Genomic DNA, 57,671 nt, shown 5'->3' on the forward strand with positions numbered 1-57,671 from the left:
GCCGCACGATCCGCCACGCTGAACGGAATGAATCGCGGGTCGTCGCGCGGCACGCGGCCGAAGACGGCGTCGATGTGCGGGCCGTAGGTTTCGATATCGGGCACCATCACGATCACGTCGCGAGGCAGGATGGGATGGCCGTCGCGGGCTGACGCCTCGAACCGGGCAAGCAGCTGGTCGTGCAGGATCTCCACCTCGCGCTGCGGCCCGTGCGCGAGATGGAAGACGATGGAGGTGTCGTCCGCCGCCACCGGCCGCGGTTCTTTCGGCAGGGGCTCCAGGTCGAGGATGGCCGCCTGCACCTGCCCGAGCAGCGTGTTGCCGGTCGGCTCGGCGAACAGGTCGATGCGCTGGTCCCACGCGGTGAAACGCTCGCGATAGGTATCCGGATGGTCGAACTCGTCGAGCAGGCGGATGTAGTCGCGACCCTGCTTGCCCCAGGCGGCCAGCAGGGGGTTGGCGTAGAGGTGCATGTCCTCGTCGGACGGCAGCAGGGGCATGCCGGGTTTGCTTTCCTGACGCCTCCGCTCGGCCCGCAGCAACTCGCGGTCGTCGACAATGTCCGCCCAGTAGTGGCGACACGGATTCATCACCACCAGCACCACCTGCGACCAGCGCGCCAGCGCGGACAGGGCCTCCAGCGTTTGCCGCGGAAGCGACGACATGCCGAACACCACGATGCGGCGCGACAGGGTTGCCGGACGCTCCGACGTGGAGGCCACGGCCCTCAGGAAGCGCTCGTGGACCGCGGCACGGTGGCCGTCGGCCTCGTCCGGGCCGACATCGTCTAGCAGGCGACGCCACAGGCGCGCCTGCCAGCGATCGTCTTCCGCCATGTCGGGCGCCGCACCGCGGGCATCCCGCAGCACGTCGCGTCCTGCCGCCCAATCGTCGAGCCAGTCGGCACGGTATACCTGGTACTGGTCGTAGAGGTCGGCAAGCCGCTCGGCCAGCTGGTGGCACTTGCGCGCGTCGTCGTCCTTGCCGAGGAACGCGCTCAGCGATGCGAAGCCCTCCTCGGCGGCCACGGAAGGCAACAGGCGCATCAGGCGCCAGACCAGACGGGACTTGTCGAAAGGCGACTCCGGCGGCACGGCATCCTTGCCGAGCACGGCGCGGTACGCGACCCAGAGAAAACGCCCCGGCAACTGGACATCGACGGCCGCGGCGATACCCATGCCACCATCGGCCTCCGAGCGTGCCAGAGCCAGGCGGAACCATTGCGCGATGCCGTTGGACTGGACCAGGATCGATTCGTTTTCCAGGGGCTGCAGGGGTGCACGCCGAAGCCACGCCACCAGGACGTCACGCAGTTCTTCCAGGCGGTTGCCATGCAGGACCATGAGGCCTGGCGCGATGTCGTTCGCTACAGTCACCACGGGGCTCCAGCGGACTCGGGAATCATGCGGGTGATGATGCCTGCCTCATGTCGCACGGGACGAGACGTCAGAACGGCTTCCCGACAACGAGATAGACGATGGCCAACAGGACCAGCACCGGCAACTCGTTGCAAAGCCGCAGGGCCTTGGACGACGGCAGCGAACCGCCAGCCTCGCTGCGTTTCAGCAGGCGTCCCGTCCAGAGGTAGTAGGCGAGCATCGCGGCGACCAGTGCCAGCTTCACGTGCAGCCAACCGCCGGCGATGTGGAAATAAAACCAGAGCACCAGACCGAAAACGAGCGCCACCCCGAACATGATGTGCCCGAACCGGTAGAGCCGACGGCCCATCAGGATGAGCCGTGCGCGGACCGCGGTCTCGCCGCCCGCCTCCACGATGTTGATCAGTATCCGCGGCAGGTAAAAGACCGCTGCCATCCAGGCGATGACGAAGACGATGTGCAGGGATTTGATCAGAAGGTAGCCCACGGGATGTCGCTCCACCGGGAAAGCAACGAGTGTAGCGACTCTGCGGCGTGCTGGCGGGCCCTGAGCCGCCACGTGGCCTCATTCCGGTTACCGCGACATGCCGAGCAGACGAAACACGGTATCGGCCACGATACTTGCAACACCACCGGCCACGCCCGCGGCCAACACCGCACCCACGACGCGGTGTTTCCAGGCGATCAGCTGCTCCAGCCTGGTTTCCACACCATCCAGTCGCAAGCCGAGGCGCGCTGTTTCGGCCCTGGCGTGCTCGTCGCTCGCATCCAGACGCTTTATGAGTCGGGCTTCGGTTGCCGCAAGGCGCTGACCGGATCGCGCTTCCGATGCGAGTACGCGCTGCTCCGACCTGGCTTCAGCGTCGGCAAAACGCTGCTCCACCTCCGAAAAACGCTGCTCCGTACGGACCTCTGCCACCGCCAAACGGGCATCGGTTGCGTCCTGACGCTGCATCATCCGGTCAAGGAGCACATTCATGCTGGCCGTACGCTCGTCGAGCCGGCCCAATTGCTCCTGCATACCGCCGAGGATGCCCGCAAGGTCGGCACCTGAGGGATGCATGCAGCCGGCGTAGCCCGCGGGCCGGCCTGGGCCCGGGTATCGCGTCTTCTTCATGACGTACTCCATCGCGCTGATCCTCCTCAGTGTGCAGGGACGCGAGGCGATGGGTCGTGAGAATCCGGACCGATTCGCGTCAGGGCCTCCAGTCTGGCTAGCGCACGCCATGCCTGCACCGGGTTGCCGGTCATCACTAAGCGTGAGTGGGGGCCGTTCTGCATGTCGTCCAAATGCCGGGCACAAAAAAAGGAGCCGCAGGCTCCTTTTTTCAGCTTCTTCGTGCCACCGCCCCGGTGAGGGAAAGTGGTGGGCGGTACAAGGATCGAACTTGTGACCCCTACCATGTCAAGGTAGTGCTCTACCGCTGAGCTAACCGCCCGAAGAGCTGCGCAGTTTACCGGCGCCCGACCCCGGCTGCAAGAGCCCGGCTGGATTTTTTTCCCGGGCCGGCCCGTGTCAGCGCAGGGCCCGGTCCCGCAGCCGGTGGATCTCGTCGCGGAGCTTGCCCGCCTCCTCGAACTCGAGGTTCTGGGCGTGCTTGTACATGCGTGTCTCCAGCTTCTTGATCGTGGAGCCGACCTGCTCCGGGGTCAGGGAGCCGTAATCGGCCTGCTCCTCCTGGGCCTTCTTCGCCTCCTTGCCCTTGCGGCCCTTGCCGCGGGAGCCCACGTCGGCGCGGGCGCCTTCCATGATGTCCGCAATGCGACGCACCACCGTGGTGGGCGTGATGCCATGGAGCGTGTTGTATTCAACCTGCTTCTCGCGGCGTCGCGCCGTCTCGTCCATGGCGTCCTTCATGGAGCCGGTAATGGTGTCGCCGTACAGGATCGCCTTGCCGCGGACGTTTCGGGCCGCGCGGCCGATGGTCTGGATCAGGGAGCGCGTGGAGCGCAGGAACCCCTCCTTGTCCGCATCCAGGATGGCCACCAGCGACACTTCGGGCATGTCCAGGCCCTCGCGTAGCAGGTTGATACCCACCAGCACGTCGAACTCGCCCAGGCGCAGGTCGCGGATGATCTCCGTACGCTCCACCGTGTCGATGTCCGCGTGCAGGTAACGCACCCGCACGTCATGCTCGGACAGGTAATCCGTCAGGTTCTCCGCCATGCGCTTGGTCAGCGTGGTGACCAGCACGCGGTCGCCTATCGCCACGCGCTTGTGGATCTCGCCCAGCAGATCGTCGACCTGGGTGCGCACCGGCCGCACCTCCACCTCGGGATCGATCAGGCCCGTGGGACGCACGACCAGCTCGACCACGTTGTCCGTAGAGCGCTCGAGTTCGTACTTCGCCGGCGTGGCCGAGACATAGATCGCGCGCGGCGCGCGGCGCTCCCATTCCTCGAAGCGAAGGGGACGGTTGTCCATGGCCGACGGCAGGCGGAAACCGAATTCCACCAGCGTCTCCTTGCGCGAACGGTCGCCCTTGTACATGGCGCCCAGCTGGGGAACGGTCACGTGCGACTCGTCCACCACCATCAACGCGTCCGGCGGCAGGTAGTCGAAAAGCGTCGGCGGCGGCTCGCCCGGGCCGCGGCGGGTCATGTGCCGCGAATAATTCTCGATGCCCTGGCAGAACCCCACCTCGGCCATCATTTCCAGATCGAAACGGGTGCGCTGCTCCAGGCGCTGCGCCTCGACGAGCTTGTTTTCCCGGTAAAGCTGCTCCAGCCGTTCCGACAGCTCGACCTTGATCGTCTCCATCGCGTTGAGAACGCTCTGGCGCGTGCTGGCATAGTGGGTTTTCGGGTACACCGTGTAGCGGGGCACCTTGCGCAGCACTTCGCCGGTGAGCGGGTCGAACAGCGAGAGGTTCTCGACCTCGCCGTCGAACAGCTCGATGCGCAGCGCCTCGGACTCCGACTCCGCCGGGAACACGTCGACCACTTCGCCACGTACACGGTACGTACCGCGCCGCAGGTCCATCTCGTTGCGCACGTACTGCAGTTCGGTCAGCTGACGGATCAGCGCACGCTGCTGGATATGCTCCCCGCGCGACAGGATGAGGCGGAGGCTCATGTAGTCCTCCGGATCGCCCAGGCCATAGATCGCGGACACGGTGGCCACGATCAGCGAGTCGCGCCGCGACAACAGCGCCTTGGTGGCCGCGAGACGCATCTGCTCGATGTGGTCGTTGATGCTGGAATCCTTCTCGATGAAGGTATCCGAGGCCACCACGTAGGCTTCCGGCTGGTAGTAGTCGTAGTAGCTGACGAAGTACTCCACCGCGTTATGCGGAAAGAACTCCTTGAATTCGCCGTAGAGCTGGGCGGCCAGCGTCTTGTTCGGCGCGAGCACGATGGTCGGCTTCTGGATCTGCTCCACCACGTTGGCGATGGTGAAGGTCTTTCCGGACCCGGTCACGCCGAGCAGGGTCTGGGCGGCCAGGCCGGATTCGAAGCCCTCGCTCAGGCGGCGGATGGCCTCCGACTGGTCACCGGCGGGCTTGTAGGGCGAGACGAGCTGGAAGCGATCGGTCATGGGCGACGATATGCTGGCTGAAGGCATGATTTTAAACGGCCGCCGCCTACGGGGCGTGAGGTCCCCACCCGACAGTGGATGGCGCTCGCCCGAGTCAGGATGGTCGAGGACTTTCCTGCCGCGGTCGCTCCCCCATGCCCACACGCAAACGGCTCCCAGGCGGCTTCACCCTGCCCGACCTGACCACCACCCTGGTGATCACCGGCATGCTGGTGATGATGGCCCTGCCGGCCCTTGCCGGGACGCTGGCCCGATATCAGTTGAAAGCCACTGGGGAAGCACTCTTCACATCGCTGAACAAGGCCCGCGCCACGGCGATCCGCCGAGGCCACCCTACCTATGTGTGCCCCAGCGAAGACGGACGGCTGTGCTCCGCAACCGCCGACTGGAGCCTGGGCTGGATCGCCCGCGACCAACAGGCCAAAGCCTTGTTCGATGTGTCGGATACCGTGCCCCGCGCCATCAACATCGTTCACTCGGCCGGGCGATCCGAGGTGAACTTCCGGCCCGATGGCACCGCTAACCACGATAACCAGCGGATCAGCCTGTGCCTTCGGGGCAAAGCCCATACGGCGGTCAGCATCGTGTTGGCGCGGTCGGGCCGTATCCGTCGCGAAACAGCCCCTGCCGACATCGCGGCGGCGTGTGCCCGGCACCGCGCAAAAAATGCCTAGAGCCGCTTGACAGCCCCCATCTACATCAACACAATACGTGGCTCCCCGCCCGAATAGCTCAGCCGGTTAGAGCACTTGACTGTTAATCAGGGGGTCGTTGGTTCGAGTCCAACTTCGGGCGCCAGGTTTTGAAAGGGTCTGCAGCGATGCAGGCCCTTTTCTTTTGGGTGGTAACCCGCCCATCCATACACTCAGTGAGCGCCGGTATCCAGTGACGCACCCTCGCGGTGGTGCGTACCCAGGCGCTGCACCAGTTCATGGCTGGCGGCGTTCAGGCCCACGACGTCTACCGTGACGCCTGCCTGGCGGAACTTGAGCACCACGCGATCCAGCGCACCGATAGCGGTCAGGTCCCACAGGTGGGCCGCGGTGACATCGATCACCACGCCACTCAGGTCCTCTTCCTTCACGTCGAAGAAGTCACCGAACGTATCCGCCGATGCAAAGAACACCTGGCCGGAGACGACATAGGTGCGCACGCCTTCCTCGGAGAGGGAACTGTCCACGTCGAGCATGCGACCGACCTTGCGCGCGAAGAACACCGCGGAGAGGATCACGCCGGTCAACACGCCACGTGCAAGATCATGCGTCCAGACCGTGACCACCACCGTGCCCAGCATGACGATGCTGGACGACGTGGGATGCGTGCGTAGCGCCGCGAGGGATCGCCAGTTGAACGTGCTGAGCGAGACCATGATCATCACCGCCACCAGCGCCGCCATGGGGATCTGGCTGACCCATGGTGCGCCGAACACCACCAGCATCAGCAGCACCACGCCGGCCACCAGCGTTGATAGCCGGCCGCGACCGCCGGAGCGTACGTTGATGACCGACTGGCCGATCATGGCGCAGCCCGCCATGCCACCGATGAAGCCGGTCGCGATATTGGCGAAACCCTGCCCCATGCATTCGCGATTCTTGTCCGACCGCGTGTCGGTCATGTCGTTGACGATCTGCAAGGTCATCATCGATTCGAGCAGTCCGACCACCGCCAGCGTCGCTGCCGTGGGCAACACGATCTTCGCGGTTTCCCAGTTCAGCGGCACGTCCGGCAGCAGGAAGTGCGGCAGCGAATCAGGCAATGCGCCCATGTCGCCCACACGGTGAATATCGATGCGGAAGACGATGGCGATGACCGTCATCACCACGATGGCCACCAATGGCGATGGCACGGCGCGCGTGACGTAGGGAAACAGGTAGATGATAGCCAGTGCGCCGGCGGTCATCGGATAGACCATCCACGACACGCCGATAAGCTCGGGCAACTGCGCCATGAAGATAAGGATGGCCAGTGCGTTGACGAACCCGGTGACCACGGACCGCGAAACGAAACGCATGAGGCCGCCGAGCCGGAGCGCGCCTGCCAGCACCTGGAACAGACCCGTCGCGATGGTCGTCAGCAACAGGTACTGCAAGCCATGGGTCTTGACCATGCTCACCATCAGCAGGGCCATCGCCCCGGTGGCGGCGGAAATCATGGCGGGCCGGCCGCCCGTGAAAGCGATCACCACCGCCATCGAGAACGATGCGTAGAGACCCACCTTGGGGTCCACGCCGGCGATGACGGAAAACGCGATGGCTTCGGGAATGAGCGCGAGCGCGACGACAAGGCCCGAGAGCACGTCGCCACGCACGTTGAAGAACCACTGCTGGCTCCAACGAGTAGAGGTATTCATGAATTGTCCTGGTAAACGGATAGGCGGTCGGTAGGGAACCGACACGCGATCGTCCTGCGGTAGATACCGCAGCCTGTGAACACAAGGGTGACGATCAGGGTGGCGTAAGCACCGGGCGAATCCAGGACATGGGGTTGAGACGTCGATGATACTCCATCGACGTTCGCGAGTCAGTTTTGCAGTTGCGTGATCGAGCGGATGCGCCCGTCGACGATCTCGATCTGCACGGATTTACCGTGATCGACATACTCCAGCCGATACCCCTCGAGGCCGCCACGCGGTGTTTCGATCGGCGTTTCACGATCGGGCTTGCCGGCGATCTGGCGGAGACGGCCTTCGCTGTCGCCCGTGGTCACGACCTGGGAGCCGAAGCGATAGGTATCTGCGGAGGCGACGCCAATGGAAAGGGCGGTAAGAACAAACGCGGTGACGATGCGCTTCATGCGAGCCTCCATGTCGGGTATGCGCCAGAGGTTATGCCACATGGAACGGTAAAGCCAACCCGCCCTCCCCCGCGACGCACAGGGGCCTCAGGCGCGTGAGACGTGGGGATTGCCTGCCACGAACCATCGCCACAGGAGGTCGGTGCCTTCCCGGATGCCGATACGCGCGGAACCGACCACCTCATCGGGTGGCGGCATGCCATCGTCCAGAATCGTGTAACCATCCCGCGCCCGCACCAGGTCGATACCGTTCTGCGCGCCGGTGATACCCATGGCCTGGGTCAACCGGGCCGGGCCGCTGCACAGCTCGCGGTCCTTACGGATACGCGGCCGCGATGCGCGCATCGTTGCGATACCCGCTACCGGTTCCAGCGCGCGCATGAGGACCCCGGAGCCTTCGCCTTCGTCACCGCACACCGTGTTCGCACACCAGTGCATGCCGTAGGTAAAGTAGACGTACATGTGGCCGGGCGGTCCGAACATCACCGCGTTGCGCTTGGTCATGCCACGGAACGTATGCGCGGCAGGATCGATGGCGCCGACATAGGCCTCGACTTCCACGATGCGCCCTAGCCTTCCGTCGGCGCAGGCCAGCAGCTTGTTCAGCAGCTGCGGGGCCACGTCGCGCGCGTCGCGATGGAAGAAGCTGCGAGGAACGATGTCGCCCGGCCACGCCACGCGCGACAACTCAGGTCTCCACGGGATCGCCGTCGGTATCCGGATCGGGACCGGGACGATTCACGGGCGACTCGTCGAGAGGCACGGGCTCGGTACCTGTCGGCACCTTGTCGGTCGCGGGAACGGGACGATGCGGTCGGGTCATGGTGTGCTCCATTCCCGGTGCGCCTGAGCGTCACCGGGAACGTGGATAAATCAGAATACGCCGAGCAGCCAACAGATCAGCACGATGGCGAGGACCACGCCGATACCGCCGCTGGGACCGTAACCCCACGAGCTGGAATAGCCCCAGGTGGGCAGGCCGCCGATGAGCGCGAGAACGAGGATGACGAGCAGGATGGTGACGAGCATGGAATCTCTCCGGACGGGATGCGTGGGCGCCATCCTCGCTTGTGGAGCCGTCTAGACGGTGTGACGCATCGTGCCCGTTTGCGCGTGGCGTTCAGCTAATGGCGAGCCGGACCGGCCTGCCCGATCCGACCCGCTATTACTTAAGTACGCTTCTCAGGTGCGCACCACGTAGCACGGCTCATAGGCCGTGCCGCCGGGCAGCTTCATGCGGTGTTGCGCGACGAAGGCTTTCAGCATTTCGTCGAGGGCACGCATGATCTCCGGTTCACCGTCGATCACGAACGGGCCGGACTGTTCGATGGCGCGCACACCCTCCTCCTTGACGTTGCCCGCAACGATGCCCGAGAACGCACGGCGAAGATCGGCCGCCAGTTCGTGCTTCGGGCGATCGCGATGCAGCGCCAGGCCGGCCATGGCTTCGTGCGTGGGACGGAACGGCTGCTGGAACGGCAGCGGGATGTCCAGGGCCCAGTTGAAGAAGAAGGCATCCTTGTTGTCGAGCCGGTGATTGCGCACCTTCTCGATGCCCGCGACCATGGCGTGCGCGACCGCCGCCGGATCGTCGACGATGATCTTGTAGTGTTTGGCCACATCGTCGCCGAGCGTCAGGCGGAGGAAACGGTCGATCTGCTCGAAGTACGCGGCCGACTGCTGCGGCCCGGTGAAGATCAACGGGAACGGAATGCCCTTGTTCTTCGGCAACAGCAGGATGCCGAGCATGTAGAGGATTTCTTCCGCCGTGCCGACGCCGCCCGGGAAGACGATGATGCCGTGGCCCAGCCGCACGAACGCCTCGAGACGCTTCTCGATGTCCGGCATGATGACCAGGTTGTTGACGATCGGGTTGGGCGACTCCGCGGCGATGATGCCCGGCTCGGTCACACCGATATAGCGATTGCCCTTGCGACGCTGCTTGGCGTGGGCGATGGTCGCGCCCTTCATGGGGCCCTTCATCGCACCCGGGCCACACCCCGTGCAGATATCCAGGCCACGCAGGCCGAGCTGGTAACCGACCCGCTTGGTGTACTCGTATTCGTCGCGAGAGATGGAATGACCACCCCAGCAGACCACCAGGTTGGGGTCCACCTGCGGACGCAGGATGCGGGAATTGCGCAGGATCTCGAACACGGCGTGCGTGATGCCCACGGTGTCGTCGAGATCGAAGGCGCCGGCTTCCAGTTGGGTGGATACGTAGACGATGTCACGCACCACTGCGACCAGCAGTTCATTGATGCCGCGGATGATGCGGCCGTCGACGAAGGCCTGCTCCGGTGCATTCTTCAGTTCGATCTTGATGCCGCGATCTTCCTGCAGCACCTGGATGTCGAAATCGGGGTATTGCTCGAACAGGGTGCCCGGGTCGTCCGAGAGGTTGCCCGAGGTCAGCACCGCCAGCGCGCAACGGCGCAGCAACTGGTGCAGGCCCGACCCGCTGGCGTCGCGCAGGCGCGCCACTTCGTTACGGGAGAGGATGTCGAGGCCGCCGGCCGGCGATACGCGGGCACTCACGGTCTTGCCGTTGACCGGGTCCCCGAAATGGATGGCATTCATGGAGTTACTCGTCCTTTACGACCGCGGATTAGCGGCGAACCCCGCTCCGGATCGGGAGCGGACCGCCTAGGATCACGCGGACGGCGCCGGGGGGTCAAGACCGGCGCCGTCCGTGGCAAAAAGAAGGCCGGCACCCTAACGGATGCCGGCCTCCGGATAAAACAGCGAATCCTTCGCTTAGAACGTGTAGCGAACCGTCAGCATGGCGGACCAACGCGAGACCGGGTTGATCTTGGTCGCGCTGTTGTCGGTCGGGGCGTCGTAGATGCCCTTCAGGCCCGGCTGGTAGTTGCCGTTGGTATCGGTCGGAAGGTTGTAGACGTACTCGCCCTGCGCGTTGACGCCACCGAAGTTGGCCAGGGTGCGGGTGTACGGGAAGCCGACATACGACTGCTGGCCCCACTTCTTGTTCACGAGGTTCAGGAAGTTGTACACGTCCAGGCGGATCTCGCCCTTGTTGCCCTTGAAGATGCCGGGAATTTCCTGGCTCATGCTCAGGTCGATCTGGTTGACCCAGGCGGACGTGGCACCGTTACGCTTGGCAATCTTGCCCTGCTGCTTGCGCAGGTAGCTGTCACCGTTGATGTAGTCGTAGAACTGGTTGACCAGCTGCTGCGAGGCCGCTGCCGTACCGGTCGCATTGCGGAACACCGTGCCGTCGTTACGGGTCGGGATATACGCCAGGTCCTTCGAGTAGCTGTCGCCGTTCGAATCGTTGCCGAAGATCCAGCTGTACGGCACGCCGGAGTGACCGTCGTAGAACGCGCTGATCGTGGTGGCGTAGTCACCGAAGAAGTTGTGCTGCCACGTGAGCGAGGCGTTCAGGCGCTTCGCGATGTTCGTGTTGGCCGTGGATGCGACATCTTCGTTCGGGTTGGTCCAGGCACTGTTCGAATAGTTCGACGTGGCCTGGCTCGACGTACCGGGGTTCACTTCGGTCGAATGACCGCCAGTGGCCGCGACGCTCCACGACCAACCATCCGCCATCGGCTTCGAGAACGACAGCGTGACGGTGTCAGCACCACCCTTCGAGGTGTTGGTCAGGTAGGTGACGCCCTGGGCGAAACGGTTGTCGCGGCGAGCGCGAGCAAGCGTGCCGGCCGTATTCGAGCCGATGCGGTCCGCTGCGTTGCCCGTGCAGTTCACGCCCGTCGGGCCACCCACCGGGGTCGAGCCGCCGATGCAGCCGTTATACGTGTAGCGACCGTCCGGCATGAGGCCAGTCGGGCCACCGAGGTTCAGGTTCTGGTAGAGGATCCCGTCCTGAACGTCGAGGTGCTGGTACTCGATGCTGGCGATGATGCCCTGCCACGGCAGTTCACGATCGAACGCGATCGACGATTTCCACACGCTGGGCAGCTTGAAGTTCTTGTCGACCGTATCCACCGCCTGCTGGGGAATGGTGCCCGCTCCGCTGGTCGGCTGGTTGAGCGGGTCGGCACTGAACAGCGGGCACGGCAGCGTCTGGGTGCCGAGCTTGCAGTTCACGCCATCGGCCAGGCGATCATACGAGTACGTGGCGACGTTGATACCGTTGTTCTGGTACGGATTGGTCATCCACACCGTCGGCGGATCGGACTGGAACAGGCCAACGCCACCGCGCAGCTGGGTCTTGTACTCGCTGTCGAAGGTGTAGTTGAACGACAGGCGCGGTTCGACCAACTGGCTGCCGTTGATCGTGTTGGCATTGCTGAAGCCGTACTTCGACTGGAACGTCGCGTTGTACAGCGGCTTGTCGTCGGTCAGGTACTTGTTGACGCGGAAGCCGAACTGGACGGACAGGTTGTCCGACGCCTGCCAGGTGTCCTGCAGGAAGAACGTATGACGACGCAGCTCCCACTGGGCGGCGATATCGTCCAGCGAGTAACCCTGGGCCGGCTGATACAGCGAATAGTTGCTGTAAAGGCCCCGGCCAATGTTGTTAACGCCGTCGTTGCCGAACGTGTACGCACCGAATTCAGTGCGACCGAACAGGTTATAGATGCGGTTGCGCTCCCACTCGAAACCACCCTTGATGGTGTGGTCGCCGAGGTAGAGGGTGCCGGCCCACATGGCGTTGAGCGTCTTCACCGAAGCCACGTTGTAATGGCTGAACTGGTCTTCGCCGAGGTTGACGGTCGGGCCGGTGGCGCTGGTGCCGAAGGTCGTGTTGTTCGCGCGAACGGTAAGCATCGGCTGCTGCGTATCGACCGAACGGTTCAGCGAATAATCGCTGTAACCGATCTTGGTTTCCGACGAGAAGATGTCGTTCCAGTCGTCGAACGACTGCAGCGTGTAGTTCTTGATGTCGGAATTGACGGTGTACCAGTAGCTCGACAGGCCGACGGACGACGTGCCGTTACCCTGCGGATTGGGCTTCACTTCCTTGGTACGCGAGTACGCAAGGTTCATGCGGTGGCCGTCCGTGATGTTCCAGTCCAGCTTGGCGATGTAGCGCTTGTCGGTCAGCGTGCCGGCGTTGGCACCGGTGCTGCCGGGCACGATGCCGAGACCGTTCGCGCCATTGACGATGCGCTGAAGATCGGCAGGCGAGATCTTGTTGAGCGTCGAGGTGGTCAGCGAAGGATCGAGGCCGTTCACGGCGCCCGAGCTCAGGCCGGTCACTTCTTCCTTCTCGTAACCAGCGAAGAAGAACAGCTTGTCCTTGATGATCGGACCGCCGACAGTCGCGCCAGCCACCCAGTTACGATCAAACTCGGTGTAGTCCCGACCCTGGTCGAGCCAGCCGGCCTTGCCGACCATGCTGCTAGCGTTCTTGAAGCCGTAGTAGGCCGAACCATGGAACTCGTTCGTACCCGACTTCGTCACGGCATTGATGTCGGCGCCGATCGTGTCCGAACCCACGTCATAGTTGGCCGTCGAGATATTGAACGAATCGATCGTATCCATCGAGACCGGCGAGCCGACGGTCGGCATGCCCGTGCCGTTCAGGCCGAACGGGTCGCCCACGCCCAGGCCGTCGACCTTGATGCTGTTCATACGGGCATTCTGGCCGTTGGCCGAGATCGCGCCGGTGCCGTGGTCGACGTTGACGCGCGGGTCGAGACGGGCAATGTCCGCGATGTTGCGGCTCGGGGCCGGCGTGGCCTTCAGCTGCGCCTGCGAAATGGTAGTGCCCAGGCCCTTGTTCTCCGACGAGAACTGGCCGGAGACGGCCGACACGGTGACCGCATTCAGCGCGGTGGCATCGGCGGCATTGGCGGCGGCGCCGGAGCTCAGGTTGACCGCGGTGTCCGCGCCCAGCTGCAGGTAGACGTTGTCCTGGCGAGCCGACGGGGCGCCATCCTTGGTCGCGGTCACGTCGAACGGACCGCCGACGCGCAGGCCCTGGGCCGAGTAACGGCCGCTGGCATCGGTGGTGGTGGTCTTCGTCGTGCCCGACGGCTCATGCACGATCACGACGGTGGCATTGGCCACCGGCTGGCCGGCGGCGTCGAGGACGCGGCCGCTGATCGTGGACGAGGTTTCCTGCGCGAACGCAGGTGCCGTCAGCAGCGAGGCGATCGCCAGCGGCAGGAGTTTGGCGCGGATGCGGCTATTCATCTAGTGGTCGACCCTGTGGCTTGCATACGAAAATTTTTTCCAGACGAAGGGCTACCTGGCGCGGAGCCGGGTGGAGCATCGCATCTGGACTTTCCCCAAATCGTTGGCTGTGTCGTCTCGTGTGACCCGGCTCACATCCTTGCGACCGGTGGCGACAGTTGTTAAGCCAACTTTAACGGCATTGTATGACAGATTTGTAACGTTTTCACGCCAGTTTGATAAATACCACTTCCATGGCGACCGGCGTTTCTTTCGATTACTGCATTGATTCTATTATATATATTTTGCCAACAAGGCTCGTATCAACGGATCTTGTAAGAACCACCCCCGGCCCGCGATGTCGACCAGCGGCGCAGCGGGGCGCAAGCCCGTGTTGCCTATACCGCGCATACCTGCGCGGTCGACACAAAAAAAGGCCCCTCGCGAGGAGGGGCCTGAAGATCATGCGTATGGGCAGGGCCGATAGGGAGGGCCGGGCCTCCCCTACCGGCATCGTACGAGACTCAGAAGAACGAGGCCCCGAAGGTCACCATGAACGTCCGCTCCTCCAGCACCGAGTAGTAAGGCGCCGATGTGAACAGGGTCACCCCGTTGGCGTCCTTGATCTTGCCCGGGTTGCTCGCCAGGAAGGCCGAGGTGTTGTTCGCATTGGTCAGCGCCTTGCGATCGGTGAGGTTGAACACGTTGAACTTGATGTACGGCTTGCGGAAGGTCGACGAGAAGTCCGGGAAATCCCAGCCCGCATTGAGGTTAAGCGTGGTGTAGCCGCCGACGCGCTCCGTGTTCGACCAGTCGCCCCAGATGGAGCCCTGGTACTTGGCGTTCAGTCCGGCCCAGAACGGCCCGTTCTTGTAGCTGAGTTCCACATACCCCGAGTTGCGCGGTGCGTTGAGCAGGGTCTTGCCGCGGGTGTTGTAGATGCCGTCGCCGAGGGAATCGAGGTTGTCCTCCATACGCGACTGCAGGTAGGTGTAGTTGCCGTACACCGACCACTGCGGGTCGAAGCTGAAGCTACCCTCGGCACTCATGCCGCGGTTATGCACCTTGCCCAGCTGCGTATACACGCTCAGGCCGGTGGCCTCGTCGTAGCCGGAAACCTGCTTGTTGTTGAAATTGGCCGCGAAGGCATCGACGCTGAGCGACGCGCGCTCGCCGTAGTAGCGCCAGCCCAGGTCGGCACTGGTCGAGGTTTCGGGCTTGTTCGGCAGCGCGCCGGCCTGGGCCGTGCCGTAGCCGTAGAGGGCGTTGCTCAGCACCGCGCCGTTGATCGGGGCACGGAACGTCTTGCCGATCCCGAAGTAGATCTGGTTCTCGGCATCCAGCTGGTACTTCGCACCCGCCGTGGGCGTCCACTTGTGGTACGTGTCCACGGGTGAGGCACCGTAGCCGACGTTGGTCGGCGTCACCGTCACTTTGCCGGCCGCATTGATCGCGCCGGCGGAGTCCGGATATTCGGCGACATCGCCATCGCGCTTGGACCAGACATAGGCGACGCTGTCCGTAAGGGTGAGCTTGTCGGTCGGGTTCCAGTTGTCGGTGACGAATGCCTTGGCGTTGGTCGTCGTGGTGTACTGGCTGAAGGCCTTCTGCGACGTGCCGTCCGGATAGGTGATGCGCGAGCCCTTGGCGGCCCACGTATCGATGGGCACGCCGGTGGCGTAATCCACGGGCACGAACGCCTGACCCTGCTGCTGGCGCGGGCGCTCGGCCCACACCCCGTATTCCAGGCTGTTGCTGTCGCTCAGGTCCTGGTTGAACTTGGCGATGATGCCGGGCCGGTAGGTCGTCGAGTAGCTGTACGAGTTGACCAGTTGGGTGCCGCCGATCTTGCCGTCGCCGTTGAGGTCGTACGCCACGGTTCTGTAGTAGTTGCCGTTGGCCTTCGCATTCTCGGTGAAGGTGCTGCCCGAGCCGCCACCGCCGTAGCCGTACTGGAAATACGGCACCACCGACAGGCGCAGGTTGTCGGACAGCGTGAACTCGCCGTCCATGCTGGCCAGGTAGTTGCGGAACGGGTTCTGGTGCAGCGCGTAGTAGTTGCTGCTGGTGCTGCCGGGCGTGTATGTGCCCAGGTAGCTCTGGTCGTATTGCTGGGCCGCCTGGGCCTTGGTCAGCGACTCGTAGTTCGTCTTGATCAGGCGGTTGTACTGCACCGAGAACGCGACCGAATTCTTGTCGTCGATCTGCCAGACGGTTTTCTCGTCGACCTTGGTGACCTTGGCCTTGCCGCGGCCGCGCCACAGGTTGGTTTCGTTGTTGGAATAGGAAATCCACGAGCGCACCGGGCCGGTGTCACCGGTGTTCAAGCGAAAGAACGTGCGGTGATAACTGTTGCCGCCGCCGGACTGGCTGACGTCCAGACCGGCGGTGTGCGACGGATCGACCGTGACCCACGCGATGGAACCGCCCGCGGCGCCGGAGATCGGCGTGCCGTTTTCGGGGAACCCGGGCTGCACGGTCACGTCACCCATGTTCTCGCTGTCACCGTATTCGGTCGCGTAGATCTTGTAGTTGCCGCTGTCGTTGATCGGGGCGCCATTCACCGTCACGCCGATCTCGTCGAGGCTGAAGCCGCGGATCGAGGCGTTGCCGTCGTTGAGGCCCGTGTAGTCGTCGGTCGACGCCGTGACGCCGGGGATCGAGTCGATCGCCTGGGTGAAATTGATGCCGGGCGCGGCGCGGATGATGGCCTCGCGCGACACGGTGGACACGGCCTTGGGCGCGTCCTGGACGGACATCAGGCCCGCGCCGAGCGACAGCGAATCCGCCTTCACCTGCACCGATTCCATCTGCTGGGTAGCGCGGCGGGTGGCGTTGTCGTTCGTGGTATTCGAGGTGCTGGCGGCGGCACTGCGGACGCGCTGCGCCTCGGCGGCCTGCGTGCCCTGGCTATCCTGCGCCGACGCGACACTGGCAGCCGCGAAAAGGGTCAGGGCGATGGCGCCCGAAAGGGAATTGCGGATCATGGAGGGTTTCCTGAAACACTGGGTTGAGGTCATGCCAAAGCCGTCCATGGCCGGCCTCTTTCGAGGCAGCTATTTATTCTTTTGAATCGGCTTTTAATACCCTTTCCGTAATTGATATCGATTATCTACAAACCGATATTTATTACGCTCTACGCAAGAAAAAACGTTATCTCCGGACACGGCGAATGACCCGCGAATGCAGGTGGGTCAACACGTTGGGAAACAGATGACCTGTTTTCTCAGCTACAGCGGAACACGGCTGGCGGACCAGCAGACAAGGGTCAACCTTATCTCCGCTTTATGACAGTTTAACGATGAGCACTGGGGTTTGAAAGGCTGGAAATCCATTCCCGAAATCGCCACCGGCTCGATACAGGCCCCACGCCATGCCGAGAAGCACGGGCACGCGAGCGATACCTGCTGGCGTGTCCATTTACTGGGGTGACATCGGGAATCCGCACAAGGGCAGATTCCCGTGGCGTCGTCAGCCCTTGCCCAGGTAACGCGAACGCTTGGACGGCTTCAGCGCGGCCAGGTCGAGTAGCACCAGGCCATCCACGCAGCCGGAGAAATCCGGGTCTTCGCCGAAGGCCAGGAACTGCACGCCGGTCGGCTCCACCAGGTCCACGTACTGCCGGTAGAGCACCGGCAGCGTCACGCCGAGCGCGTCGAGGCGATGCTTCAGCCGGCCGAGGCCACTGGCGGCATCCAGCCCTTCCAGTTCGGCACGTACCGATGCGATGGTGGCATCCGGGATGACGAACGGCTGACGTGCCGCCGCAAGCCCCTGCACACCGAAGAAATGCTGGTGCGCCGCCGCGATCCATTCGCGCGCTTCGCGCGGCATGCTGACGGACATGCTGACCGGGCCGAACAGGTAACGCACATCCGCGTTGCGCTGCAGGTAGAGGCCGATGCCCTGCCAGAGCTGGTCGAGTGCGCGGGAACGCCAGTAGGCGGGGGTAATGAAGCTGCGACCGAGTTCCAACCCCTGGGCCAGTCGCGACTCGAGCGCCGGCGAATAGTCGAACAGGCTGGACGTGTAAAGGGACGCCATGCCGCGTGCGGCGATCAGCCGGCCGCCATGACCGAAACGATAGGCGCCCACGATGCGCAGGGCCTTGGCGTCCCACAGCACGAGGTGCTCGTAATGAGGATCGTAGGCATCGAGGTCTCGGCGCTTGCCGGTGCCCTCGCCCACGCGACGGAAAGTCAGTTCGCGCAGCCGGCCGATCTCGCGCATCGCATAGCTGTCCTGCGAGCCTTGCAGCAGCACGATGCGCTTGCCGTCCGGCAGCGAGGCCAGCAACTCGGCCTGGTCAAGCTCCGCGGAAACACGCTCCACGGGTTCGGGGTGCGCAAGCGGCGTCTGGCCACCGAACACCAGGTCGCGACCGCGGCCCACACGGTAGACATGGCGGCGCATCAGGCGCGCGGCCTGCTCCGCGGAACCACCGCTGACCTGTTTCAGCTCGTCGGCGTCCACCAGCTTGCCGATGCGGAAACCGACGCGCTGGCGGCCGGAGGTGGCCTCGCGCGGTAGCATGGCGGTGCTGAGCGGCTTGGCCAGCATCGACAGGCCGTAGAAGGCGACCGAGTTGCGCGCGGCGATGTGCACGGGCAGCACCGGCACGCCGGCTTTCATGGCGATGCGGGCGAAACCGTCGGACCACTTGCCGTCGCGCACGCCCGACGGCCCCACGCGGGACACTTCACCTGCGGGGAACATGACCAGCACTTCGCCGGCCTGGATGGCGCGGAAGATGTTGCGCATGCGCGAGGCAGCACCCTTGCCGAACACGTCCACAGGCAGCAGCAACGGCCCCAGCTGGGGCACGGCGGCCAGCACGTCGTTGCCCAGGATGCGGACATCCCGGCGCACCGTGCCGATCATCTGCAGCAGGGCGATCGCGTCCACCATGCCCAAGGGGTGATTGGCCACGACGATGAGCGGCCCTTCGACCGGAATGTTCTCGCGCTCGCGCTCGGTGATCCGGCAGCTGACGCCCAGGTAATCCAGGGTGCGCTCGCAGAAATCGAAGCCCAGCGCCGTTCCGGCGTGATCCAGCGTCTGGTTGAAGCGGGTCTCGTGGGCCAGCTTTTCCAGCATGCCGACCAGCGGCTTGCGGATCAGCGGGTGCTGCGCCAGCCAGGGCAGGCGCTCCATCAGTGTCTGATCGATGCTGAGCATGGTTCAGGCTCCCCTTGACGTCGAACGGTTCAAACCGAACGGGGCCGGTACGGAGTCGTGGTTTCTCATAAGCCTTCGAACATCCTCAAGTGCCCCTCGCCGGGCATCGGACACATGCACCGGACGGACGGTGTCCGCCCGGTGCATGCTCGCCGTCAATTATGACAGCAACCCTACCGTTGCGTACGTTCCTGCGGGCGGAGACCCGAAAGACTGGGTCAGACCGCGATATGGAGGTAGGCCGAGAGCCCGGTGAGGAACATCTGCACCGACAGGGCGATCAGCAGCATGCCCATCAGGCGCTCCAGTGCGGTCAGGACGCTCTCACCCAGCCATTTGAACAGGAAGGTGGAGCTGAGCAGGATCACCGAGGTGGCCAGCCAGGCCAGGAACAGGGCAATCCCCCATTCGGCGGTACGGCCCGGCTGGGAGTTGGTCAGCAGGAGCAGCGCGGCCATGGCCGACGGGCCCGCCACGCCGGGAATGGCCATGGGCACGATGAAGGGTTCGCCCTCCCCCGGCTTGCCGAATACGCCGCCCTCGACGGGCGGAAACACCATGCGAATGCCGATCAGGAACAGCACGATGCCGCCGGCGATGCTCACCGACTCCTGGCGCAGCTGCAGCACCTTGAGGATGTACTGGCCGCCCAGCAGGAACCCGACCAGCACGCCCAGGGCGATCAGCAGCTCGCGAATCATGACCTTGCGCCGCCGCTGCGGCGGCACGTCCTTGAGCAAGGCCAGGAACAGCGGGATGTTGCCCAGCGGGTCCATGATGAGGAACAGCAGGATGCCTGCCGACAACGTCGTCATCTGCGCTTCCATGGATAACTCCTATACGACGTTCAAGGGGCGGGACGGAGGTCGAGCACGCTGCCGCGCGCGGCAGACCCCGCGTCCGAAAGCAGGTAGATGATGGCCTCGGCCGTTGCCACGGGCAGCGGCCGTTCCAGCGTGTTCTCGCCGTAATACGCCGCGCGGCGCAGGGCCGTGCGCATCGGCGCCGGCAGCAGCGCGTGCACACGCAGGGGGCCGCGGCCGTTTTCGGCGTGCAGCACGGTGGCAAGGCGCTCCAGGGCCGCCTTGGATACCCCGTAACCGCCCCAGTGCGCACGCGACAGCAGGTCGGGATCGTCCAGGACGAACACTACCGCGCTGTCCGCGGCCTTGCCCATCAAGGGCATGCAGGCCTGGGTCAGCGCGAACGGTGCCGACACGTTGACCTGCATGGCGCGCAGCCAGTCATCCGGCTTGTGCATGGCCAGCGGCGTCAACTCGTTGAAGTGCGCCGCGGCGTGCACGATGCCGTCGAGGCGACCGAATTCCTTTTCGATGCCCTCGGCCAGCGCCGCGTAGTCGTTCGGAGTGGCGCTTTCCAGGTCCAGCGGATGGATCACCGGCTGGGCACCGCCCAGCGCCACCAGTTCGTCGTAGCATTTTTCCAGGGCGCGCACCTTGCGCCCGGTGATGACCACCGTGGCGCCGGCTCGCACCGCCGCCTTCGCCGTCTCGCCGCCCAGGCCGCCCGTGACCCCGGTGACCACCACTACCCGCCCGTCGAGCAGGCCGGGGGTGGGGGTCCAGGAGGCTGGCAGGCGCGCCGACGGCAGGGAGCTCACGAATTGGCCTCCGCCACATCGGCGGCCATGCGCTTCAGCTCACCGGCCGAGTGCAGGTCTTCGACGATGTCGCAGCCACCGATGAACTCACCCAGCAGGAACAGCTGGGGAAAGGTGGGCCAGTTGGAATAATGCGGCAGGCCCGCCCGGACGCGGGGATCGGCCAGGACGTTGACGGTGAAGAACGTGGCCCCCGCCGCTGCCAGCGCCCTGACCGCACGATCGGAGAATCCGCAGGTGGGGTATTCCGGCGTGCCTTTCATGAAAAGCACGATCGGATGGGCCGCCACGATGGCCTTGATCTCGTCTACGACGTCCATAGGTCGGGTTTCATCATTAGAATGCGATTAGTTGCGTAGTGTAACAGCGTGGGCCGCCGCGCCCCCTGTTGACGCCCTTCCCCCCAGCCACCGCTAAGGAGCTCCCTCATGGCGTTCGAACTTCCCCCGCTTCCCTACGAAAAGAATGCACTCGAGCCGCACATCTCCGCCGAAACGCTGGAGTTTCACTACGGCAAGCACCACCAGACCTACGTGACCAACCTGAATAACCTGGTCAAGGGCACGGAGTTCGAGGACAAGAGCCTGGAGGAGATCGTCAAGTCGTCCTCGGGCGGGATCTTCAACAACGCCGCCCAGATCTGGAACCACACCTTCTACTGGCACTCCATGCGTGCCCCGGGCGGCGCCGAGCCGCCGGCCAAGCTCGCCGACGCGCTGACCAAGGCCTTCGGTGGCGTGGACAAGTTCAAGGAAGAATTCGCCAAGCAGGCCGCCGCCAACTTCGGCTCCGGCTGGACCTGGCTGGTGCAGCGCCCGGATGGCTCGCTCGCCATCGTCAACACGTCCAACGCCGCCACGCCGATCACCGGCAGCGACAAGCCGCTGTTCACCGCGGACGTGTGGGAACACGCCTATTACATCGATTACCGCAACGCCCGCCCGAAGTACCTGGAAGCCTTCTGGAACTTGGTCAACTGGGATTTTGCGGCGAAGAACCTCGCCTGAGGTTTGTCGGTGCGTTGCAGCGCGTAACCGCGCGTTGTGACGCACCGAGATCGCGCACATCGTGCGCTCCTACAACCGCCTGTAGGAGCGCACGATGTGCGCGATATCGGGCCCGTGTAGGAACGCACGATGTGCGCCACATCGGGCTCGTGTAGGAGCGCACGATGTGCGCGACATGTGTTGAGGCCAAACGCCAGGCCTGGCGCGCCAGGTTGCAGATTGCCGCGAAAAGATGTCGCGCGCATCGCGCGCTCCTACGTGGGTAGCGGAGTGGCGTCAGCCCAGCAGCTCGACAGCCGGCGCCACCTGGTCATCGCGACCCAGTACCGCACCCACCTCGGCAAGCTTCGCTCGCAGGCTGCCGGCATCGGCGGCACAGATCGTCGCGTGGCCGACCTTGCGGCCATCGCGCGCGTCCTTTCCGTAATCGTGCCAGTGGCCGTCGGCCACCGATAACACCGGCGCCGGGTCCGGCAGGTCGCCGATCCAGTTGAGCATGGCGCTGGCGCCACGGACGCCCGTGTCGCCCAGGGCCAGGCCCAGCACGGCGCGGATGTGGTTCTCGAACTGGCTGGTGTGTGCGCCCTCGATGGTCCAGTGACCGGAGTTGTGCACGCGCGGGGCCATTTCGTTGCCGAGCAGGTCGCCGCCGCGGACGAACAGCTCCAGCGCGAACACACCCACGTAATCCAGTTTTTCCGCGATGGTGCGCGCATGGGCGATGGCGGCACGCTCCATGTCGTCGGACGTGCCCGGCGCGGGGGCGAGGCTGAGCGACAGCACGCCGTCGACATGCCAGTTGCGCGTCAGCGGCCACGCACGAAAGGCACCGTCGCGGCCTCGCACGGCCACCACCGACAACTCCCGGTCGAACGGCACGAAGGCTTCCAGGATCAGCCCGTGCTGGCCGGCGGCATCGCCGAGCGCGGCCCACGCCGCGTCGATATCGCCGTCCGACTTCAGTCGGAACTGCCCCTTGCCGTCGTAGCCGAGCCGACGCGTCTTCAGGATGGCCGGCGTGCCGATCCGGGCGATGGCGCGAACCAGGTCGTCGCGCGTGTCCACGGTCTCGAAGTCGGGGGTATCCAGACCCGCTTCGCGGAACAGGGTTTTCTCGCTGAGGCGATCCTGCGCCACGGCCAGGGCCCGCGGGTTCGGGAACACATCGACCTGCCCGGCCAGGCGCTCGGCGACGGCGGCGGGCACGTTCTCGAAATCGAAGGTGATCACGTCCACCCGTGCGGCAAACGCGGCCAGCGCGGCGTCGTCGGACCAGTCGGCCACCACCAGCTCGGCCACCTGGCCGGCGCAGGCGTCGGGCGACGCGTCCACCACGAGGGTGCGAATGCCCAGCGGTGCCGCGGCCAGGGCCAGCATGCGCGCCAGCTGGCCGCCGCCGAGGATGCCTACGGTGGGGAGCGTGCGGCTCACGTGCGCGGGTCCGGATGGTCGAGGACGTTGCGGGTCTGCTCGGCGCGGAAGGCATCCAGCGCGCTGGCCACGGCGGAATCGTGCAGGGCGAGCACGGAGGCGGCCAGCAAGGCGGCGTTGGTCGCACCGGCCCGGCCGATTGCCAGCGTGCCCACGGGGATGCCCGCAGGCATCTGCGCAATGGAAAGCAGGGAATCCATGCCGTTCAGGGCCTTGGACTGCACGGGCACACCGAACACCGGCAGGGCCGTCTTCGCCGCGATCATGCCCGGCAGGTGGGCCGCGCCACCGGCGCCGGCGATGATCACCTGGATACCGCGGCCACGCGCGCCCTCGGCATAGCCGAACAGGAGATCGGGCGTGCGGTGGGCCGAAACCACCTGCACCTCGTGGACGACACCCAGGCGGGTCAGTGTGGCGGAGGCATGCTCCATCGTTTCCCAGTCCGATCGCGAGCCCATCACCACGCCCACGCGCGGCGCGCCCGCTCCGTTACCTTCGTTGGAAATCATGGCCCGGCCACCCAAAAGTCGCTATTGTAAGTGCATTCCCGATCTACAGGTTGGCCGGCACGGCCGCTCTCCATGGACAAGCGTCTTCTCGACATCCTCTGCTGCCCGGTCAGCAAGCGCCCCCTGCGCCCCCTGACGGCGGCCGAGCGCGACACCCTCAACAGCGCCATCCGCGCGGGCTCCGTCGACACGGTAGCCGGCGAGAAAGTCACCGATATCCTGACCGAAGGCCTGATTACCACCGACGGCCAGTTGGTCTATCGGGTCGAGGACGGCATCCCCGTGATGCTGCCGGAAGCCGGCATCGGCACGCTGCAACTGGCCGGCTTTACGCCGGAGAGCGGGCTCGCGCAGAATCCGTGACCCAAGTCACACTTTAAAGCATTCGATCCCGCACAATGGCCCCTCAGGCGGGGGCCGGTGAATCCAGAGATGCGCGATGAATAACGCGAACGAGCCGTCGAACGTCGTCGATCTAAGCCATCGGCTGGACCCTCGTATCGAAAGTGTGGGTGCGCTCCTGGTCACGGTACGCGGGCTGGCGACCAAGCGGCTGCACGCGCTGGCCACCAACATGTTCGAGAACATCGACGACGCCCTGTTCGACCTCGCCGAGAAGGCCGAGAACAACGCCGCGCAAACCCAGTTCTTCGACGGCATGCGCGAGGTGCGCAAGAAGCGCGCGATCGTCGAACGCAGTTTCCTGGGCCAGGTGGCCCGCGACCTGGCCGACTTCTCCGCCGGCCGCACGCGCGCGCCCGAGTCCGACGCGCACGCCCGCCCCCTGGCGAACATCGAACTCAGCCTTGTCGGCGAGAACGAGCTGGAAGAATCGCTGGCGATCACCAGCATGATCGGCAAGAACGAGCAACGCCTCGCGCGTGCCCTCTTCGCGGTGAACCAGCGCCTCTCCGTGATCTGCGGCGGCGCCCGCATGGACGACGCCTCCAACCCCGTCGGCCCCGCCTTGCTGGCCGGAGCCTTCCGCCAGGCCATGCGCGAGCTGGTGGTGGAGGTTCGGGTCAAGCTGATCATCTACAAGCTGTTCGACCGCTACGTGCTCGCCGGCATCGACGAGCTCTACGACGACATCAACAACGAACTGGCTGCGGCCGGCGTGCTTCCGCAGTTGCGCCACGAGATCGCCACGCGCCGCAGCGACGCGCCCGCCCCTACCGGCCCGGCGTCATCGGCCATGACAACGGCGCAGGCGACGGCCCCGGTGACCGACGCGGCCGCCGCGGAGTTCATGCAGTCGTTGCACGCCATGTTCTCCGCCCGTCGCGGCGCGATCTCCGCCCTGACCGGCACGGCTACCGGCGGTAGCCAGGCCCTGCCGATCGGCCCCCTGCCCAGCGCGGCGGAAATGCTCGGTGCGCTGACCCTGCTGCAAAGCCAGATCGCCAGCCTGCCCAGTCAGGCCGCACCGCTGGCGACACAGGCTGACGTCACCCGCGACGTGGCCCAGCTGAAGGAACAGTTGCTCGTCCAGATCGGCCAGCTGCGCGGGCAACAAACCGCGCACGTGTCGGGTGTGGACGAGGACACGATCGACCTGGTGGGCATGTTGTTCGAGTTCATCCTCGAAGACCGCAACCTGCCCGCCGAGATGCAGGTGATGCTGGCGCGCCTGCAGATCCCCTACCTGAAGGTCGCCCTGCTCGACCGGCGCCTGTTCGCGCACAAGTCCCACCCGGCGCGCCAGCTGCTGGATGCCATGGCCGATGCGGCCAAGGGCTGGTCGGCCGAGTCCGATCGCGACGGCCGCCTGTTCGACAAGACCCGGACCATCGTCGAGCGGCTGCTGCGCGACTTCGACGACGACGTGGACCTCTTCAACCGTCTCGCGACGGAATTGCAGGATTTTCTCGACATCAGCCGCAAGCGTGCGGAGCTGGCCGAGCAGCGCGTGGCCGAATCCACCCGCGGCCGCGAAAAACTGGAGCACGCCCGTCGGCGCGCCGCGCAGGAAATCGTCGGCCGGGTCGGCGGCGCCGCGTTACCGCCGCTGATCCACGGTGTACTGACCCGGGCCTGGGCCAACTACATCGTGCTCACCCTGCTGCGCCAGGGCGAGGAATCGCCCGAATTCCGCGAATCGCTGCGCTTCGTCGACGACTTCATCGCCAGCGCCCGTCCGGTCTACGACCTCAACGGGCGACGCGACCTGCGTGCGCTGCTGCCCTCGGTGGAGCAGACACTGCGCCGCGGGCTGGCGGCCGTGGCGTTCCAGGATGCCGACACCGAACAATTGCTGGCGCAGTTGCACGCGTTCTACCGGCAGCAGCTGGGCGAATCCGTAGCGGAGACCGGATCGGGCACGCTCATCGCCAGCGTGACGCCGCTGCCCGATGCGATCCAGGCGATCGACGAACCGATCGTCGAGCCGGTGCCCGAGGACGAATCCCTGCCGGACGAGGCCTTCGACGAGCGCAACCTCGCCCAGGCCCGCGAGCTGAAGGTCGGCCAGTGGATGGAATTCACCAGCGAGGACGGCAGCACCGACCGCGCCAAGCTCTCGTGGATCAGCCCCATCAGCGGTCGCTACCTGTTCGTGAACCGTCGCGGCCTCAAGGTGGCCGACCACAGTCTTGCCGGCCTGGCCCAGGGCTTTGCCAACGGCACGGCGCGGCTGCTCGATTCCGCGCTGCTGTTCGACCGCGCCATGGACGCCATCGTGGAACGCCTGCGCACACCGGATCCGGGTGCCTGAGGTTTGCTAAGGTAGCGCCCTCTTCCCTGGGCGCATCCCCACGATGACTTCCAACGAGTCGCAATCCCTGGCCGACGCGCTGCCGCCGGCCGTCGAGATACAAGCCGATGTCGATCGCGCCCTGAGCGAGGACATCGGCCCGGGCGACGCCACCGCCGACCTGCTCGATGCAGCCGCCACCGCCACCGCCGTGCTTACCTGTCGCGAAGATGCCGTACTGTGCGGCACGGCCTGGTTCGACGCGGCGTTCCGCACGCTGGACCCGAACGTGGACATCGCGTGGTCGCTCCACGATGGCGACCGCATCGCCGCCGGCAGCGCCATCTGCCGTCTCGCCGGCAAGGCGCGCGCGCTGGTCACCGCCGAACGTACCGCGCTCAACTTCCTGCAGCTGCTGTCGTCCACCGCCACCGTTACCGCACGCTATGCCGATGCGCTGGCGGGCACACGCACGCGCATCCTCGACACGCGCAAGACCCTGCCGGGCCTGCGCCGCGCGCAGAAATACGCCGTGCGCTGCGGCGGCGGCACCAACCATCGCATCGGCCTGTTCGATGCCATGATGCTCAAGGAAAACCACATCATCGCCGCGGGCGGCATTCGTCCGGCCGTGGAGGCGGCGCGGCGCATCCATCCGGCCCTGCCGTTGATCGTGGAAGTGGAGACGATGGCCGAACTGGCCGAGGCGATCGACGCCGGGGCGGACCGCGCGTTGCTCGACAACTTCACCCCGGCGATGCTGGCCGAAGCCGTCACCTATACCGACGGCAGGATGTCGCTCGAAGTGTCGGGCAACGTGGAACTGGCCACGCTCCGCGACATCGCCGAAACGGGCGTGGATTTCATTTCCAGCGGCGCGCTGACCAAGCATGTACGCGCCATCGATCTTTCCCTGCGGCTCGACGTGCAGCCGGGGGTGCTCAGTGGAGCCGGCGCCGGTCGGCCAGCGAAATGACGTTGCTGCCGTGGACCAGGGGATCGATGGCCACCACGGTTTCCAGCTCCGGCGCGTCGGCCCCCGGCAGGGAGTAACTGGCGATATCGTGGCCCGCCATCCACAGGCGTGCCGACTGGCGGGACTGGCCATCCAGGCTCACTTCGAAGCCGTAGCAGCGCTCGAGCCGACGCACGCCGTCCACACCCTGGAGGCGCATGGCGCGCAGGCCGACCGACTGATCCAGCAACTGGAGGCCGTAACGCTTGCACAGCCCCGCCGCCGCGCGTGCGGCAACTTCCCGCGCACGCGTCAGCCTGTACCAGCTCGCGATACCGCCGGCGAGGACAAGAAGCCAGAAAAGGTCACTGAAGGATGCCATGCTGCCAGTGTGTGGCCGATCCGGAACGTCCACAAGCCCCCGAAGGGGCGGCGGAGGCCTACTTGACGACGCGAAGGTGCGGTGCGCCGCGCTTCGGGCGGTCGTCATCACCGCCGGCCGAGGGCGGCGGGGGCTCGCTGTTTTCCACCACTTCCATCGGACCGGACGAGGGCGACGGTTCGGAACCGTCGTTTTCGTCGGCCGGGAACATCATGCCCTGCCCGTTTTCCTGCGCGTACAGCGCCAGCACGGCCGGCACGGGGATCACGATCTGCTGGCTGACACCCGAGAAACGGGCCTGGAAGCCGATCTTGTCGTTGCCCAGGTCGAGATTGGCCACGGCGCGCATGGCCAGGTTGAGCACCACCTGGCCGTTCTTCACCACATGGGCGGGCACCTTGACCCCGGGCTGGGCGGCGTCCACCAGCACGTAGGGGGTCAGGCCGTTGTCGCTGATCCAGTCGTAGATGGCGCGGAGCAGGTACGGGCGATTGGAAGTCATGCCCGCGCTTTCGTTCGTATCCATGGATGCTGTCCTCGTCGTTCCCGCCGGTAGGTCGGGGATCACCAAAGCCCCGGCTGGGCAAGGTCGAAAGGACAGTTTAAGGGATAGGCGGCATCCGACGCTAACCGGGGCTGAAATTGAAATCCGGGCGCATGTCTCGCTCCTCGGGGGTGAGGCTGCGGGCAAAGCCCTGGCTGTGAAACAGGCGCTCGCCGTAATCGACGATGGCTTTGCCGTCCCGGCCCAGGTCCACGCCCAGGTGCGGCAGCCGCCAGACCACCGGGGCCACCAGGCAGTCGATCAGGCTCATCTCCGGATTGAGGAAGAAACGCGACGCCCGGAACAGCGGCTCGGACAACAACAGCTGCTCGCGCAGGCGCTTGCGGGCACCGGCAGCCTCCTTGCCGCCCTCTGCAATCGCCTCGATCTCAGGCAGCCAGTCGTTTTCGACGCGCCAGGTGGCCAGGCGCAGGCGCGCCCGTGACAGCGGATCGATGGGCATCAACGGCGGATGCGGATAACGCTCGTCAAGGTATTCGACGACCACCAGGGGGTCGTAGAGACAAAGGTCGCGATCGACCAGGGTCGGCAGGGTGCCGTAGGGATTGAGGTCGAGCAGGTCGGCCGTCGGCCGATCCGGCTTGAGAACGATCCTGTCATAGGCCACCCCTTTCGCCGCCAGCACGAGGCGCGTCCGGTGGCAGTGAATGTCGTCGGCGCTGGTGTAAAGCGTCAGCGCCGCACGCGAACGAGCACTCTGGACCATGCGTCGATCTCCCTGTTTACGGTGTTCGGAACTCTAACCCCACCCGTCCCCGAAACGAAACGGGCGGCCGTGGGCCGCCCGCGGGACATCGGTCAGTGCTCGTCGTGTTGTTCGTGCACGTCCTTCCAGTACTCCTGCTTCACGAGGTAGAGCAGGAAGGTCAGGCCGGCCAGGAACAGGATGACCCACACGCCCACCGACTGACGCTCGAGAGCGGCCGGCTCGGCCGTGTACTCGAGGAAGGTGGTGATGTCGCGCGTGGCCGCCTTGAACTCCTCGGGCGTCATCCGCCCCGGGCGCTGCAGCTCGAGCTTCTCCACCGTGGCTTCCTGGCCCGGCTTGGCCTCGCCGTGCACGGCCACCTGCAGGCCCTGCAGTTCCCACAGGGGATTGGGCATGGAGGCGTTGGGGAACACCGTGTTGTTCCAGCCGACCGGCCGTGTGGGGTCGAGGTAGAACGAGTTCAGGTAATTGAAGATGAAATCCACGCCCTTGGCCCGCGCCTCGAGCGACAGGTCGGGTGGATCCTTGCCGAACCAGGCCTTGGCCCCGTCGACCGGCATGTGCGAGATCACCGGCTCGCCGAACTTGGCACCCGTGAAGTTGAGGTTGGTCATCACCTCGTCTTCGGACAGACCCAGGTCGGAAGCCAGGCGCGAGTAGCGCACGTACTTCAGCGAGTGGCAGCCGACGCAGTAGTTGAAGAACAGCTTGGCGCCGCGCTGCAGCGCCGCCTGGTCGTTGACGTTGGTACCGGCGGACGGAAGCCCCTCGCCACCTTCGGCGGCCATGGCGGGCAACGCGGCGACGAACAGGCCCAGCGCGAGGGCGGCGGAAGAAAGATAGCGCTTAATCATGCGTCGTCACCCGTTCCGGAACCGGCTTGGTCTTCTCGAAACCGAAGCGCGTGTAGACCCATACGAATACGAAGAAGCCGAAATAGCCCAGTGTCATCAGGCGACCGAAGGCGTTCTCCCATGTGGTGACGTCCGCATGCGGGAACCATTCGGGGATCAGCTCGGCGGTGACGCCGGCGCCCACCGCGCCAAGCGACAGGAAGGACACCACCAGCACGCCGAGGGCGATGCGGTAGCCCATGCCACGGTACCGCACCGAACGCACGGCGCCCTGGTCCAGCCACGGCAGCAGCGCCAGCAGCAGGATGGAGCCGAACATGCCGATGACACCCCAGATCGCCGTGCCGAAGAACGACGGGATCATGCGCAGGATCGCGTAGAAAGGAGTGAAGTACCACGACGGCTTGATGTGGCTCGGCGTCACCAGGTTGTTGGCCGGGGTGAAGTTGTCGTGCTCCAGGAACCAGCCGCCGAAGGTGGGCGCGAAGAAAATGATGAACGCGGCGATGGTCAGGAAGAAGCCGACGCCCACCAGGTCCTTCACCGTGTAGTACGGATGGAACGGAATGGCGTCGATCGGCTTGGTCGCATCCCAGCGGTTGCCCTTGGGGCCGTGCTTGACGTCGACGCCATCGGGGTTGTTGGAACCCACTTCGTGCAGGGCGGCCAGGTGCAGCACCACCAGCAGCAACAGCACCAGCGGCAGCGCGATGACGTGCAGCGCGAAGAAGCGGTTCAGCGTGGCGTCGGCAGGCAGGAAGTCGCCCATGATCCACTCCACCAGCGACGAGCCGATGTAGGGGATGGTGCCGAACAGCGAGATGATGACCTTCGCACCCCAGAACGACATGTTGCCCCACGGCAGCACGTAGCCCATGAACGCCTCGGCCATCAGCACGAGGAAGATCAGCATGCCCAGGATCCAGACCAGCTCGCGCGGACGCTTGAACGAGCCGTACATGATGCCGCGGAACATGTGCAGGAACACCACCACGAAGAACAGCGAGGCGCCCGTGGAGTGCATGTAGCGGATCAGCCAGCCCCACTCCACGTCGCGCATGATGTACTCGACCGAGTTGAACGCTTCCAGCGCACTCGTCTTGTAGTTCATGGTCAGGAAGATGCCGGTCACGATCTGGTTGACCAGGACCAGCAGGGCGAGCGAACCGAAGTAGTACCAGAGGTTGAAATTCTTCGGCGCGTAGTACTCGGTCATGTGCTTGCGGAACGTCGGCGCCAGGTTAGGCGCGCGTTCGTTGACCCAATCGAAGATGCTGGCCATCAGCCTTTCCCCTCCGGATCGACACCGATCTGGATGTGCGAGTCATCCAGGAAGTGGTACTGCGGCACGGCCAGGTTCTTCGGCGCGGGCACGCCGGCGAAGACGCGCCCGGACAGGTCGTAGCGCGACTTGTGGCAGGGGCAGTAGAAACCGCCCTTCCAGTTGGCGTCGAACGGCTCGGGCTTGATGTCGGGCACGAAGTCCGGCACGCAGCCCAGGTGGGTGCACAGGCCGATGACGACCAGCCACTCGGGCTTGATCGAGCGGTTCTCGTTGGTGGCGTACTTCGGTTGCTGGCCTGCGTCCGAGGACTGCGGATCCAGCAGGCGGGGCTCGAGGCCCTTCAGCTGGGCCAGCTGGTCCTTGGTCCGGTTGACCACGAAGACCGGCAGGCTGCGCCAGGCGAACGTGACCTTCTGGCCCGCCTCGATGGTACTGATGTCGACCGTGACAGGCGCTCCCGCTGCCTTTGCCCTTGCGCTCGGTTCCCACGACTTGATGAAGGGCACGACCGCCGTGACCACTCCGACACCGCCCACGACCGCGGTCGTGGTGGTGAGGAAGCGACGGCGCCCGTGATCGACGACTTCGTTCGCCATCAGGCTCTCCGGAACTTATGCCATTGAGAATGCGGACCCCTATCGCCGGTTCGTTCGGAAATCGGCTTCCGCTATATCAAGTCAGTGTAACGGCAGGCACCACCCACGTACAATAAACTGAACCACCCCCTGTGCTCCATGACGGGTGGGACGGTCACGAATCCGCCAGGAAGCGGAAAATCCGGCACCACCGGCTGCCCGGATTCCCCCGGGCAAGGCGACGCGACGACGACAGGACCCCTCGTTAATCCATGAACCACGCCGCACGCACGCTCGCCTTCGTTGCCCGCTTCGTCGTGCTCGGCCTGGCCGTCGCCTTCGTGGTGGGCCTGTTCTGGCCGGGCAGCGGCGCTTTCCTGCGCCAGCGCTTCACCCCTCCGGCCACCCAGCCGGCCACTGCCAGCGCCGACACCGAGGCCCCAGCCGCCGGCGCGCCCGCCTCCTACGCGGATGCCGTGGCCAAGGCCGCGCCGGCCGTGGTCAACATCTACGCCAACAAGATGGTGACCGAGCAGCCGCGCGAGCTGTATTCGGACCCGGTGCTGCAGCGTATCTTCAGCGTGCCCACCGGCCCGGCCCGTACCCGCCGCCAGCAGAACCTGGGCTCGGGCGTGATCGTTCGCGAAGACGGCTACGTCCTGACCAACAACCACGTGATCGCCAACGCCGACGACATCCAGCTGCTGCTCTACGACGGCCGCGTCGCCAAGGCCCGCGTGGTGGGCTCGGACGACGAGACCGACCTGGCCGTGCTCAAGGTGGATGCGGGCAACCTCCCCGCCATCCACATGACCGACGCCGAAAGCCGGCCCCGGGTCGGCGACGTGGTGCTGGCCATCGGCAACCCCTTCGGCATCGGCCAGACCGTGACCATGGGCATCGTCAGCGCCATCGGGCGCCAGCTCAACCTGTCCAGCCTGGAGAACTTCATCCAGACGGACGCCGCGATCAACTTCGGCAACTCCGGCGGGGCACTGGTCAACGCGCATGGCGAACTGGTCGGCATCAACACCTCGCTGATCGGCCAGGCCGTGGGCGCCGAGGGCATCGGCTTCGCCATTCCCGTGCAAAGCGCCCGCGAGGTGCTGGACCAGATCATCCAGACGGGCCACGTGGTGCGCGGCTGGATCGGCGCGGATTACGGCGCGGTGCCCATCTCCGCCGACAGCGGCCTGCCCTCCGCGGCCCGGGGCGTGGTGGTCAACGACGTATCGCCCGGCGGGCCCGCGGCGCTGGCCGGTATCCAGCAGCGCGACGTGCTGCTGCGTATCGGGGACGAGGACATCCTCGATCCGTCCGATTTGCGGCGGCACGAGGCCTCGTTGAAGCCGGGCGTGGCGGTGAAGGTGTCCGGGCTGCGTAATGGGGCGGCGTTCGCGACCACGGTAACGCCCACGCAGCGGCCGCCTACGGCGCCTATGCAGGCGTTGAGGTAGGCGCAGGCGTTTAGGTGAGGCGGTTCGCGCACGCGCGTGCGCTCCTACGACGCGCCGGGAGCCGGGTGTAGGAGACGCGCCGTGGGCAGGAACGCGCGGGGTAGGAGCGCACGATGTGCGCGAAATCGTCTAAACGACAACCATCCCGCCCACGCGCCAGCCCCCAGGTCATCGCGAAAAGATGTCGCGCGCATCGCGCGCTCCTACAGCGCGGCGTGGGGCTTCAGGAGGTCGTTGTAGCGTTTGCGGAGGACGCCGACGCGTTCGACGTAGACCTGGGTTTCGTCGTAGGGGGGCACGCCGTTGTACTTCTGCACGGCGCCGGGGCCGGCGTTGTAGGCTGCGGCGGCGAGGCGTTCGTTGCCGTTGAAGGTGCGCAGCAGCAGGGCCAGGTAGCGGGCGCCGCCACGGATGTTCTGGCTGGCGTCGAACGCGTCCATGACACCCATGTCCCGCGCCGTGCCGGGGATCAGCTGCATCAGGCCCTGGGCGCCGGCCACCGACAGGGCCCGCGGGTTGAACGCGCTTTCGGCATGGATGACGGCACGCAGCAGGGCCTCGTCCACGCTGAACTCGCTGCTGGCCGCACGGATCGCGTCACCATAGGCGGCCACGTTGAGGGCGACGCGGTTCCAGTCGACCTTCGAATGGACGTCGCAGGCAGCGCAAGTGGCGATATAGGTAAAGAGCATCTTGACGGTGCCGCCCTTACCGCCGCCACCGCCCTGCGGGATGTTGGTGTACTCCACCCCGCCGTCCGCACGCGTGATGCGATAGACCGCCCCGCGTAGTACACGGGAACCCTTCGGCGTCTCGGGCGCGACGGCGGCCGTCAGGTCAGAACTGGCCGATTCTTTGTAGTCCCATTGCCCCTTCGGCACCGCGGGGGACGGCGTCGCCGCCGTCACGGCAGGCAGGACCAGCGGCTCCTGGGCATTACCTTCCATTCCGCCGACCACGCCCCCCGTGATGCCGGCCAGCAAGGGGCCGGCTACGGTGGGGGCCAGGGCCACGGACCCGATCACCCCCTTGAGCGAGGGCGGCCCGGCGACCGGCTCGAAGACGGCGGTCGGGGCAGAAGACGACTGGCCGTTGTTGGAACGGGTCTGGCCGGACGGCGACGCGGGCAACCGTGCCTGGGCGGCGGGAGCGACTGTCGCGATCGAGCGGGCCGGACGCGAGGGCCCGGTGCTGCCGATGCGCTTGCAGTCCTTGTAGCCGGCCGTGGTACCCGAAAACACCGTCTCGCCCGTGGAACCGGTGCAGCGATACAGCGAGCCCGCAGCGGCCGGGCCGGCCATCAGGCCCATCAAAAGGAGCGCGCACGTACCCGCGGCCCTGCGCAGGGCCGTGCCGGAAGGATGAAAACGGCGGGCGCGATGGCCGGCGCTTTCCCCTGGCGTCGCGTCGTGAACCATGGGCGCGAGTGTGCCCGAGCCCCCTTTTCCTGCCAAGGGCTCGAGGCCGACGATCGTCACGCAAGTCATTGATCCGCTGCGGGCAACTGGCACGCACCCCGGCGGGGGCGTAAACTGCGCGGTTCGGCAACTCCCACGAATCACGGTACCCCGGCGCATGAGCGGCAAGCTTTTCATCAAGACCCACGGCTGCCAGATGAACGAGTACGACTCGGCCAAGATGGCCGACGTGCTGCTCGCCTCCCATGGCCTGGAGCTGACCCAGAACGAGGACGACGCGGACGTCATCCTGGTCAACACCTGCTCCATCCGCGAAAAAGCCCAGGAAAAGGTCTTCAGCCAGCTCGGCCGCTGGAAGGCCCACAAGGCCAACGGCAAGCCGGTGCTGATCGGCGTGGGCGGTTGCGTCGCCTCGCAGGAGGGCGATGCCATCCTCAAGCGCGCCCCGCATGTGGACCTGGTGTTCGGTCCGCAGACGTTGCACCGCCTGCCGCAGATGATCGAAGCCCAGCGCGCCACCGGCAAGTCGCAGGTGGACATCAGCTTCCCGGAGATCGAGAAGTTCGACCGCATGCCGGAGCCACGCGCCGAAGGCCCCACCGCCTTCGTCTCGATCATGGAAGGCTGCTCGAAATACTGCTCCTACTGCGTGGTGCCCTACACCCGTGGCGAGGAAATCAGCCGCCCGTTCGACGACGTGATCGTCGAGGTGGCGCAGCTCGCCGAACAGGGCGTGCGCGAGGTCAACCTGCTGGGCCAGAACGTCAACGCCTATCGCGGTCCGATGCACGACGGCGACGTGGCCGACCTCTCGGTGCTGATCCACGCCATCGCGCAGATCGACGGCATCGGCCGCATCCGTTTCACCACCTCGCATCCGCTGGAGTTCTCGGACTCGCTGATCGAGGCCTACGCCAACGTGCCGCAGCTGGCCAACTACCTGCACCTGCCCGTGCAGGCGGGCTCGGATCGCATTCTGGCGGCGATGAAGCGCGGCTACACCGCGCTGGAATTCAAGCAGCGCATCCGCAAGCTGCGCGCCGTGCGCCCGGACATCTGCGTCTCGTCGGATTTCATCGTCGGTTTCCCCGGCGAGACCGACGACGACTTCGAAAAGACCATGAAGCTGATCGACGACATCGGTTTCGACCAGAGCTTCTCGTTCGTGTTCTCCTCGCGGCCCGGCACGCCGGCCGCCAGCCTGGCCGACGACACGCCGGCCGAGGTGAAGCAGGCCCGGCTCGCCCGCCTGCAGGCGGCCATCAACGAGAACGCGCGCCGGATCAACGAGGCCATGGTCGGCAGTGTGCAGCGCGTGCTGGTGGAAAAACCCAGCCGCCGCAACCCCAACGAGATGAGTGGCCGCACCGAAAACATGCGGTACGTGAATTTCCCCGGCCACGCTCGCATGATCGGCCAGTTCGTCGACGTCACGATCACCGAAGCCATGAGCAACTCGCTGCGTGGCCGCGTGCGCCTGGACGACGAGGTCGCGCTGGCGTCGTGAGCCCTCGCCCCTAACGTGACGCACCGGACCCCATGAATCCAGGCCTGACCCAACGCGATTTCGCCCTCGATCCCGAGGACAACACCCGCCTCGCCAACCTGTGCGGACCGCTGGACGAACATGTCCGGCAGATCGAACTGCGCCTTGGCGTGGAAGTGGACCACCGTGGCGCCATTTTCCGTGTCATCGGCGACGAAGCTTCGGCGCGCGCCGGCGAGCAAGTGATCCGCGCGCTGTATGCGGCCACCGAGACGGAGATCCTCAACGGCCAGGCCATCCACCTGCGCCTGGCGGAATCGGGCATCGACGCGCTCAACGACCAGGCTGCCGAATCCGCACAGGAAGTGGTGATCAAGGTGAAGCGCGGCGTGATCAAGGGCCGCGGCGCCAACCAGGCCCGCTACCTGCACGCCATCACCACCCACGACATCAACTTCGGCGTGGGCCCGGCCGGCACCGGCAAGACCTACCTCGCGGTGGCCAGCGCCATCGAGGCGCTGGAAGCCAACCGCGTGCAGCGCGTGCTGCTGGTGCGCCCCGCGGTGGAAGCCGGTGAGAAACTGGGTTTCCTGCCCGGCGACCTCAGCCAGAAGATCGACCCCTACCTGCGGCCGCTGTACGACGCGCTGTACGAGATGGTCGGCTTCGAGAAGGTCGGCAAGCTGATCGAGCGCAACGTCATCGAGATCGCCCCGCTGGCCTACATGCGCGGCCGCACGCTCAACGATTCGTACGTCATCCTCGACGAGGCACAGAACACCACCGTCGAACAGATGAAGATGTTCCTGACCCGCATCGGCTTCGGCTCGGTGGCGGTCATCACCGGCGACGTCTCGCAGGTGGACCTGCCCCGCCACATCCGCTCGGGCCTGCGCCACGCGATCGAGGTGCTGCGCGGCGTGGACGGCATCAGCTTCACCTTCTTCACCTCGCGCGACGTGGTCCGCCACCCGCTGGTGGCCAAGATCGTGCGCGCCTACGAGGCCTTCGAGGACAAGCAGGAACCGCCGCGTTGATTCCCGTGGACGTCGCGGTCGGCTACGCCGCCGCTTCACGCAAGGGCGTGCCCGCCTCCGCCAGCTTCCGCCGCTGGGTGGAGGCCGCGCTTAAGGGCGCCCGCCGCCGCAAGGCCGCCGAGGTGTCGATCCGTATCGTTGATGCCGAGGAAGGCCAGGCGCTGAACCTGCAATACCGCGGCCGCGACTACGCGACCAACGTGCTCTCCTTCCCCGTGGAACTGCCCCCCGGCGTGAACCTGCCCCTGATCGGCGACCTGGTCATCTGCGCCCCTGTGGTCGCACGCGAGGCCGCCGAGCAGGGCAAGAAGCCCGCCGATCACTGGGCCCACCTCACGGTGCACGGCATCCTGCACCTGCTGGGCTACGACCACATCGACGACGGCGAAGCCGACGCGATGGAGGCCCTGGAAACGCGCATCCTGGCGGGGTTGGGCATTGCCAACCCCTATGAGACCCTGCCCGCCGAAACCCTCTGACCAACCTACCTCGTAGGAGCGCACGATGTGCGCGATCCGGAACGCCCGATGCTGACGTGTCGGGGCCGGATGGCTGATGTGGCGACTTGCGAGGGGGGAGGGAGGAATGGGGAGCATGCCGCTTCATCGCTTTGTTGGCTTTTCGCGCACATCGTGCGCTCCTACGCGCCCCCAGGCGACCGTAGCCCTGAACCGTCATGAGAATTCCGCTAGACTGGCCGTTCCGCCCTTCCGGGCAGAAACGCAAAGAGTGATGAACGAGGACCCTGGCAGTACCCATGGCCCGACCCACCGATCGTGGTGGGACCGTCTGGGCCATATGTTTTCCGGCGAGCCACGCAACCGCGACGAACTGATCGAGGAACTGCGGACCGCCCAGGCCAACGGCCTGCTCTCCAACGACACCCTGACCATGGTCGAGGGTGCCATCAAGGTGACCGAGCTCAGCGTCGACGATGTCATGGTGCCCCGCGCCCAGATCGTCAGCCTGCCGGCCGATGCCTCCCTCCCCGAGATCCTGTCCGCCGTCGTCGAATCCGGCCACTCGCGCTTTCCGGTGCATGGTGAGGACAAGGACGAAGTGCTGGGCATCCTGCTGGCGAAGGACCTGCTGAAGTACTACGGCCAGAGCGAAGGGGGCGACGTGCGTGCCCTGCTCCGCCCCGCCGTGCTCATTCCCGAGTCCATGCGCCTGAACGTGCTGCTGGCGGAGTTCCGCCTCACACGCAACCACATGGCGCTGGTGGTGGACGAATACGGCGGCGTGGCCGGCCTGATCACCATCGAAGACGTGCTGGAACAGATCGTCGGCGAGATCGACGACGAGCACGACGACGAGGAAGATCCGGTACTGGTGCAGGCGCTGGAAGACGGCGGTTTCGCCGTGAGCGCGCTGACTCCCATCGCCGATTTCAACGAGATCGCGGGCGCCCATTTCTCCGACGAGGAATTCGACACCGTCGGCGGCATGATCACCTCGGAGTTCGGTCACCTGCCGGCCGCCGGGGAAGAGATCGCCGTGGGCGACTTCCTGTTCCGTGTCACCGAAGCGGACGACCGCCGCGTCCAGCAGTTCCACGTCGCACGCGCCAACCGCGCAGCCTGACGTCTGCCGCCGGCCTCCGGGCCGGCGGTTCCTGACAGCCATGCCTGCGGGCAAGGATTCCAGCCCGACCATGCGCCACGCCCTGATCCTCCTGCTCGCCCTGTGCTTCGCTCCCCTGTCCCGCGCCGGCATCGTCGATGCGCCGGCCTCGGACCTGGACATCTCGCTGATGACCTACGGCCCCGGCGACATCTACTGGGAGCGCTTCGGCCACGATGCGCTGGAGGTACGCGACCGGGTGAGCGGCGAGGCCATTGCCTTCAACTATGGCGTATTCGACTTCGACCAGAAGGGCTTCATCCTCAATTTCGCGCGCGGCATCATGGCCTACCGCATGGATGCCGAAACCACGCAGTCGGACGTGGACTTCTACGCAGGTGAGGGGCGCTACGTGCGTCGCCAGCACCTCAGCCTGGACGATGCGCAGAAGGACGACCTGCGTCGCTTCATGCTCTGGAACGTCCGGCCCGAAAACGCCGGCTACCACTACGACTACTACGCGGACAACTGCACCACGCGAGTGCGCGATGCGCTGGACGCGGCCCTGGGTGGCGCACTCGGTCGCCAGCTGGGCGCCCGCGAAGGCGGCATGACGTATCGCGAACAGACTGCCCGGTTGATGAGCAACCAGGCCTGGCTGATGCTGGGCATGGACCTGGGCCTGGGACCCTACGCCGACCAGCCGATGACGGCCTGGAAGGAAGCCTTCCTGCCGATGGTGCTGGAAGACGAGCTGCGCCATGTACGGATCGGCGAAGGCGACGACGCCCGGCCGCTGGTGGATGGCGAGACCACCCTCGCGGAAGCCCGCCTCGTGCCGCCGCCGGAGCAGGCACCCGACCTGCGCTGGCCGCTGCTCCTGGCCGGCCTGCTGCTGGCGATCCCGCTCGCCCTGCCCGCCTTCAGCCGGCATCGCGTGGCACGCGGTGTCTTCGTTGCCGCGGGCACGCTTTTCACGGTGTTCGCCGGCCTCGCCGGGCTGTTCATGCTGGGCCTGTGGACCCTGACCCTGCATCGCTCGGCGTGGGGCAACTTCAATCTGCTGGCGTACCAGCCACTGGCCTTCCTGCTGATTCCCGGCATCTGGCGCCTGCGCCGTGCCGGCCGCCCCATGGGACGCTTCGCGCCACGCATCGCGGCGATCTCGTTCGCGGCCGCGGTGATCGGGATACTGCTGCACCTGTGGCCCGACTTTCCCCAGCGCAACATGCCCTGGCTGCTGTTCGCGCTGCCGTGCTGGACCGCAGTGTTCGTGACGTTCTGCCGCCGACACGACTGATCCGCACGTTCTTGCGGGATCGCGCGATGGGCCCCGCGTAACATTGCCCCGTCACACATGGCCCGGCATCATGCCGCCCATGGCCTCTGTCTCGATCCTCCCCGAATCCGCGCCCACCTACGTTGCCTCCGGCGGCATGGTGGTCAACTGCGTCGCCTACCGCACCGACGGTCGCCGGATCGGCGACATCAGCCTCGACGCGATCAGCGACGTGCTCAAGGAACCCGACACCTTCGTCTGGGTAGGGCTGCACGAACCGGACGAGCCGCTGCTGCTGAAACTGCAGGAAGAGTTCAACCTGCACGACCTGGCCATCGAAGACGCGCAGCTGGCCCACCAGCGCACCAAGATCGAGACCTACGGCGACTCCCTGTTCATCGTCGCCCAGACCGCGCAACTGGTCGGCGGCAACATAGCCTTCGGCGAGACGCAGATCTTCGTCGGGCAGCGCTACTTCGTGACGGTGCGCCACGGGGCGTCCCTCTCGTACGCGCCGGCGCGGCGCACCTGCGAGCAGTCGCCGGAGCTGCTGCGCATGGGGCCCAGCTACGCGCTGTATTCCGTACTGGATTTCATCGTCGACAACTTCCTGCCGATCGTTCGCGACTTCCGCGAGGAACTGCACGAGCTGGAAAACGACATCTTCGCCGAGACGTACAACCGGCTGACCATCAAGCGGCTGTACGACATGCAGCGCGAACTGATGACGCTGCGGCTGGCGGTGGTGCCATTGCAGGACATCGTGGCGCAGCTGGTACGACTGCACCCGCATCTGATCCACGACGAACTTCGCGCGTACTTCCGCGACATTTACGATCATGTGTTCCGTGTCAACGAGTCGATTTCCGCCATGCGCGAGATGCTGGGGGCCGCGATCAGCGTGAACCTGGCGCTGGTGACGTTCGGGCAGAACGAAGTGATGAAGAAGCTGGCCGGCTGGGCGGCCATGCTGGCGGCACCGACATTGATCACCAGCTGGTACGGAATGAACTTCGTGCATATGCCTGAGCTGGACAAGCCCTGGGCATATCCGGCCATCACCTGTCTGGTGGCGTGTATCGTGGGTGGGATTTTCATTGCCCTGAAGCGGAACAAGTGGTTCTGAGTGGACGCGCCGACGTGCATGGCCTCGCCCTGCCTCGCGTGATGAGCGGCAGGGACTGACAGACCCGACGGCCCCCCTTGGGCCAAATAGGCGCCCCGTCTCCCCGGAGACACCGACACGGCGCCCCTCTGATGGTCAACCACCCACGCCTTGCCGTCGCCTTGATGCTGATAGCGAGTGCCTCATGGCGCCCCGCCGAGGCGGGCACGGTGCAGTTCACCCAGGTCGACACCAGCGATGCCTATGACGCCGGGCAGCGCCTCATCGAGTCATTCAAGTTCAACCTTCGCGGGGCACAGCGCTACGCGGCCACACAAACACGGCTGACGACGCAAGCGGACTTCGATCCGTTCGCGGCGCAGTGGTCACGTGCCAACGTCGCCCAGCTGAAGTACCAGTGGCGCAACGCGACAGGGCAGCCACGCACCACGCTGTACCACGCCCTGTCAGGCAAGGCGCCGCCAGCCGCCATGGGTGTCGGTGAAGCGCAAGGCGATGCGGCCTACGCCATGCCGGACTGGCAACGTTATTACCGGGAGCGCAACCCCAGCGTCTATGCGCATGTGGTCGAGAACGAGCCGTCCGTCCTGGATGCCATCGAGGATTTTCGACTACCCGGCGAAGCGGTGGGTGTGGGGCATCGGTTCGACGCGGAAATGCGCGGACTCCGTACGCTTGAGCGCGACATCGTGCAAAACCATCTGACGCCGGGCGGCCGCGTGAGCATGTGGACGTCCAGCCCGCCTTGCCCAGTGTGTCGGCGTGCCATGCAGATCGTGGCCGATGCCTACGACCTGGATATCCATGTGTTTCATCTTCCCGCACCTGCGCAGGATTCGCCGCAGGTGTTTCGCCTGCTGCAGATGACGAAAAACAGGATGCTGCGTCATTTCCACCAACGGGTGTCGAACGAGCGGACGGTGCCGGATGCACCGCAGTGCGTTCGCTCCTAGACCCTCGCCTCACCTGCGTCGCACGACGCCCCACCCGACTTTATCGGAGACCCTCACGACATGGATACCCATGCTCTCAAGGCGTCGCTATGGCTGCTACTTGCCTTGCCGCGTATCGTGGTTGCGAACGACTTGCCACCCGTCGATTTTCTCAAGGCCTACCTTGCCGAACGCCACGACCATGCGGATAGCGAGGTGCTCGACGACACCCACTGGTCACAGCTTTTGCAGGTACCCAGTCACCTGCCACCGCACGCGTATACGGAGCCGGCCGCTTATGACAGCCAGCGCATCGACGACACGTTCAGGTCCGCCGCCGCACGACTCGACAGCCCGACACGGCTGATCTACCTGCACGAGGCCTGGAGGATGCTCCAGTGGGACCTGGGTTTCACCAAGGCGCGCCCAGAGGACGTGAGGCTGCCCCACACCACCGACGACTGGGGCAGTGAACAGGCGGCGCTGAACGCGATCAAGGCCGGCGTGGAAGCCGACATCTTCCGACAGTCGCTCGCACTCTTTGGCAATGCACACAGCACGTTTGCCGCCAAATACGCGGTGGCGGCGCAGATCCTTCGCGAACGCATCGCGGCGACGCCGGAGGACAAGCGCGAGGTACGCAATGTCGAGCCCGAGGTGCTGGTGCGCTTCATGAACCTGCCCGAAGGCAGCCCACTGGACGCTTACGATGCGCAGTACCTCGGTGCCTTGCTGGAATCCGAAATCAACCGCCATACCGTGGCACGCGCGTCCTTCCGTGGCATCCGCGAGATCGCCACGCCGTTTCGTATCGCACGCGTGGCGGCGGCGTACCGGGACAACCAGTCGTACGTCGCGCCACCTTGCACGGACGATTTCCGCTACCGGGAAGGCGTGGCCAGCCTGGACCCGACGCAGGAGCCGGTGTGCTTCGTCGATGCGAACGACCGCGCTGTATACGCCTGGTACAACGAAGCATTTCGACGACAGGCTGGGCTGGTGCGGGAGAGTCAGGCGGAGACATTACCGCTGGCAAAGCTGCTTGCGTTGCTGGTGCCGTTCGGGGCAATGCTGGATGTGTTGGCGGTGGCGGAATTCGCAGAGGCGCTGGCGACGGAGGATCTTGCCGTGTCGGGGGAGGTGGCGGAGGAGGAGGCGATTGCTGCGGAGGAGCGGATGGGCGGGTTGATGTGTCGGCGGCTTTGATGGGGGGGCGACGTTTTGAAAGCCTTTCGCACAGGACATGGTCGGGCCTATGCTCGGGCCTTCCTCGCTGTTCACCCAAAGGTCCGGTAGACCATGAAGAAGATCATCAATGATCCACGCCATGTCGTCCGTGAGATGCTCGAAGGCGCGGTTTCCCGCTCACCGGGGCAAGCCCTGCTTTCCGACCAGAACGTCGTGGTGCGCAAACGGCATGATGGCGATTCGACGGTGGCGATCCTTTCCGGTGGCGGCAGCGGGCACGAGCCGGCTCACGCGGGCTACGTCGGCGAAGGACTTCTGGCGGCGGCGATCGCGGGAGACGTCTTCACCTCGCCCAGCGTCGATGCGGTGCTCGCCGCGCTTCGCGTCGTCGGTGGTCCTGCCGGTGCCGTGCTGGTCGTCAAGAACTACACCGGCGACCGGCTCAATTTCGGCCTTGCCGCGGAGATCGCGCGGAGCGAGGGCATCCCCGTAGAGGTTGTCACGGTGGCCGACGATGTTGCCTTGCGGGACACCGTGGCACCGGACAAGCGCCGCGGCATCGCGGGCACGGTGTTGATACACAAGGTGGTCGGTGCGGCATCTGCTGCTGGCAAGTCCCTTGCCGACGTAGCCGCGTCAGGCCGTCGCGCGGTGGCCGGCCTGGGTTCGATGGGCGTGGCCCTCGGCTCGTGTACCGTGCCGGCCGCCGGTCGTCCCGGCTTCGAACTGGGCGAACAGGAAGTCGAATATGGCCTGGGCATCCACGGCGAGCCCGGCGTTCGCAAAGGGCCCATCGCGACGGCCGACGGCCTGGCGGATACCGTGCTTACGGCCATCATCGACGACCTTGGTCTTACGCGCGGCCAGCGGGTTGCGCTGCTGGTGAATGGTCTGGGCGCGACACCGCCGATGGAACTGGACATTCTGCTTCGTAGCGCGCTGCGTTTTCTTGAGGCCAGGGGCATGGAGGTCGCCCGAGCGTGGTGCGGAAATTTCCTCACGGCGCTGGATATGCCCGGCGCGTCGCTGTCGCTGATGAAGGTAGACGACGAATTACTGGGCTTGCTCGATGCGCCGGTTTCCGCTCCCGCGTGGCCGGGTAGCGGCAAGCTCAATGACGCACCCATGCTGCAGGTGGAACATGCATCTGATGAAGCGTTGGCGATAACCGCACCCACGCCGATGGGGGATGCCGTTCGAAAAGCCAGCCATGCTGCGGCACGCGCGTTGCTGGCGGCCGAGGACGAACTGACCGAACTGGACACCAGGGCGGGCGATGGCGATCTGGGGGCTAGCCTGCGGCGTGGCGCCGAGGCGATCCTGGAACTGCCCGGCCATGCCTGGCACACGCCAGCGATGGCCTTGCGGAGCATGGCCGATGCCGTGCGGAAAGCTATCGGCGGAAGCTCGGGGCCGTTCTATGCCACTGGGCTGATGCGTGCGGCCAGGGAGCTTGACGGTGTCGATGACCCGCAACCGTTGCAGTGGCATGGCGCGTTATTGGCGGCTACGGATGCCATCGCGGAACTGGGCGGGGCGAAGGCTGGGGACCGCACGATGCTGGATGCTCTGTATCCGGCTGCGCGTGCTTATAAAGAGGCGTTGGATGCGGGGATGAGTGCATCGCAGGCGCTGGAGGCGATGCATGCTGGTGCGAGTCGGGGGGCTGATGAGACCGCGACGTTGCGTGCCAATGCGGGGCGTGCGGCTTATCTGGGTGAGCGGGCGATGGGGATTGCGGATGGTGGGGCTGTGGCGGTGGCGATTTGGGTGGGTGCGCTTCGCACGTTTGGCATCGAAACCCACTGAGCACTATGAGTGCCTTGCATGTGACGTCCGACGCTATGCAGAAAATGCTAGCTTCGACCAATTTTCATCATGCGGAACTTGGACTCATGGGCACCTGACGGTACACCGCCCACAACGAGCAGGAGCGCGACTCACCATTTAGTACGTCCACAAGTCTCGAAAGATGAAGGCTAATCATGCTGAAAATTGCCAGCTTTCGTGATCGGATGTTTGGAACAAAACGATAGAAACATGCACATGCAGCGCTAGCGATAAGTCCGGTGTTGTAATTGTACTGAACACGCTCGAAAGACGGCCCGAATAAATCATCCAACTCCTGCAGATTGAAGCCATCTCGCACGTGCCCAACAGCCTCGTGATATTCACGCCCAAAAATACGGGGATATCGGCGAGTGGGAACAGAGATCAGCACACTCCCACCCGGCTTCAGCATCCGAGCCGCTTCACGCAGCGATGCACTGGGATCGTCCAGATGCTCTAGCACATCGATGAGCATTACGTAGTCGAAAGAAGCAGGTTTATCCTTAATCTCATCGATACTGTCCGTACAGACAAAACTCAGTCCATCAAAGCCCTTGGCTTTGGCAGATATCTGAGCTGCACGAATGAAATCGCGGTCGATATCCATACCCACACCGATCATCGAGCTTCGCCGTGCACGTAGTTCGAGTAGATTGCCACCATTTCCGCAGCCAAACTCGAAAATCCTTACGCTGCGATTTCGCTCATGCTTCGCAAAGAACCTTATCAATGGCCGTGTTCTGAAGTGATAATGAAGATCAATCGTTCCCAGAACCCTGGTGACCAGATCCCACTTACTTCTACTGGCCCCCACGGGTAAAGGAAGTGTTTCGTTCATAAATAATCACCCAGGAATATAAAGTGGACGTCGAAGTGGGAGCGCCTTAAAAACGCCCACCACCTCGAGGTCTCGAGTTATTTCGTGCCGGCTGTGGGAGCCGTCCACTCCTTCAACCACGCATTCACCGTCTCATGCCACTGCACACTGTTCTGCGGCTTGAGTACCCAGTGGTTCTCATCCGGGAAATGCAGCAGTTTGCTCGGGATACCGCGACGCTGCAGGGCTGTAAATGCACCCATCCCCTGTGTCTCGGGAATGCGGAAGTCCTTGCCGCCGTGGATGACCAGCATCGGCACGCGCCAGTCCTTCACGTGATTGATCGGATTGAAGCGCTCGTAGTTTTCCGGATGGTCGAACTGCGTGCCGCCGTTCTCCTTTTCTTCGAACCAGAGTTCTTCCGTGTCGTAGTACATGGCACGCGCATCGAAGACGCCGTCATGATCGACGAGGCACTTCCACGGCTGGTTCCATACGCCGGCGATCCAATAGACCATGTAGCCGCCGTAGCTGGCTCCCAGGGCACAGGCCCGGTCGCCATCAAGGAAGTGGTACTTCGACAGCGCGGCGCTCCAACCGAGCTTCAGGTCTTCGAGCGGTTTGCCGCCCCAATCGCCGGAGATGGCGTCCGTGAATTTCTGGCCATAACCCGTGGAACCATGGAAGTTGACCGTGACCACGGCGAAACCTTGGCCCGCATAGGTCTGCGCGTTCCAGCGGTAGCTCCAGCTATTGGTCATGGCGCCCTGCGGGCCGCCGTGGATGATGAAGGCGACGGGATAGGTCTTGCCTTTCTTGTAGCCCACGGGCTTGACCACATAGCCCTGCACGGTGTCGCCGTTCGCACCCTTGAAGGTGTAGAACTCGAAGTCACCCGTCTGCGCGCTCTTGATCCGCTTGGCATTGAAGTGCGAGACCTGTTTCAGGCCCTTCCCTCTCAGGTCCGCCGTGTAAAGGTCGGCCGGTCGCTTGAGGTCGTCGCGGGTCAGCAGAATCTTCTTTGCCGAAAGTGCGAACCCACCCACGGCGCCATCGGTGACCAGCATCGTTGCCTTGCCGGTCGCCACGTCGATCGCGAACAGCGGGTGCTGGCCGTTGTCGTCGGTAGTCGTGTAGAGGGTCTTGCCGTCCGGCGATACCTGCAGCGCGCCCGCCGAGCGATCCCATGACGGGTCCACCTCGCGCTTCTGGCCGGAGGCGAGGTCCAGGGCCCAGATGCCGAAGCGGTCGGCCTCGGAGCCCGGCTCCTTCATGGCCGTGTAGAAAAGCGTCTTGCCATCCGGGGAGACCAGCGGATTGGCATCCCAGGCGAGGTTGTCGGCAGTGAGGTTAGTCGGCGCCGCCGAGCCGTCGGCCGGGACGCTGTAGATGTCGAAGTTGGTGGACCATGGCTCGGTCTTGCCCGCGATGCGCGCGTCGAAGTAGACCGTCTTGCTGTCCGGGGAGAATGTGAACTCGTCCTCGCCGCCGAAGGGCTTGCTGGGGACGTCGCCGTCGATGCCGCGGCTTAGCAACAGCGGCTGGGAGGGGCCGGCAGCGTCCGCGATATAGAGCTGGTTGCGGCGACCGTCTGCCCATGTATCCCAGTGGCGGACGAAAAGCTTGTCGTAGACGGTACCGGTGGATTTGTCCTTCTCGCGGCCATCGAGGCGCTCCTTGGTGCAGGCCAGGTCCGGGCAGTCCGTGAAGACCTCGTAGCTGAGCAGCAGCTTGGAGCCGTCGGGGGAGAGCTTGAAGGAGCCGACGTCGAGCTGGGCGTCGGTGACGGCATCGCCGGGGCGGACGGTCAGGGACAAGCCCTTGCCGTTGTCCGCATCGAACGTACGGTGCCAGACTTGGGCCACTCCATCCTTCGGCGCGGAATAGTAGATGGACTGACCGTCAGGGGCCCAGCGTGGCGACGAGCCCTTCTCCACCACCTTGACCGGTTGAGGGGGTTTGTTGAGGTCCATCACATAGATGGAGGTCGTTCCCTTGTTCGCGGCGTAGTCGGTGGAACGCACGGTGAAGAGTGCGTAGCGGCCGTCTGGGGAGAGCTGTGGGTCGGCGACTCGGTCCATCATCACGAGGTCGCGGATGGAGAACGGATGGGGGGTGGTGCTATCGGCGTCGGCGGCTAAGACATGTTCGGAGCCCAGCGCGAGGGCCAGCGCGACGAAGAGTGTTTTCATGGGAACTCCCTTGGGTTGTGCTTGGGAGGGGACGGTACGGCGGCGGAGCGGTGTATGCAAGCAACTGGAACCACAGCGCCATTTACGAATCTCTCGTATCCTCGCGGCTTTCACGGAAACACCCTGTCCGGGTCCATTTACCCCAGAATTCAGCACCAAGCTCAATCTTATTCAGGGTTTCTGACCCACTCACCAGGCGGCAAGCCATTTGGCGACAGGGGAACTCCGTGGGGACGCAAACCATCGACCCATCGACCGTGAGGTCAACGCTGTGCGGACACGACCTGCTTTGGGGCTGAAGGTTGTTGCCGAGCGCCTTGCCCGGTCGCCTGACATTTGCACCGCATGGTACATGAGTAAGCCTGGACTTCTTGGGGCTGGTAGATTGCGCTGGGCTTACACGACGAGGAACTCGCCCTTTATGATGAACCCAGTAAAGAAAGCCGTCGAGGCGCTGCCGTTCACCTTCAACAGAGTCCTGGTACCGACCGTCCTGGCGGGCGTGGCACTCGTCATGTCCCAGCAGTCGCCACTGGATGTCCTGCTGATAATCGCAGCAACGGCCATTTGGGCCAACGCGGTGTACGGGGTTCTTCTGTCGCCCCCCCGATACGCGATCCCGTTTCGTACCGCGGAGATGACACTCGCATGCGGGGATGCACCTGCGGCGGCAAGGTATGTACGCGAACGCCCGCGAGCATACCGGACCACCGCAGCATGAGCGGCAGTCCCATTGCCGGGAATGCGCCGGCCATACGTGTCTACAACGCGGTGACCTTAATCGCCGTTATCGGGGGACTGCTCGCCGTCGTTCTGCGCGTGTACTACGTGTTGCACGCCCAGGTTCTCCAGCCATTAGATGACCCACAGGTGCGCGCGGACGCCGCAGACTATTACCGCTACGCATGGAACCTCCTACACCACGCAGCGTTCGCAAACGACGTGCCCGCGTCGCCGCAACTTCACCCCAACAGCTTTCGCGATCCAGGCTACGCCGTTTTTCTAGCAGGCTTGATGGCGGCTACATCGAACTACGCCAGTTGGTATGCCGCGGTACTTCTGACTCAGGCTCTGCTCGGCGGCATAACCGTCAGCTTACTTGTCTTGGCAGCTCGCGACTTCCTGCCACCTACGGCACTTGCTGTCGCCGCACTCGCAATGGCCCTGTGGCCTCACTCGGTAGCAATGCCGAGTTTCGTGCTGTCTGAAACGCTGCTCAGCTTCGTTTGCGCACTCGGAATACTTGGAGTCTACTTCCTCCTTCGGCGTCCCACCTTTTGGCGACTTGTGGGAACTGGCCTGATAATTAGCGGGGCCTCGATGACCAACGCTGTCCTGCTTCCCTTTGGCGTCGCTCTCGCTTGTATGCTTCTGGTGCGCCGCCATCTTGACGGACGGGCCGCCGCGACGTTGGCACTGGTTTCACTGTTATTACCCGCCGCTTGGGGAGTCAGAGCATTCACTCTTCCACCGTCTGATTCGTCCGTGCATCGCGCCGCGATGAATCTTGTCCAAGGATCATGGCCGACTTATCACGCGGCTTACCAGCTAGCCATGAAAGGCGACGGTGACGGCATCCGAACCATCAACGCCATCGATAGCGAAGTCGCATTATTCCAAGTGAGCACCTTTACAGGTCTATCCACCCTCGCCAACCGCTTTGAACACGCCCCACTGACGTATGCGAGTTGGTACGCCAGCAAGCCGGCGCTACTGTGGGACTGGGACATACGCATAGGACAGGGGGATATTTACGTCTATCCCACGCGAAACTCTCCTTTCAGGGAGAATCCTGCGTGGAAAGCCGTAGAAGCAGCCTGCTTCCTGGCCAACCCCATACTGATGATGCTTGCACTAGCGGGCACTGTCTCCGCCGTGGCTCGTCGTGAGTCTGAAAGCATCCATGTGGCGCTGGCGACGATGATAGCGACAGTGACCCTCATCTACTCCATTCTCCAGGCAGAACCTCGTTACTCGAATGCCTTTCGTGGCACCGAAATCCTGCTTGCGACTATCGGAACCATTGACATCTGGCGCTTTCTCGGAGACATAAGGGCAGGGAGTCGCGACAGCCATAGCTCCTCATAGAGCGCTACCCGCCGTAGTAGCCTTTGGTACGAACCGTGCTTCGTGGGATGGGGTCAACCAGGGGCCATTCCATGTCTTTCTCCAAGCGCGCATCATCGGGCTTCACGCTCATAGAACTGATGATTGTCGTGGCAATTATCGCCGTCCTGGCGGCCATCGCCATTCCGCAATACAAAGATTATCTAGTCAGGACGCAGGCATCCGAGGGATTTGTCACGGCTGCGGGCGCGAAGGCGGCAGTCTGGGAGTTCATGCACAATACCGGACGGTTCCCAAAATCAAATGAGTCGGCGGGCCTCCCGTCCGGGACGTCAATCGCAGGGAAATACGTTTCGTCGATCGACCTGCAGCCGACCGGTGTCATTCGCATCTCTTACAACAGCAGCGACTCGAACGAGGCGCTCCGCCCGAAAACGGTCTCTCTGTCGCCCATCGACAATGCCGGCAGCATCGGGTGGACGTGCAACTCCACACTTGCCAACCGATACTTGCCCAGCCCATGCCGATCAAGCTGACCCAAATGGTCACTTCGTGACCTTATGCGTCACTGTCAAATGCAACACAATTCACTGAATCGACGAATTTTTCTAGTTGATCCACAAGCGTGACCCGATGCACAATCGCGTCACCGGCAAATATGCGGAACTATGCCGGTCGCGGGAGCCATGGCACGGACAATGCTGGCTTTGCGGCGAGCTTCCTGGTCGTTCCTGACCAAAGGTAAGTGAGGGAGCGTCCGAGCCCGGTGACGGGTGAGGTGCTAGGGCTCAGGGGGCGTCACTTTTTTTCGGTTAGTCAACAGTAACGAGGAAACTCCATGAAGAACGTCCAGAAGGGCTTCACGCTCATCGAACTGATGATCGTGGTCGCCATCATCGCAATCCTGGCTGCCATCGCCATCCCCCAGTACCAGAACTACATCATCCGGACCCAGGTGTCAGAAGGCATGAACCTCGCTGACGGCGTCAAAACCGCCGTGTCGGAGTTCTACAACAACAAGGGTCACTTCCCGACCAACAACCAGTCCGCCGGCCTGCCGGCGAACACTGCTTCGATCTCCGGTAAGTACGTGACCGGCGTGACCATCGCGTCTGGACTTGTGACTGCCGGGTTCTCGAGCACAACTAAGGAAGCGAACTCAAAGATCGACGGTAAGGTCATCACGCTGTCGCCGTTCGACAACGGTGGTTCGATCTCGTGGAATTGCAAGGCCAAGAGCAACACGAACTACGTTGCTGACCAGTATCTCCCGACGGCTTGCCGTGCGTAATATCGCGGGTTAACACCTACCGCGTTGAAAAAGGGCCGTCGATGGCCCTTTTTCTTTTTCAGGATATAACCTTTGTTGACGAACGCATCGTTGAAGCATTGGTCGCGCCTCCTCGTATGCTTGCTGGTCGCGGCTCTCCTCCTCGCCGCCTGCTATCTGCCGGGGCTACAAGGAAACTTTCTTTTCGATGACGGCGCCAACTTGCCCGCGCTTGGCGCGTACGGCCCAGTCGACAATGGCACGACATTCTTGCGATATATCACTTCCGGTCATGCCGATCCTATCGGCAGACCGCTGTCGATGCTGTCCTTCCTCGTGGATGCACGCGATTGGCCTGCGGACCCTTACGCTTTTAAGCGAACCAACCTAATCATCCACGGCGTCAACGCCATCCTGCTCGGGCTGGTGCTAGCCTGTCTCGGACGACAGCAGAGCTTTTCTCGGATGCAAAGCGACTTTGCCGCCGTGCTTGCTGCGATACTTTGGGCTCTGCACCCTTTCTTCGTTTCCACCGTACTGTATGTCGTGCAGCGGGAAACAATGCTGGCCGCGACATTTACCCTCATCGGCATGCTTTGCTGGCTGAAGGCCCGTGGTGCCAGCGACACAAAGTCTAAAACGGCTGTTGCATGGCTTATGGCGGGCGTCGGGACCTGCACCATGCTTGCAGCGCTCAGCAAGGCGAATGGGCTACTCTTGCCCTTGCTGGTGCTCGTGTGTGAGTTTATTTTTCCCTCACCCGTTATCTTATTCAGGTCTCGGGCGCGATGGATCCTCGCCCCCCCGGCACTGTCTATACTCGCGTATGTCACCTGGACAGCGGTTGCAGCCATCGGGAATGGCATTATCCCAATTCGCGGGTGGTCGGTCGGACAACGACTGATGACCGAGCCGTCCATTCTCCTCGATTACCTCGCACAGCTCTGGCTCTTCAAGCCAACTGACAGCAGCGTACTCCACGACGGCATACTGGTCGCGAAGTCACTATGGGATCCCTGGTACACCCTGCCGTCGATCGTGATATGCATCGGTCTGATCGCCTTCGCGTGGATGACGCGCCGTCGGTATCCGTTGGTGGCATTGGCGATACTGTTTTTTTTCGCTGGCCACCTAATGGAGTCCACGTCACTGGCGCTGGAGCTCTATTTCGATCACCGAAACTATATTCCGGCAATGCTGATGTTCTGGCCGCTCGCATTCGCCGCCACCGGCATACGCTCCAGGTTTCTAGCCAGTGCGTTGGCGATACTCGGCGTGGGGGCGCTATCGGTATTGACCCTGTCAAACAGCAGCCTATGGGGAAACCCACTGGCTCAGGCCATCGAGTGGGGATGGCGCCATCCGGAGTCAGCACGCGCGCAGGCGTACGCCGTCCAGATGGACCTCGGCGCAGGACGACTCCAGCAGGCTCGCAAGCGTATCGAGACCGCCCGTTCACGTTTTTCCGGCGAGCCCCAGATCGCGCTGAACCTCATTGACGTGCATTGCGCCGCGGGCGGAATTTCACCCGACGACGCGGCCTACGCCCGAGCGTCGTTCCGGGCAGCACAACGCGAACCAGGTCCCCTGCTACTTAACTGGTTCACAGCGAAGCTGTCCGCGGAACACCACTGGAGCTGCCCGGGGCTCACCGATGACGCACTGTCTCAGATACTGACGGGGGCGGAAGAAAATCCCCGGATCGCGGCAATTGCCGGCCGGAGGCAGGATATCGAGCATGTGCGGGGCTTGATTCTTCTGGTCAATGGGGATATGCCCCAGGCCCTCCGCCAATTTGACCGCGCCCTGGCGGAATTGCCGACTCCGGAAGCCGCGCTCAATCAGGCAGCTTTACTCGGTTCCGCAGGCAAGCCCGCCCTCGGTCTCGCCCATCTGGGATACTTCTCGCATTTGCCGGCAACAGCGCGGCACAGGATCACCGACGGCATGCCCTGGCTTCACGACTACGTACTCGACAAACAACACTACTGGGACAGCGAAATCACCCACCTCTCCAAAGCGCTCGAACGCGACGCCGGCACCTCGCCATGATAAGAATGGAACGTGACGCCGCCTTGGGTTGGCTGATCTTTATCGCCTTTGTGGTGGCCACGTCTGCTATTTATGCCCCGGGCGTCCACGGAGGATTTATCTTCGACGACTTCCCGAACATCGTCGACAACCCCGGCGTACAACCAAGCAACGCCTCGCTTGCCTCGATGGTTCGGAGCGCCCTTTCGTCACCATCCAGTGAGTTCAAACGACCGCTAGCATCATTGACCTTTGCCGCGAACTTTCTCGTATCAGGCATGAACGCTAGTGCGATGAAGGTGACTAACGTCGTCATCCACCTTGCGAACGGCTTGCTAGTCTTCCTGCTATGCGTGCTATTGCTTCGGAGCATCGGCGAGCGCACCGGCGGCTCCAGGCACACCTCTGTGACAGCTGCCTTGGTCGCTGGATGTTGGCTGCTCCTGCCAATCAACCTGACCGCCGTACTCTACGTCGTGCAACGCATGGAGAGCCTCGCCAATTTCTTCGTCCTGCTCGGACTGCTTGGATACGCACGATCACGCATGCGCATGCAACGCTCGGTCAGCGCAGGGGGGCTGATAGCCGCTGTCGCGTCGATCCTGTTCTTCACCGCGCTGGGGCTGATGGCGAAAGAGACAGCCGTCCTGCTTCCGCTTTACGCCCTGGCCATAGAGCTTGTCGTTTTTCGCGGATTGAGCCTTCGTGCTATTCCGGCCGGAACCCCGATAAGCAGGGACAAGCGGATAGTCGCCATGTACGTCCTGCTGCTAGCCATACCGATGGTAGCTGGCCTTGCATGGATCCTCCCTAGCCTCTTGAGTCCCTCCGGCTGGTCGACGCGCGACTTCACGCTTGGGACACGCCTCCTTAGTGAGGCTCGCATAGTCGCAGACTATATGACCTGGACGATCGCACCCACGCCGGGTGCGCTGTCGTTTTACCACGATGACTTCGTCACCTCGACCGGCCTCCTTTCCCCTTGGACTACAGCCATATCGATCGCCATTTTGGCAGGCGTAGCCGTCCTGGCATTTGCCCTTCGAAGCAGGTTGCCAGCAGTGAGTCTGGGCCTGCTTTTCTTCCTCTCGTGCCATCTATTGACCGGAACGATCCTCCCACTCGAACTCGTATACGAACATCGCAATTATTTCGCGAGTATGGGCCTGATGCTGGCAATCATTCCGCTCCTCGTGCCGTGGACAAGTAGGGAGCGCCCCGGCTTCGTCCTCCTGCGTCGAACCCTACTAATCGCGTTCATGGCAAACGCAGGCGCACAGCTGGTCGTTGCCTCAAAAGCATGGAGCAACCCACTGAGCCTTGCACAAGAGCTCGCCGAGCGAGCGCCAACAAGTCCCCGCGCTCAATATGAACTCGGCCGCACTTACATCATTCTTTCACGCTACAAGCCGGAGTCACCTTTTTCGCCGCTAGTCTACGCCCCACTGGAGGCGGCCGCCGCTCTGAAAGGATCAACGATCCTGCCAGAGCAAGCACTTATCTTCTTCAACTCGCGCTTAGACCGGCCATTGAAAGATGCCTGGTGGGAATCGATCAACCGTAAGCTAGAGGACAACAAAATTGGCGTTCAGGACGAAAGCGCCCTCGGCGCGCTTAGCGACTGCATGCGGCAGCAACTGTGTCAGCTACCTACCGGGCGCATGATGCAAGCGTACCTGGCCGCCCTGTCGCACGAGAGCCGGAGCGCTCGCCTGCTGGCGATGTACTCGGACTTCGCATGGAACCAACTTAACGATCGGAAACTATCGCTTCAGGTCAGCAGGGAAGCCGTTGCGAAGAATGCGAGGGAGCCTGCATATCGCGTCTCCCTCATCAATAAACTCGTTGCGATGGGCAACCTCGACGAGGCGCGAAAGCAGCGAGATCAACTCGCGGCCATGAACGTCGCGGGCGCTTATGACACCGATATCGCCCGCATTGATGCTGTTCTGGCAAGACACTGATGTGGGTATCGATACCTTCGGCAGATGTCGGATCTCACACTTGTTTGGCCTTCTCGCCAACGTGCAATGGGGCGTGAATATGTCTGCCAGGAGAGTAGTGTCAAGTGTATTTGCCCTTTACGCCATCCAGGGCATGCAATACGTATTTCCTCTTCTCGTTCTTCCTATTGTCACGCGCGCGATTGGGCCGGACCGCTATGGGACACTGTCATTCTGGCAAGCGCTCGCAGCGTTGCTGACGCTCTTCGTCGAGTACGGGTTTGGATATTCGTCTATTCGGGCCGTGAACCAGACCGAATCAAGCGAGCGAAGGTCGTCCATTTTTTGGTCGACCACCTGGGCCAAGTTGCTGCTTCTGCTTCCGGCGACGATCATGCTCGCCGCCACGGCATCCGCCATCCCGGCCAGGGCGACGATGCTTCTGGTTTTTGCAACCTGGCTGCCCGTTCTGGGCGCGGCCCTGTCGCCTGCCTGGTACTACATTGCCATCCGCCAGACGGTCGCGGTCGCGGCTGTAAGCGCAGGAACATCATTCGCCTCGCTCCTGGCCATGTTCGCGTTCGTCAGGACACCTGCCGATTTCAACCACGCGGCGCTCATACAGCTCGGCATGCCCTTGCTGGCTGCCATCGTCCTACTGCTGTATCAATATCTGAAATTGAGCCCTGGACGTCCCTATTTTGATCCGCGTGATGTTCTGGCACGGTTCCGCGAAGGCTTCCCGCTCTTCATGGTTTCCCTCAGCGCGGGAGTCTATTCATCATTCAACCCGTTCCTCCTTGGACTGGTGACGTCATCGACCCAGGTAGCCGACTACGCGCTGGGCGAGCGCATCGTGCGCGCAGCCAAAAATGCGGTCCAACCCATTCTGGTTGCCATGTACCCCTACGCGGCCGAAGGCGAGCGTAGCTCCACGGTCACGCGAAAGAACCTGTGGCGCGCTGCTATCGCTACACTTGCCGTCAGCGTTGCCATCTTCATCGGCCTGGTGGTTCTTGCACCGCTGGCTGTGCGTTTGCTGAGCGGAAGTGCCTTCCTGGGTGCGATCTCGACCACCCAGATCCTGTCCGCCAACGTGGCCATCATTACAGCGGGCAACCTGCTCGCCGTGCAATACTTGATAGCCAGGGGGAAGGAGCGGTTCGTCACCGTCATCACGGTCGCCGCCGCCCCGGCTCATGTGATCTCATTCATGTTTGCTGGCCGTTATTACGGGGCCATCGGCGGAGCCTGGGCCTACGTCGGCATCGAATGCCTGGTGACCGTGGCACTCGGCGTTGTAGTCAACCGACTGAGAAAAAGTGCATGAAGGCGCCATTCACGTCGAAACTGAAGCGAAGCGTCGGCAACTACGGCTGGCGTGGTGCCGCATCCCGTGCCACGCAGGAGCTTTTCGCGGGTATCGAGTCAACTCTCCGCAGGTGGCGCGACCATCACGGCAGCTTTCATTTACAAGGCGACCCCAAGGGGCTCGACGTCGGCATTGTCATTCTGGCCGGCTATAAGCCGTCACTCTGGCCATTGACACTGGCTCGCATCCGTAAGTACGCCCCGCCTTACGCCGAGGTCTGCGTTACCACGGCGGGCAAGCATGTGCCCGAACTCGCCGAGTTGTGCAAGGCCTATGGGTGGACCTATCTCACGACGTCCGCGAACAAGACCGGACTTGCCCTCAACAAGGTCATCGATGCCCATCCGGCGGCCACACGCTGGTTCAAGCTGGACGAAGACGTTTTCGTGGCCCGGGGCTTCTTCGACGACCTGATCAAGGGGTATGACGCCCTGGCCGACCAAGGGCTGCACCGCCCAGGTTTCTGCGCGCCCATGCTCAACGTCAACGGCGTTTCCTATGCTGGATTTCTCGAGAAAATCGAGGCGACACACGCGTATCGCGACACGTTTGGGGAGATTCGCCAGGCGAGCGACGGCGTGCATGCCCATTACGATCCAAAAGCGGCCGAATGGCTGTGGCGCCGAAGCCTTCCTTTAGACGACGTTGCGGCACGGGTTTCCGGCAGCGGCACCACTCCCCTTGAACATGCAAGGATGATAGGTACACGTTTCAGCATCGGCGCCATCTATTTCGAACGCGACTTCTGGCAGGCTTTCGGTGGTTTTACGTCGGCCTGGCGCCAGGGCGTCCTCGGCGTCGACGAGACAGGCATCTGTGCGGCGTGCATGCTCGCATCGCGGCCCATGTTCTACCTGACGAATGTCTTCGCCGGCCATTTTTCCTTCTATCCCCAGGAACGCGCCATGATGGCTCTTCTTCCTGAATTCGCGGCGATCGATCCCGCCAGCTTCGGACGCGACGCATGGAGTGACACATGAGCGTATGCGCGGTTATCGTCACCTTCAACCGTGCCGCGCTGCTGGAGCGCTGTGTTGCGGCGATGCTCTCGCAAACCGCCGCTCCAGACCGGGTATGGGTCATCG

At 64.1% G+C, this 57,671-nt stretch carries 50 protein-coding genes and 2 tRNA genes (2 of these 52 running past the window's edge); 24 read left to right on the top strand and 28 right to left on the bottom strand.

Annotation, left to right across the window (positions count from 1 at the left end; translation table 11 throughout):
• From recC to uvrB, 5 genes are all read right to left on the bottom strand, one after another.
• On the bottom strand, positions 1-1,376 hold the start of the coding sequence (gene recC, locus ACVKN3_RS10160; protein WP_354515121.1) for an exodeoxyribonuclease V subunit gamma. The gene continues 2,047 nt to the left of window position 1, outside the view; the window shows 1,376 of its 3,423 coding nt (coding positions 1-1,376); the start codon lies at positions 1,374-1,376; its stop codon lies beyond the left edge, outside the window.
• A gap of 70 nt (positions 1,377-1,446) precedes the next feature.
• Positions 1,447-1,866 (bottom strand): CopD family protein, encoded by a 420-nt coding sequence (locus tag ACVKN3_RS10165; protein ID WP_354515123.1) that lies wholly within the window; start codon positions 1,864-1,866, stop codon positions 1,447-1,449.
• 87 nt (positions 1,867-1,953) lie between these two features.
• Positions 1,954-2,496 carry a hypothetical protein gene (locus tag ACVKN3_RS10170; RefSeq protein ID WP_354515124.1) on the bottom strand — a complete coding sequence of 181 codons (543 nt, stop codon included), beginning with the start codon at positions 2,494-2,496 and terminating at the stop codon, positions 1,954-1,956.
• A 247-nt stretch (positions 2,497-2,743) separates the two neighbouring features.
• Positions 2,744-2,818 (bottom strand) — tRNA-Val (locus ACVKN3_RS10175).
• Positions 2,819-2,895: 77 nt separating this feature from the next.
• The gene (gene uvrB / locus ACVKN3_RS10180; protein ID WP_354515126.1) at positions 2,896-4,917 is read right to left on the bottom strand and encodes an excinuclease ABC subunit UvrB; all 2,022 of its coding nucleotides are present in this window, start codon (positions 4,915-4,917) and stop codon (positions 2,896-2,898) included.
• Between the two features lie 134 nt (positions 4,918-5,051).
• On the opposite strand from uvrB, the gene ACVKN3_RS10185 reads away from it, so the two are divergent.
• Both ACVKN3_RS10185 and ACVKN3_RS10190 read left to right on the top strand, forming a co-directional pair.
• On the top strand, positions 5,052-5,591 hold the full coding sequence (locus ACVKN3_RS10185; protein WP_354515128.1) for a GspH/FimT family pseudopilin: 540 nt from the start codon (positions 5,052-5,054) through the stop codon (positions 5,589-5,591).
• 47 nt (positions 5,592-5,638) lie between these two features.
• Positions 5,639-5,715, top strand: a tRNA-Asn gene (locus ACVKN3_RS10190).
• Positions 5,716-5,782: 67 nt separating this feature from the next.
• On the opposite strand, the gene ACVKN3_RS10195 is transcribed toward ACVKN3_RS10190, so the two are convergent.
• The 12 genes from ACVKN3_RS10195 to grxD all read right to left on the bottom strand — a co-directional run bounded on the left by ACVKN3_RS10195 (position 5,783) and on the right by grxD (position 20,931).
• On the bottom strand, positions 5,783-7,267 hold the full coding sequence (locus ACVKN3_RS10195; protein WP_354515130.1) for a SulP family inorganic anion transporter: 1,485 nt from the start codon (positions 7,265-7,267) through the stop codon (positions 5,783-5,785).
• Positions 7,268-7,437: 170 nt separating this feature from the next.
• Positions 7,438-7,710 carry a DUF2845 domain-containing protein gene (locus ACVKN3_RS10200; protein WP_285404558.1) on the bottom strand — a complete coding sequence of 91 codons (273 nt, stop codon included), beginning with the start codon at positions 7,708-7,710 and terminating at the stop codon, positions 7,438-7,440.
• 87 nt (positions 7,711-7,797) lie between these two features.
• Complete coding sequence (locus tag ACVKN3_RS10205) at positions 7,798-8,388, bottom strand: DNA-3-methyladenine glycosylase (RefSeq protein WP_354515250.1); 591 nt, start codon at positions 8,386-8,388, stop codon at positions 7,798-7,800.
• Between the two features lie 10 nt (positions 8,389-8,398).
• Positions 8,399-8,533: a hypothetical protein gene (locus ACVKN3_RS10210; protein WP_255349638.1), complete on the bottom strand. Its 135-nt coding sequence runs from the start codon at positions 8,531-8,533 to the stop codon at positions 8,399-8,401.
• 50 nt (positions 8,534-8,583) lie between these two features.
• Positions 8,584-8,739, bottom strand: coding sequence for a DUF3309 family protein (locus ACVKN3_RS10215; RefSeq protein ID WP_081916427.1), 156 nt, complete (start codon positions 8,737-8,739; stop codon positions 8,584-8,586).
• Between the two features lie 153 nt (positions 8,740-8,892).
• Entirely contained in the window at positions 8,893-10,290 is a 1,398-nt protein-coding gene (ppnN, locus tag ACVKN3_RS10220; protein WP_051938659.1) for a nucleotide 5'-monophosphate nucleosidase PpnN, read from the bottom strand.
• A gap of 177 nt (positions 10,291-10,467) precedes the next feature.
• Entirely contained in the window at positions 10,468-13,833 is a 3,366-nt protein-coding gene (locus ACVKN3_RS10225; RefSeq protein ID WP_354515133.1) for a TonB-dependent receptor, read from the bottom strand.
• Positions 13,834-14,336: 503 nt separating this feature from the next.
• On the bottom strand, positions 14,337-16,799 hold the full coding sequence (locus ACVKN3_RS10230; protein ID WP_354515135.1) for a TonB-dependent receptor: 2,463 nt from the start codon (positions 16,797-16,799) through the stop codon (positions 14,337-14,339).
• Between the two features lie 484 nt (positions 16,800-17,283).
• Entirely contained in the window at positions 17,284-18,990 is a 1,707-nt protein-coding gene (locus tag ACVKN3_RS10235; protein ID WP_036140444.1) for a lysophospholipid acyltransferase family protein, read from the bottom strand.
• A gap of 218 nt (positions 18,991-19,208) precedes the next feature.
• Positions 19,209-19,805, bottom strand: coding sequence for a YhgN family NAAT transporter (locus tag ACVKN3_RS10240; RefSeq protein WP_285404591.1), 597 nt, complete (start codon positions 19,803-19,805; stop codon positions 19,209-19,211).
• A gap of 32 nt (positions 19,806-19,837) precedes the next feature.
• Positions 19,838-20,611 carry an SDR family NAD(P)-dependent oxidoreductase gene (locus tag ACVKN3_RS10245; protein ID WP_354515137.1) on the bottom strand — a complete coding sequence of 258 codons (774 nt, stop codon included), beginning with the start codon at positions 20,609-20,611 and terminating at the stop codon, positions 19,838-19,840.
• The gene (gene grxD / locus ACVKN3_RS10250; protein WP_354515139.1) at positions 20,608-20,931 is read right to left on the bottom strand and encodes a Grx4 family monothiol glutaredoxin; all 324 of its coding nucleotides are present in this window, start codon (positions 20,929-20,931) and stop codon (positions 20,608-20,610) included. The genes ACVKN3_RS10245 and grxD overlap by 4 nt, the downstream gene beginning before the upstream one ends.
• Positions 20,932-21,039: 108 nt before the next feature.
• On the opposite strand from grxD, the gene ACVKN3_RS10255 reads away from it, so the two are divergent.
• Positions 21,040-21,618: a superoxide dismutase gene (locus tag ACVKN3_RS10255; RefSeq protein ID WP_354515141.1), complete on the top strand. Its 579-nt coding sequence runs from the start codon at positions 21,040-21,042 to the stop codon at positions 21,616-21,618.
• A 276-nt stretch (positions 21,619-21,894) separates the two neighbouring features.
• Here ACVKN3_RS10255 and ACVKN3_RS10260 read toward each other — a convergent pair whose 3' ends face one another.
• A complete protein-coding gene (locus tag ACVKN3_RS10260) occupies positions 21,895-23,049 on the bottom strand; it encodes a 5-(carboxyamino)imidazole ribonucleotide synthase (protein ID WP_354515143.1) in 1,155 nt (384 codons plus the stop codon).
• The gene (purE, locus tag ACVKN3_RS10265; protein ID WP_285404551.1) at positions 23,046-23,561 is read right to left on the bottom strand and encodes a 5-(carboxyamino)imidazole ribonucleotide mutase; all 516 of its coding nucleotides are present in this window, start codon (positions 23,559-23,561) and stop codon (positions 23,046-23,048) included. The genes ACVKN3_RS10260 and purE overlap by 4 nt, the downstream gene beginning before the upstream one ends.
• A 72-nt stretch (positions 23,562-23,633) precedes the next feature.
• Here purE and ACVKN3_RS10270 point away from each other — a divergent pair, with 72 nt between their 5' ends.
• The 3 genes from ACVKN3_RS10270 to nadC all read left to right on the top strand — a co-directional run bounded on the left by ACVKN3_RS10270 (position 23,634) and on the right by nadC (position 27,229).
• Positions 23,634-23,924: a Trm112 family protein gene (locus ACVKN3_RS10270; RefSeq protein ID WP_285404550.1), complete on the top strand. Its 291-nt coding sequence runs from the start codon at positions 23,634-23,636 to the stop codon at positions 23,922-23,924.
• 76 nt (positions 23,925-24,000) lie between these two features.
• Positions 24,001-26,274, top strand: a complete 2,274-nt coding sequence (locus tag ACVKN3_RS10275) for a DUF1631 domain-containing protein (protein ID WP_354515146.1) — start codon at positions 24,001-24,003, stop codon at positions 26,272-26,274.
• Positions 26,275-26,317: 43 nt separating this feature from the next.
• Entirely contained in the window at positions 26,318-27,229 is a 912-nt protein-coding gene (nadC, locus tag ACVKN3_RS10280) for a carboxylating nicotinate-nucleotide diphosphorylase (RefSeq protein WP_354515148.1), read from the top strand.
• Here nadC and ACVKN3_RS10285 read toward each other — a convergent pair.
• From ACVKN3_RS10285 to petA, 6 genes are all read right to left on the bottom strand, one after another.
• A complete protein-coding gene (locus ACVKN3_RS10285) occupies positions 27,195-27,590 on the bottom strand; it encodes a DUF3301 domain-containing protein (RefSeq protein WP_285404547.1) in 396 nt (131 codons plus the stop codon). The genes nadC and ACVKN3_RS10285 overlap by 35 nt on opposite strands.
• Positions 27,591-27,648: 58 nt before the next feature.
• Entirely contained in the window at positions 27,649-28,092 is a 444-nt protein-coding gene (locus tag ACVKN3_RS10290) for a ClpXP protease specificity-enhancing factor (protein ID WP_285404546.1), read from the bottom strand.
• A gap of 124 nt (positions 28,093-28,216) precedes the next feature.
• Entirely contained in the window at positions 28,217-28,861 is a 645-nt protein-coding gene (locus ACVKN3_RS10295; RefSeq protein ID WP_354515150.1) for a glutathione S-transferase N-terminal domain-containing protein, read from the bottom strand.
• A 92-nt stretch (positions 28,862-28,953) separates the two neighbouring features.
• Complete coding sequence (locus tag ACVKN3_RS10300) at positions 28,954-29,718, bottom strand: cytochrome c1 (protein ID WP_285404543.1); 765 nt, start codon at positions 29,716-29,718, stop codon at positions 28,954-28,956.
• The gene (locus tag ACVKN3_RS10305; RefSeq protein WP_285404541.1) at positions 29,711-31,000 is read right to left on the bottom strand and encodes a cytochrome b; all 1,290 of its coding nucleotides are present in this window, start codon (positions 30,998-31,000) and stop codon (positions 29,711-29,713) included. The genes ACVKN3_RS10300 and ACVKN3_RS10305 overlap by 8 nt, the downstream gene beginning before the upstream one ends.
• On the bottom strand, positions 31,000-31,599 hold the full coding sequence (petA, locus tag ACVKN3_RS10310) for a ubiquinol-cytochrome c reductase iron-sulfur subunit (RefSeq protein WP_036140421.1): 600 nt from the start codon (positions 31,597-31,599) through the stop codon (positions 31,000-31,002). Before petA ends, ACVKN3_RS10305 begins: the two co-directional genes overlap by 1 nt.
• Before the next feature lie 251 nt (positions 31,600-31,850).
• Between petA and ACVKN3_RS10315 the strand changes: the two genes are divergently transcribed.
• The gene (locus tag ACVKN3_RS10315) at positions 31,851-33,035 is read left to right on the top strand and encodes a S1C family serine protease (protein ID WP_285404538.1); all 1,185 of its coding nucleotides are present in this window, start codon (positions 31,851-31,853) and stop codon (positions 33,033-33,035) included.
• A 203-nt stretch (positions 33,036-33,238) separates the two neighbouring features.
• Here ACVKN3_RS10315 and ACVKN3_RS10320 read toward each other — a convergent pair whose 3' ends face one another.
• Positions 33,239-34,336, bottom strand: a complete 1,098-nt coding sequence (locus ACVKN3_RS10320; RefSeq protein WP_456991696.1) for a lytic transglycosylase domain-containing protein — start codon at positions 34,334-34,336, stop codon at positions 33,239-33,241.
• Positions 34,337-34,610: 274 nt separating this feature from the next.
• Between ACVKN3_RS10320 and miaB the strand changes: the two genes are divergently transcribed.
• The 9 genes from miaB to ACVKN3_RS10365 all read left to right on the top strand — a co-directional run bounded on the left by miaB (position 34,611) and on the right by ACVKN3_RS10365 (position 44,873).
• Positions 34,611-35,960 carry a tRNA (N6-isopentenyl adenosine(37)-C2)-methylthiotransferase MiaB gene (gene miaB, locus ACVKN3_RS10325; RefSeq protein ID WP_354515155.1) on the top strand — a complete coding sequence of 450 codons (1,350 nt, stop codon included), beginning with the start codon at positions 34,611-34,613 and terminating at the stop codon, positions 35,958-35,960.
• Between the two features lie 32 nt (positions 35,961-35,992).
• Positions 35,993-36,976: a PhoH family protein gene (locus tag ACVKN3_RS10330; protein WP_285404532.1), complete on the top strand. Its 984-nt coding sequence runs from the start codon at positions 35,993-35,995 to the stop codon at positions 36,974-36,976.
• Positions 36,976-37,455 carry an rRNA maturation RNase YbeY gene (gene ybeY / locus ACVKN3_RS10335; protein WP_354515252.1) on the top strand — a complete coding sequence of 160 codons (480 nt, stop codon included), beginning with the start codon at positions 36,976-36,978 and terminating at the stop codon, positions 37,453-37,455. The genes ACVKN3_RS10330 and ybeY overlap by 1 nt, the downstream gene beginning before the upstream one ends.
• 253 nt (positions 37,456-37,708) lie before the next feature.
• Positions 37,709-38,560, top strand: coding sequence for an HlyC/CorC family transporter (locus tag ACVKN3_RS10340; protein WP_036140415.1), 852 nt, complete (start codon positions 37,709-37,711; stop codon positions 38,558-38,560).
• 70 nt (positions 38,561-38,630) lie between these two features.
• Positions 38,631-39,839 (top strand): lipoprotein N-acyltransferase Lnb domain-containing protein, encoded by a 1,209-nt coding sequence (locus ACVKN3_RS10345; protein WP_354515158.1) that lies wholly within the window; start codon positions 38,631-38,633, stop codon positions 39,837-39,839.
• 79 nt (positions 39,840-39,918) lie between these two features.
• A complete protein-coding gene (locus tag ACVKN3_RS10350) occupies positions 39,919-40,944 on the top strand; it encodes a magnesium and cobalt transport protein CorA (RefSeq protein ID WP_051939065.1) in 1,026 nt (341 codons plus the stop codon).
• 131 nt (positions 40,945-41,075) lie between these two features.
• Positions 41,076-41,897, top strand: a complete 822-nt coding sequence (locus ACVKN3_RS10355; RefSeq protein WP_354515160.1) for a hypothetical protein — start codon at positions 41,076-41,078, stop codon at positions 41,895-41,897.
• Between the two features lie 105 nt (positions 41,898-42,002).
• On the top strand, positions 42,003-43,082 hold the full coding sequence (locus ACVKN3_RS10360; protein WP_456991700.1) for a hypothetical protein: 1,080 nt from the start codon (positions 42,003-42,005) through the stop codon (positions 43,080-43,082).
• 93 nt (positions 43,083-43,175) lie between these two features.
• Positions 43,176-44,873 carry a dihydroxyacetone kinase family protein gene (locus ACVKN3_RS10365; protein ID WP_354515164.1) on the top strand — a complete coding sequence of 566 codons (1,698 nt, stop codon included), beginning with the start codon at positions 43,176-43,178 and terminating at the stop codon, positions 44,871-44,873.
• A 67-nt stretch (positions 44,874-44,940) separates the two neighbouring features.
• Here ACVKN3_RS10365 and ACVKN3_RS10370 read toward each other — a convergent pair whose 3' ends face one another.
• The gene (locus tag ACVKN3_RS10370; RefSeq protein ID WP_354515166.1) at positions 44,941-45,732 is read right to left on the bottom strand and encodes a class I SAM-dependent methyltransferase; all 792 of its coding nucleotides are present in this window, start codon (positions 45,730-45,732) and stop codon (positions 44,941-44,943) included.
• Between the two features lie 77 nt (positions 45,733-45,809).
• The gene (locus ACVKN3_RS10375) at positions 45,810-47,903 is read right to left on the bottom strand and encodes a S9 family peptidase (RefSeq protein WP_354515168.1); all 2,094 of its coding nucleotides are present in this window, start codon (positions 47,901-47,903) and stop codon (positions 45,810-45,812) included.
• Between the two features lie 717 nt (positions 47,904-48,620).
• Between ACVKN3_RS10375 and ACVKN3_RS10380 the strand changes: the two genes are divergently transcribed.
• The 8 genes from ACVKN3_RS10380 to ACVKN3_RS10415 form a co-directional block, all read left to right on the top strand.
• A complete protein-coding gene (locus ACVKN3_RS10380; RefSeq protein WP_354515170.1) occupies positions 48,621-49,991 on the top strand; it encodes a hypothetical protein in 1,371 nt (456 codons plus the stop codon).
• 71 nt (positions 49,992-50,062) lie between these two features.
• A complete protein-coding gene (locus tag ACVKN3_RS10385) occupies positions 50,063-50,506 on the top strand; it encodes a pilin (protein ID WP_354515172.1) in 444 nt (147 codons plus the stop codon).
• Positions 50,507-50,808: 302 nt separating this feature from the next.
• The gene (locus ACVKN3_RS10390; protein WP_354515174.1) at positions 50,809-51,261 is read left to right on the top strand and encodes a pilin; all 453 of its coding nucleotides are present in this window, start codon (positions 50,809-50,811) and stop codon (positions 51,259-51,261) included.
• 72 nt (positions 51,262-51,333) lie between these two features.
• Positions 51,334-53,292, top strand: coding sequence for a tetratricopeptide repeat protein (locus tag ACVKN3_RS10395; RefSeq protein ID WP_456991704.1), 1,959 nt, complete (start codon positions 51,334-51,336; stop codon positions 53,290-53,292).
• Between the two features lie 5 nt (positions 53,293-53,297).
• A complete protein-coding gene (locus ACVKN3_RS10400) occupies positions 53,298-55,235 on the top strand; it encodes a hypothetical protein (RefSeq protein ID WP_354515178.1) in 1,938 nt (645 codons plus the stop codon).
• 40 nt (positions 55,236-55,275) lie between these two features.
• Entirely contained in the window at positions 55,276-56,544 is a 1,269-nt protein-coding gene (locus ACVKN3_RS10405) for an oligosaccharide flippase family protein (RefSeq protein WP_354515180.1), read from the top strand.
• A complete protein-coding gene (locus ACVKN3_RS10410) occupies positions 56,541-57,566 on the top strand; it encodes a hypothetical protein (RefSeq protein ID WP_354515182.1) in 1,026 nt (341 codons plus the stop codon). The genes ACVKN3_RS10405 and ACVKN3_RS10410 overlap by 4 nt, the downstream gene beginning before the upstream one ends.
• Positions 57,563-57,671: the beginning of a glycosyltransferase family 2 protein gene (locus ACVKN3_RS10415; protein ID WP_354515183.1), read on the top strand. The gene runs 806 nt beyond the window's last position; 109 of the gene's 915 nt are visible here — the first part of the coding sequence; the start codon lies at positions 57,563-57,565; its stop codon lies off the right edge, out of view. Before ACVKN3_RS10410 ends, ACVKN3_RS10415 begins: the two co-directional genes overlap by 4 nt.

The organism is Luteibacter sp. PvP120 (assembly GCF_054055715.1).

Coding starts and splice junctions, on each gene's coding strand:
- ppnN (WP_051938659.1), bottom strand. CDS start 10,290: ATGAATGCCATCCATTTCGGGGACCCGGTCAACGGCAAGACCGTGAGT.
- ACVKN3_RS10410 (WP_354515182.1), top strand. CDS start 56,541: ATGAAGGCGCCATTCACGTCGAAACTGAAGCGAAGCGTCGGCAACTAC.
- ACVKN3_RS10285 (WP_285404547.1), bottom strand. CDS start 27,590: ATGGCATCCTTCAGTGACCTTTTCTGGCTTCTTGTCCTCGCCGGCGGT.
- uvrB (WP_354515126.1), bottom strand. CDS start 4,917: ATGACCGATCGCTTCCAGCTCGTCTCGCCCTACAAGCCCGCCGGTGAC.
- nadC (WP_354515148.1), top strand. CDS start 26,318: ATGACTTCCAACGAGTCGCAATCCCTGGCCGACGCGCTGCCGCCGGCC.
- ACVKN3_RS10255 (WP_354515141.1), top strand. CDS start 21,040: ATGGCGTTCGAACTTCCCCCGCTTCCCTACGAAAAGAATGCACTCGAG.
- ACVKN3_RS10210 (WP_255349638.1), bottom strand. CDS start 8,533: ATGACCCGACCGCATCGTCCCGTTCCCGCGACCGACAAGGTGCCGACA.
- ACVKN3_RS10300 (WP_285404543.1), bottom strand. CDS start 29,718: ATGATTAAGCGCTATCTTTCTTCCGCCGCCCTCGCGCTGGGCCTGTTC.
- ACVKN3_RS10305 (WP_285404541.1), bottom strand. CDS start 31,000: ATGGCCAGCATCTTCGATTGGGTCAACGAACGCGCGCCTAACCTGGCG.
- ACVKN3_RS10225 (WP_354515133.1), bottom strand. CDS start 13,833: ATGAATAGCCGCATCCGCGCCAAACTCCTGCCGCTGGCGATCGCCTCG.
- ACVKN3_RS10290 (WP_285404546.1), bottom strand. CDS start 28,092: ATGACTTCCAATCGCCCGTACCTGCTCCGCGCCATCTACGACTGGATC.
- petA (WP_036140421.1), bottom strand. CDS start 31,599: ATGGCGAACGAAGTCGTCGATCACGGGCGCCGTCGCTTCCTCACCACC.
- ACVKN3_RS10275 (WP_354515146.1), top strand. CDS start 24,001: ATGAATAACGCGAACGAGCCGTCGAACGTCGTCGATCTAAGCCATCGG.
- ACVKN3_RS10340 (WP_036140415.1), top strand. CDS start 37,709: ATGAACGAGGACCCTGGCAGTACCCATGGCCCGACCCACCGATCGTGG.
- purE (WP_285404551.1), bottom strand. CDS start 23,561: ATGATTTCCAACGAAGGTAACGGAGCGGGCGCGCCGCGCGTGGGCGTG.
- ACVKN3_RS10365 (WP_354515164.1), top strand. CDS start 43,176: ATGAAGAAGATCATCAATGATCCACGCCATGTCGTCCGTGAGATGCTC.
- ACVKN3_RS10370 (WP_354515166.1), bottom strand. CDS start 45,732: ATGAACGAAACACTTCCTTTACCCGTGGGGGCCAGTAGAAGTAAGTGG.
- ACVKN3_RS10200 (WP_285404558.1), bottom strand. CDS start 7,710: ATGAAGCGCATCGTCACCGCGTTTGTTCTTACCGCCCTTTCCATTGGC.
- ACVKN3_RS10400 (WP_354515178.1), top strand. CDS start 53,298: ATGGAACGTGACGCCGCCTTGGGTTGGCTGATCTTTATCGCCTTTGTG.
- ACVKN3_RS10345 (WP_354515158.1), top strand. CDS start 38,631: ATGCGCCACGCCCTGATCCTCCTGCTCGCCCTGTGCTTCGCTCCCCTG.
- ACVKN3_RS10320 (WP_456991696.1), bottom strand. CDS start 34,336: ATGGCCGGCCCGGCCGCTGCGGGCTCGCTGTATCGCTGCACCGGTTCC.
- ACVKN3_RS10270 (WP_285404550.1), top strand. CDS start 23,634: ATGGACAAGCGTCTTCTCGACATCCTCTGCTGCCCGGTCAGCAAGCGC.
- ACVKN3_RS10355 (WP_354515160.1), top strand. CDS start 41,076: ATGGTCAACCACCCACGCCTTGCCGTCGCCTTGATGCTGATAGCGAGT.
- ACVKN3_RS10390 (WP_354515174.1), top strand. CDS start 50,809: ATGAAGAACGTCCAGAAGGGCTTCACGCTCATCGAACTGATGATCGTG.
- grxD (WP_354515139.1), bottom strand. CDS start 20,931: ATGGACGTCGTAGACGAGATCAAGGCCATCGTGGCGGCCCATCCGATC.
- ACVKN3_RS10215 (WP_081916427.1), bottom strand. CDS start 8,739: ATGCTCGTCACCATCCTGCTCGTCATCCTCGTTCTCGCGCTCATCGGC.
- ACVKN3_RS10195 (WP_354515130.1), bottom strand. CDS start 7,267: ATGAATACCTCTACTCGTTGGAGCCAGCAGTGGTTCTTCAACGTGCGT.
- ACVKN3_RS10295 (WP_354515150.1), bottom strand. CDS start 28,861: ATGGTCCAGAGTGCTCGTTCGCGTGCGGCGCTGACGCTTTACACCAGC.
- ACVKN3_RS10375 (WP_354515168.1), bottom strand. CDS start 47,903: ATGAAAACACTCTTCGTCGCGCTGGCCCTCGCGCTGGGCTCCGAACAT.
- ACVKN3_RS10170 (WP_354515124.1), bottom strand. CDS start 2,496: ATGAAGAAGACGCGATACCCGGGCCCAGGCCGGCCCGCGGGCTACGCC.
- ACVKN3_RS10385 (WP_354515172.1), top strand. CDS start 50,063: ATGTCTTTCTCCAAGCGCGCATCATCGGGCTTCACGCTCATAGAACTG.
- ACVKN3_RS10350 (WP_051939065.1), top strand. CDS start 39,919: ATGGCCTCTGTCTCGATCCTCCCCGAATCCGCGCCCACCTACGTTGCC.
- ACVKN3_RS10235 (WP_036140444.1), bottom strand. CDS start 18,990: ATGCTCAGCATCGATCAGACACTGATGGAGCGCCTGCCCTGGCTGGCG.
- ACVKN3_RS10380 (WP_354515170.1), top strand. CDS start 48,621: ATGAGCGGCAGTCCCATTGCCGGGAATGCGCCGGCCATACGTGTCTAC.
- miaB (WP_354515155.1), top strand. CDS start 34,611: ATGAGCGGCAAGCTTTTCATCAAGACCCACGGCTGCCAGATGAACGAG.
- ACVKN3_RS10315 (WP_285404538.1), top strand. CDS start 31,851: ATGAACCACGCCGCACGCACGCTCGCCTTCGTTGCCCGCTTCGTCGTG.
- ACVKN3_RS10240 (WP_285404591.1), bottom strand. CDS start 19,805: ATGACGACGTTGTCGGCAGGCATCCTGCTGTTCCTCATCATGGACCCG.
- ACVKN3_RS10230 (WP_354515135.1), bottom strand. CDS start 16,799: ATGATCCGCAATTCCCTTTCGGGCGCCATCGCCCTGACCCTTTTCGCG.
- ACVKN3_RS10185 (WP_354515128.1), top strand. CDS start 5,052: ATGCCCACACGCAAACGGCTCCCAGGCGGCTTCACCCTGCCCGACCTG.
- ACVKN3_RS10330 (WP_285404532.1), top strand. CDS start 35,993: ATGAATCCAGGCCTGACCCAACGCGATTTCGCCCTCGATCCCGAGGAC.